The following is a 54878-nucleotide window of genomic DNA, read 5'->3' as shown; positions in this document are numbered from 1 at the left end:
TTCGCGGGGCAGCGGGACGGGCCGTTCGGTGGCGGGCCGGTGCGGGTGCAGCGGCGAGGTGCGCTGGGTGGCGAAGAACTCGCCGCCCGCGCAGTACACCTTGAGGTCGAGTCCGTCGTTGGCGATGTACGGCTGCGCGATCTGCAGGCCCCCGCCCGAAAGACCCCCGCCCGAAAGGCCCGCCAACTCGGCGAGCTGGGAGGGGTGCTGGACGAGGTGGACGGCGCGCCCGGAGGAGCCGTCGGCGGGTTTGACGACCAGCGGGTAGTGCCGTTCGGGTATCGCGGCGAACGCGGCGGGGTCGGCGGCGGCCCAGGTGCGGGGCATCGGCAGGCCGTGCAGGGCGGCGACCACGGCGGTCTGCGCCTTGTCGCGGACCGGCCGGATCGCCCGGGCGTCGTTGACGGTGGTGAGTCCGGCCGCGGCGGCGGATTCCAGCAGGCCGAGGCCCGGCCCGCCGGAGACGGTCTTCAGCACCCAGGCGTCATGGGTGCCGCTGCGTATCAGCCGGGCGAGGTCGAGCAGTTCGGCGCCGGGGCGCAGTACGTCCACCCGGTGGCCGGCCGCCCGCAGGTGGTGGACCACCTCCAGCGGCATCCCGTCGTGGCGGTAGTGCTCCTCGACCAGGAAGCAGAACCTCATCTGTGCCCACCCATTCCCCTCTGTCCCCTCACGCGCGTGCCGTGGGGGCCGTTCGCATCGGTCCACCCTGCCACGGATCTTTGTTCGGAAAGCGTGCAGGGTGTCCGGGAACGGACACAGCCGCGTCACAGGCGCATTGCCGCAGGTCTGGAACCCAATGCCCGGGGCATGACGTTGACATGACGTTCCGTTGGCACACTCTTGAGGGGGCCCGTGTGCATCATTTGCTGCGTCCGCACGCCCGGCACGATCTTACGGACCGTCCGGCGCCGGCCGTGCTGGCCTATCCGGCGAACGACGTCCTGGTGGTCTCGGGTCTGCCCGGCAGCGGCAAGAGCACCTTGATGGCGCGCTGTGCCCGGACCCGGGTGATCGATTCCCAGCACACCCGGCAGCGTTTCGCCGCCGTCCTGCCGGGCGTTCCGTACGCGCTGTACCGGCCGCTGGTGCGCGGCGCCCACTATCTGCGGCTGCACGCCGCGTTGCGGGCGGGCGGGCCGCTGGTGGTGCACGACTGCGGGGCGTTGCCGTGGGTGCGCCGGGCGATCGCCCGTGCCGCGCACCGGCAGGGGCGGCGGCTGCACCTGTTGTTGCTGGACGCAACGGCCGCGCAGGCCGCGGACGGTCAGCGGCGCCGTGGCCGCCGGGTGTCGCGGTATGCGTTCGCGCGCCACCGCCGGGCGGGTGCGGCGCTGCGCGCGCTGGTCACGGCGGATGCGCCGCTGCCGGCGGGGGTGGCGTCGGTGGTGCTGCTGCCGCGCGCGTCGGCGGCCCGGCTGGCCGCGATCGAGTTCACCGCGCCGTGCGGCCGCGCCGCCGCACGGCCGGTGAATTCGCAGGTGGCGGCGGGTCGGCGGGTGCCCGCGCCGCGTCTGGTGGCGGCCCCGGCCCGGACGGCTGCGGGCGCTGCGGCGAACGGCTGAGCCGCCCCGCGCGTCGCCCGCCGCCCCGCGGGGTGCTGGCTAGTCTCCGGCCATGCACACCCCCTCCCCCTCCCCCAGGCCGCAGCGCGGCCCGCAGGCGCGGCGGATCGCCGACCGGCTGTCCGTGCAGTTCCGCGTCCCGATCGAGCCGCAGTACGAGCAGGCCGGGCACCGTTGGACGCTTCGCTGGTACGACGGGCCGACCGTCGCCGCGGTGCGCTGTGCGCTGGAGCGGCTGTTCCCGAACGGGGACCGGTTCGCGGTGCGGCGTGATCTGACCACGCGGGCGCTGGCGCTGGCCGCGATCCGGGAGACCCGGGCGGGGGCGATGCACCGCTCGGTGGGCAGTTGGGGGCAGCGCTACCACCTGGAGCAGTTGCTCGCCGATCAGGAGCATCCGGACCGGACCGCCGATCCGCGTGAAGCGGCCATGCTGGAGCGGCTGTTGGCGGCGGCGTCGACCGCCACCGCCCGCGGCTCCAGCGCGCCGGACCTGGCCCGCGCGTTCGACCTGGTGGCCCGCGACGGTGTCGCCTGGCTGCTGCCCGAGCACCGACTGGCCGGCCCGGCCGACCAGGACGCGCCGGCGCTGAGCCCGCTGGAGTACCTGACGTTCCGCTATGCGACGGGCGTGCACCGCGCCGCGTGGGAGACGGCGCTGGCCACGCTGCCGCTGCGCGAGGCCGTCGCCGCGGCGCACCGGGATCCGGAGCCCGACCCGGACGCGGCCCGTGCCGCTCTCACTCTGCTGCCCGCGCTGCGCGCCGAGGCGTGTGCCGAACTCGACGCGGTCGAGGCCCGGTTGGCCGCCGCCGCCGGCTCCGGCAGCGTGTCGACCCCTATTCTGCCTGTTCACGGGCGCTCACGGTAGGACTGGGAGCACAGTTGTTTTCCCTTGTCCGAGCGGTTCGTTCGGGCGCAGACTCGTCCGCATTGCCCCCGTTGGACGAGTTGATGGGAGTCGTGTGTCCGCACACGTCGATCAGGAAATGGCCCTGCGTGCCCGGGTGCTGCTGGCCGGCAGCGAAGCCCCCACCCCGTGGCAGGCCTACCGGGCGCACCGCCTGCTGGCCCGGGACAACCCGCAGGTGCACCTGCCGAAGCTGGCCCTCGCGGCCATCGAACTGACCCGCCACCACCCGGTGTTGCTCCGCCGTGACATCCAACTGTGCCTGCTGGACGAGGCGTTGGAGGCCGCGGCGGCGATCGCCGCCGACGACCCGTTCCGTCCGCGGGCCCTGGCCAGGATCCGTGACGAGCACGCGAAGCGGATCAAGGAGCTGGGGATCCCGATGAGTTGACGCCCGCACCGGACGAGGGCCGGTCGGTCGGCCGGGTCTGGTAGTGCTGCTTCTCGAGCAGCAGGCCGTCCTTGAAGCAGAACCGCGTCACGTCCTGGCCGTCGCCGGTGCTGATCTTCAGGTCACCCGCGAACCAGCGGCAGTGCGCGCCGTCCGGCACCGGCGGGCCGTACTTCTTGAAGTCGCCGGTCAGGAAGTCGCTGCCGACCGGCAGCCGGGCGTTCACCATTCCCTCGGACTGGCCGACCTCCATCGAGTCGTACAGCTTGGTCGACACGGTGGCGTCGCGCATCGAGCTGACGAACATCAGCACGCCGATCACGCCGACCACCGCGACCACGCCCAGCACCGCGGCCGCGCCCAGTGCGCAGCCCATCGCGGGGCTCCGGCGGCGTTTCTCGGGGCCGATCAACTCCCCGGCCAGTTCCCGCAGTTCCTCTTCCTCGGGGATCGCCGCCAGCGCCCCGTCCGAGGTGTACGGAAGCCGTCCGGCCAGCCGGAACCCGCCGTCCGGCTGCGCGGTGGCCTGTATCGCGCCACCGAGCAGCCGGGCCCGCTCGCGCAGGCCGGTCAGGCCCTGGCCGCCGGACACCGCCGAAGTGCCGTCCCCGCCGGGGCCGTTCACCACCTCCACGATCACCGAGTCCCGCTCGTACCGGACCGTCAGCACGATCAGCGCGCCCTGCGCGTGCTTGTGCGCGTTCGTCAGGCCCTCCTGGGCGATCCGGTACGCGGCGTGGCCGGTGGCGGCGGCGAGTTCGCGCGGCGTGCCCTCGTGCCGCAGCTCCACGTTCGTGCCCGCCGCCTGCGAGTTCTCCGCCAGCCGGTCGATCGCGTCCACGCCGCCCGCCGCCGGCGCCGAGTCCTCCTTCAGCAGGCCGACCACCTGGCGCAGTTCGCGCATCGCGCCGGTCGCGGCCTGCCGCAGCACCCCGACCGCCTCGCGCTGCCGCTCGCCGAGCGTGCGGTCCACCTCCAGCGCGCCGGTGTGCACGGCGATCAGCGCGAGCTGGTGGCCGAGGCTGTCGTGCATGTCCTGGGCGATCCGGTGGCGTTCGCGCAGCCTCGCCTGATGGGCGATCATCACGCGCTCCCGGATCAGCTGCTCGTTGCGTTCGCGCAGGCTGTCGAGCAGCGCGGTGCGCTGCGCCCGGTACCGGCCGAACAGGGCGGGCAGCACGCCCAGCAGCAGGTAGCCGACCACGCAGATGCCGAGCAGCGCGGGCAGCGGGAAGTGGTCGCGGTGGTTCTGCAGCACGCCCGCCGCGAAGTTCAGCACGAAGCCGATCGTGAAGACCACCGGCGCGTACCAGGGCTTGGTGATCCGGCGGCCCGCCGAGTACCCCGCCGCGACCAGCAGCGGCAGGAACCCGCTCGGCCCGCCGACACCCACCGCCGACAGCACCAGCACCGGCCCCGGCAGCCCCCGCCGCAGCAGGAACAGCACCCCCGCCGCGCCCACCACCAGCCCCGTCGGCCACGTCCCGCCGTCCGCCTTCTGACACAGCGCCGCCAGCCCGCACACCACGAGCCCGCCCAGCACCTCGCGGACCACCAGCCGCCACGACCAGGGCCCGGGAACCGCCCGCTCCACCCACTCACGCATCACCCTCAGACCCTAGCGGCCCCACACCCACCCGCCGCCCCCGGATCCGGCCGGGACCAGCGGTCATCGCGAAGTCGATCATCACAGTTCAGACACTGCTTCCCCGGCTTCATGAAGAAGCTGCGACGCTCGGGCCCATGCTCGAAGAGAACCTCGCCGAAGTCACCGTTCCGCCCATGCCCGCCGAGCCGCCCACCGCAGGCGCCCCCGCCGCTCGCACGCGGCGCTGGCTGCTCCCGGTCGCAGCCGGCGTGGCAGGGGTGCTCGTCGGCGCGGGCGGCGTCGGCGCGGCCTGGTGGCTCTCCGGCTCCGAGCAGGCTTCAGCCGAGCGGCAGTCGACGCCGAAGGTGTTCACGCTGAGCGGCTGGATGTCGCTGACGGGCTCGAACGCCGCCACCGAGGACGGCTCCTGTGCCGGATTGCGGGGGTACGACGACATCTCCGAAGGCACCGCGGTCACGGTCTACGACGCGACCGGCCAGGTGGTCGCCGTCGGGGCGCTGGCCGACGCCAAGCGGGTCGGGACCACCTGCAAGCTGCACGTGCTGGTACCGATGGTGCCGACCGGACCGAAGTTCTACCAGGTCGAGGTGGGACACCGCGGGAAGATCATGCTGTCCGCGGAGAACGCCGCCGCAGGCGCGTTCGCCGCCTCGCTGGGCTGAGCCGGAGGCCCTGCCCGGCCGTCACACCGGCGTCGGGCCGCGCCGTTCCCCCGGCGGGCAGCCGATCGCGGGCCAACGAGGGCCGGTGTCAGGGTCGTTGGCCCAGGCGTACTGCTCGGTGGGGGTGCGGGTGAGGCCGTAGTCGTAGACGCCGGGGTGGCCGGCGGTCTCCCATCCGGTCCAGGCGGTTTCGAGTTCGTCGGCGAGCCGGCGGGGGCCGCCCTGCGTGGTCCAGGCGCCGCCGGTGGGGCGGGCGGAGAGGACGGCCCAGGAGGAGTGGCCGTCGGTGATCCACGCGCTGGTGCCGTCCTGGTCGTGACCAGTGCGGACGGTCAGGTCGGGGAGGGCGACGCGCAGGGCGAAGCCCAGGCCCCACGGGTCGGCGAGTTGGGCCGGGTCGCGGTCGGTGGCGCCTCGGCGATCAGGTTCTGCGGTGCCGCGGATTTCGGCGAACGTCCGCTGCTGGTGGGCGTGTTGGGTTCGGGTGGGCATGAACCGGGCCAGGCCCTGCATCCAGCCGGTGGCGGACTTGCCGTCCTCGGCGACGGTGAGCGCGACGTGGCCGAAGCGGCCCCAGGGGGTGACGATCCGTCCGCCGGGGGCGGTCTGTTCGATCCACGCCCAGGGGATCTCCTCGACGGCGTAGGTGGCGATCACCCGGTCGAACGGGGGCCGGCCGGGCGCGCCCAAGTCGCCGTCGCCGGTGCGGACTTCGACGCCCAGGCCGGCGGCGGCGAGCCGTTCCGCCGCGGCGGCGGCGAGAGCCGCGTCCGCCTCGACGCTGACCACCCGGCCGGGCCCGGCGCGCCGCGCCAGTAGTGCCGCGTTCCAGCCGCTGCCGGTGCCGAGTTCGAGGACGCGCTGCCCGGGTTCCAGCCGCAGGCTGTCCGCCATGTCGGCGACCACGGCCTGGCAGGACAGGCTCGACGTGGGCAGGCCGTCGCCGAGTTGCGTCACCGCGGCCTCGTCCGGCGAGCGGTACAACTCACTTGCCCAGCCCGCCGGATCGGCCGTCCGGTCCACGGGCTGCCAGGCCAGGCCGTCCCACCGCCACAGGCGCCCGGGCGCGAACCCGTCCCGGGGCAGTGCCGCCACCGCGTCACGCACCCACGGCGAGCCCTCGGGCCACGCGCCGCGTTCCGCCATTGTCCGGTCGAGCCGGTCGCGGTACGACGGCAGGTCCAATTCCTCTGCCACCGCGCCTACTTGCGCCGCTTGCCGGTGCCTGGCGGCGGGGGCGGTACCTGCCCGTCCGAGGTCCCGGGCGGCGGGGTGCCCTGGCCCGGGTCCGGCGCGGGCTTCTCGTGCTCACCCATCGCAACCACTCCTCCCCTGACGACGACCGCCGCGCACGCGGCGAAGACCCTATCTTCCCGTCGGCCGCATCTCCCCCGCCAGGGCGCGCCATGGTCGTACGGGGGCGCACGACCCGCGCGGGCGCTCGAACAGTGGTGACAGTGCGACGGCACGCCGAACGAGGGGCCGACGAGGAACGAACGTGCGCCGGCCGAGTGAGGAACCGATTACTCATGGTGCGACAAGGGGATCATCGGCCGGTATGCCGACGAAGAACCGTGGCCGCAGGCCCTCGCACCGCCGCCACCTCGCCGCCCTCACCGCGCTCGCCGCCCTCACCACCGGCTGCGCCGCCCTGCACTCCCAGGACGACGGCGACACCCACGCCGCCTCCGCCCCCGCCGCGCCACCCGCCGTCCAGCCGGCCGCCGCCGCCCCGGGGGGCGCGGCCGGCCAGGAGATGAACGGTCAACTGTCCGCAGCGGAGCGGCAGTCGCGGGAGAGGGAGGCCGCGCTCACGGCCGCCCGACGCTGGGGCCTGGCCGCCCTCCCGCTGAAGGCGCCCGCCGCGCCCGCCGAGAAACCGGAGCTCACCGAGGGGCCGAACGTGCTCCTCGCCGACGGCCTGCCGCCGGTCGTCCGCCGCGTCCCCACCGAGGACAACGTGGTGTTCCTGACCGTGGACGACGGCGCCGAGAAGGACCCGGAGTTCGCCGAGATGGCCGCCGAACTGGGCGTGCCGATGTCCGTGTTCGTCTCCGACTACCTGGCCCGCTCCGACTACGGATACTTCCGCGCCATGAACGACCGCGGCGTGTCCGTCAACAACCACACCATCAACCACCCCGACCTGCGCCGTCTCGGCGCCGACGCGCTCCGCCGCGAGATCTGCGACCAGCAGGACCGCCTGGAGGAGGAGATCGGCACCCGCCCCTACCTCTTCCGTCCCCCGTACGGCGAATACACCCCCGCCGCCCTGCGCACCGCCGCGTCCTGCGGGGTCACGGCCGTCGTGCTGTGGACCGAGGAGGCGTTCCCCGACCACCTCGAGTACCGCTACTCGGACGAGATGCTCCACTCCGGCGACATCATCCTCACCCACTTCCGCGCCCCGGCCGCCGGCTGGAACGGCACCATGTCCGACATGCTGCGCCGCGTCGTCGACACCGCCACCGCCGAGGGTTTCGCCATCGGCCGCCTGGAGGACTACCTCTGACGGCACACCCGGGAAACCGGGCGACAGCGCCGACCGCACCCCGCCGATGACCGCCGAGTTGCTGCCGCGCCTCCCCCGCCGACGCGTGCCCGTCGCCGCGCCCACCGTCCGGACGCCGCTCGGGCCGCTCACCTTCACCCCCGAGCTCGGGGCGGTCCTGTCGGCGGCCGCCGGGGAGGCGGTGACGGTCAGGGGGCGACGAAGCCGGAGCGGTAGGCGATGACCACGGCGTGGGTGCGGTTGCGGGCGCCGAGCTTGGTGAGGATGTTCGCGACGTGGGTCTTGACGGTCTCCGCGCCGAGGAACAGCGACCTGGCGATTTCCGCGTTGCCGAGTCCGGCGGCCATCAGGCGCAGCACTTCCTGTTCGCGGTCGGAGAGCGGGTGCGCGAACGGGGTGGCCTCGCGGCGGTGACGGAGTGCCAGGTCCCGCACCGAGTCGGGGAACATCAGGGTGTCGCCGAACGCGGCCAGCCGGACGGCCTGCACGATGGCCTCCGGCCGGGAGCGTTTGAGCAGGAAGCCGGCGGCCCCGGCGAGCAGCGCGTCGTGGACGCTGTCGTCGTTCTCGAAGGTGGTGATGACCACGACCCGGGGGGCGGGGACGACCGTGTCGAGGATCCGCCGGGCGGCCTGGATGCCGTCGAGTGCGGGCATCCGGACGTCGGTGAGCACCACGTCGGGTGTCAGGGTGCGGGCGAGTGCGACGGCCTGGGCGCCGCTCTCGGCCTCGCCGATCACTTCGATGTCGGGTTCGGCGGAGAGGATCACGGCCAGGCCGGACCGGACCAGCGGTTCGTCGTCGGCGATCAGCACCCGGATGGGGTCAGCGCTCACAGGTCCCCTCCGGGGCGGTCGGTGGTTCGGTGAAAGGGCGGGCCAGGGTGATCGGCAGTCGGGCGGTCACTTGCCAGTGCCCGTCGATCGGGCCGAACTCGGCGTGGCCGCCGACGAGTTGGGCGCGTTCGGCGATGCCGCGGGTGCCTCGGCCGCCCCGGCGGGTGGGGCGGCGCGCAGCGGGCAGGGGGTTGGAGATCCGCAGGCGCAGCTCGCCCGCGGCGGCCTCGACGGTCACGTCCACGGGTGCGCCGGCGGCGTGGCGGAGAGCATTCGTGAGGGCTTCCTGGACGATGCGGTAGGCCTCGCGGGAGACCACGGCGGGTGTGGTGTCGAGGTCGCCGACGGTGAGTGCGACGGGTGAGCCGGTGGCGCGGGCGGTGTCGGCGAGGCGGTGGATGTCGCGCAGGTCGGGTTGGGGGGTGCGGCCGGGGCTCTCCTCGCGGAGCAGGCCGAGGACGTGGTCGAGTTCGTCGGCGGCCGACCGGGCGGCTTCCTCGATGGCGGCGAGGGCGCGGCGGGCGTACTCCGGGTCGCGGTCGAGGATCCGGCCGGCGGCCGCGGCCTGCAGGGTGACCACGCCGAGTGCGTGGCCGACGGAGTCGTGCAACTCCCGTGCGAGGCGGTTGCGTTCGGCGAGGCGGGCGCTGTGGCGTTCGGCCTCGGCGAGTTTCTCGGCGGCGGACGGTCCGAGCAGCGCGGGCGCGGAGCGCTCGAGTACCAGGCCCGCCGCCCGGGCGGCCGTCGGCAGCAGCACGGCGAGCAGCAGGCCGGCGGCGGGGCCGAGCCAGGCCGGGACGGCGCCCAGCCATCCGGGGGGCGAGTCCAGGAACGGGCGGACGGTCAGCAGCACGACGACGGCGGGCGGGACGGCCAGCGTGGCCCCGGAGACGGGCGCGCCGAGTCCGAGGTGCAGGACGGCCCAGGCGGCGGTCCGTCCGCGCGAGGCCGTCCAGTCGTCCGGGCGCTCGCCCCAGGGGCCGACCGGGAGCAGGGTCCGGACGATCGCCGACTCGAGTTGCCGGACGGAGGGGAGGGTCGCGGCGGTGGCGGCGACCAGTGGCAGCGCGGCCAGGTAGGCGACGATCTGGAACACCAGTGACCGGAGCAGCGAGGTGGCCGGGGCTGTCGGTTCGAGGACGAATCCGAGGGCGATGTTGGTCACGAAGCAGAACGGCGTCATCATCGCGCCGCCCAGGATCAGCAGCGCCCAGCGCCGCAGGGCCGCCCGGCCGATCAGGGCCCGGGCGGTCCGGCGGACCTCCCCCCGTAGCGTCACGCCGGGATCATCCCACTCCGGTCGCCGCCGTCCTCGGACGCCCCCTGCCCGGCGGGTGCGGCGGCGGCCTGGACCACCATCAGGGCCAGCACGGTGGCGAGCACCGCGCCCGCCAGCGTCTGGAACCCGCCGACGAGTGCCAGGCCGCGCATGTCGTCGCCCTTGTTCAGCGGGGTGCTGAGGGACGAGGAGATCAGCCAGAAGAGCCCCCAGCCGAAGGCCGTCCCGGTGCCCACCCAGGCCGTGATCAGCCACCGGAGGGCGGGCCGGCCGTCCTGCCGCTGCCGGGTCACCGCCAGCATGGCGATCAGGCCGGCCAGGATGATCAGGGCGTACCCGCTGTCGACGATCAGGGACTGGCTCGCCGTGCGGGTGTCGCCGGGGCGAAGGGCGTGGCTGCCGAACGCCCAGGACAGCTGGATGCCCACCGGGATCAGGCCGAACGCGGCGACCCCGGCCGCGATCAGCCGGCGTGCCCCGGCGGCCGGGCCGGTGGGCAGGTCGCGCAGGCGCAGCGTGAACACGCCGGCCCAGCGCTCGCGGGCGTGCAGCACGAACCCGGCGACCAGTCCGAGTGCCTGGAGGCCGAACCCGCCGTAGACCAGGGCGTACACCCAGCCGTCGATGAAGTCCTGGCCCGGGTTGCCGGAGGAGGAGAAGCCGTCGGTGAGCGCGCCGACCACGGCCGCGACGGGTACCACCAGGGCGATCGGTGCGAGCAGGCCGGTGGCCACCCACATCGGCAGGATCAGCAGCCAGCCGGGGATCCGCCGTCCCCAGGGGCGGGCCAGGGCGAGTGCGAGGGCGGCCGCGATCGCGTCCATGCCGAGGGTCGCCAGGTTGGCGCCGATCATGGCGCCGCTGTGCATGCCGTCGCCGTGCACGCCGATGCTGCTGCCCGCGACCCAGGCGGCCTTCAGCGTCAGGTAGGGCAGCGTGGCGGCGATCGTTCCGGCGCAGATGAGCGTCCGCAGGCGGCCCCGGCGGGTATTTGCCGGGAGGTTCGGTGTCGTCATGGCTCCGACGATCCCAATCGCCGGGGGTGGGTCGATTCCCCCGGACAGGGGACTTGGCTCCCCCGTTCGGGGGAGCGCGGCCCGCCGGTGGGTGACGGTCCGTACCGGTCCGCGATAGGTGCGGGGGTGCCAACCGGCAAGCAGGAAGGACTGCCAGTGAATCCGATCGAGCGCGCGCTGCGTGCCGTCGACCGCACCCAGCAGCGGCACCGGCCGCCGGCCGCGGTGTTCGGCGTGATCAAGAAGTACGGCGACGACCGGGGCGGGCTGCTGGCCGCACTGATCACCTACTACGGTTTCGTGTCGCTGATCCCGCTGCTGCTCCTGCTCTCCACCGTGCTGGGCTTCGTGCTGCACGGTCATCCGGGGGCGCAGGAGGCGGTGGTCAACTCCGCGCTGGCCGATTTTCCGATCATCGGCGACCAGTTGCGGGAGAACGTGCACTCGGTGCAGGGCAGCGGGCTGGCGCTGGTGATCGGCATCCTCGGCCTGCTGTACGGCGCGCTGGGCATCGCGCAGGTTTTGCAGCACACGATGGCCGAGGTGTGGAACGTCCCGGGCGTGCGGCGGCCCGGCTACTGGCCGCGGCTGGCCCGCAGCCTGGCACTGTTCGGCGCGCTGGGCATCGGACTGGTGGTGACCACGGCCGCTGCGGCGCTGGTCGGCACCACGCTGGCGGGCACGCTCGCCCGGGTCGGCGGGCTGCTGCTGTCGGCGGTGCTGAACACCGCGGTGTTCATGGCCTGCCTGCGGATCCTCACGCCGAAGGAGGTGCCGACCCGCCGCCTGCTGCCGGGCAGCCTGGTCGCGGGCCCGCTGTTCACCGTCCTGCAGGCGTTCGGCGCGGTGCTGGTGGCGCATCAACTGCGGCACGCCACCGCCGTGTACGGCTTCTTCGCGACGGTCATCGGCCTGCTGTCCTGGCTGTACCTGGCGTCCCAGATCACCGTGTACGCGTCCGAGACGAACGTGGTGCTGGCCCGCCGGCTGTGGCCGCGCTCGCTGCTCCAGCCGCCGCTGACCGGACCTGACCAGGACGTGCTGGAGTCGCTGGCCCTCCAGGAGGAACGCCGCCCCGAGCAGCGCGTGGCGGTCGAGTTCGTCGCGCCCGAACCGGAGCCGGAGGAGACCGAAGCTGTGCCCGAGCCGAAGCCCGAGCCGGAGAAAGGCGGCGACGAGGAGGGGCCCGAGGAGCGGCGGTAGCCTCCCACAGCCGCCCGACGGAAACGTCGCATTCGCTCAAATCGCTTCGCTTTCACCGCAGGTGACCGGACACTGTTGGCGACGGCCGGGCCACCGGCCGCACCTGATTTCCTTCCGGCGCCGCCGCCCGGCGGTGTCGGCCGTCGAGGAACTTGGGAGAGCCCATGAGCAGTCCGATGAGCAGTGGGAGCGAGGCGAAGGCGCCCGGCCGGTCCGGGCGGTGGCGGCTGATCGGGGCCGGCGCGGCGCTGCTGGTCGCGGTGGCGGCCGGCGTGGCGTGGTGGCTGTGGCCCGCGAACGACGCCTCGCCACGGGTGGTGGCGGGGACGGTCCAGGCGGTGGTGCTGCCCGCGGACGAGGTCAGCAAGGCAGTCGGCAGCACGCTGAACGAGCAGACCCGGGCGAGTGAACCGGCGCCCCCGCTGCCGGCCGACCCGCCGGGCTGTTCGGTGGCGGTCGGACCGGCCACCACCGTTGTCTATCAGGGGGGTTGGACGGCGTTCGTGTCGGTGGCGCAGCAGGACTCCGCCGCGTCGGCGGACCACACCGCCACCCAGACCGTCGGCCGGTACGCCACCGCCGACCTGGCGTCGGAGGTGTTCGGCACGCTCGCCGACGGGCTCAAGGCGTGCACCGCCGCCGTCCGGGACGCCTCCGGCGCGAACGCCTCGCGCTGGACGTACCGGGTGGACAGCGCCACCGACACCGCGCTGACCTGGACGGCCACCCAGGACCACGGCGACGGCTGGGCGTGCTACCGGGAGGCCCGGCTGGCCGGGTCGACCGTGCTCCAGTCGGCGGTCTGCCAGGCCGGAGACGGCCGCCCGGCCGCCCGCGCGCTGGCCGACCGGATGGCGGAGCGTGCCAAGTGACGGGCCGGCTGCGGAAGTTGGCGTCCCTCGTACTGACCTGCACGGCCCTCCTGTTCGCCCTCGCGCCACCGGCCGGCGCGGCCTCCTCGGACGGCGCGGCCTCCTCGGCCGGCGCGGCCGCGATCGAGCCGGTCGCCCCTAGCAGCGCCTACTCCCCCACCCTCAACAACCAGCTCACCACGTTCAACCGCCAGTTGGCCGAGCTGCCGACCCAGCAGAGCCTGGACGGGCAGCAGGCGGACCTGGACCGGCGGACCAGCGCGTACAACGAGCAGTCGAAGGCGGTGCTCGACGCGCTCGACGCCAACGACGAGAAGATCCGGCAGCACAACGAGGTGGTCGCGCAGTACCCGAACGGTGCGCCGCCGTCCGTCGCGGATGCGCTGAACGCCGAAGCCGATGCGATCAATTCCGAACAGAAACAGCTCAAGGACAAGGCCAACAAGATCGCGGACGAAGGCGAAGCGATCAAGTCCGGGCAGGCGGACCTGGACAAGCGCAAGGGCGAACTGGCCTCCAAGCGCAGCACCTTGCAGAGCGCCCGCGGCTACCTGGTGGACCAGATGGCCACCGAGTTGCTCGCCCGGCTCGCCACCCCGCCCGCCGCCACCGACCCGGGCACCGCCGTCGACCGCGCCCGGCCGTCCGTCACGGCCACCCGCACCGACGGCGGCGACCGGGCCTCCGGCGCGCTGCGTCGCGGGCCGTTCGACTCGTACGCCGACCGGCACGGCGTCACGGTCGACCCCCGGCCGGTCGACGCCGTGCTGTCCCCCGGCGCGCTGACCAAGTTCGCGATGGCGAACGCGGGCACGGCCGGGCCGACCCGCCGTTTCGACGCCCTGGCCACCCAGGGCGACGGCACCTACCGCGGCCTGTCGCTGCGCGACCCGTCCCGGCCACCGACCGCCGCCGAGCGCGCGTTCGACGACACACTCAACACCGGCGGCGCGGCGGTCACGCTGGTGAACGGCAAGCGGGCCGTGATCAGCGGCACCGACGAGGTCGAGGCCCCGACACCCGCGTCCGCCGTCCCGCCGCCCCGCAACCTCGCGCTCGGACTGGGCGGCCGGGTGCAGCCGTTCGCCGAACGGTACGGCTACGAGCACCTGATGGACCTCACCAAGGCCCAGCTGCGCCGGGAGCTGATCGGCCGGCTCGAGGACCCGAACTATCGGATCCACGTCTCACTGAAGGACCTCAGCAAGGCCGACCTGCCCAACGTGCTGGCCCGCGGCCGCGCGTACGAGGACGGCATGCGCACCTTCCCGTTCGACGCCAACGGCCGGATCCCCGCCTACGCCGCCACCTGGGAACGCGCCCCGGGCGTCACCGACTGGGAGATGTACCTGATCCACACGCTGCCCGGCGTGCTGGAGCGCACCACCTTCTACGACGAGAACGACAACGCGGTGCCGGACCCGTTCTGATCCGTCTCCCGGCTGTCGGTGGCCGCCGATACCGTCCGGGCCATGACTGATCGTGAGATGTACGCCCCCCTGCGGTTCTTCGAGTACGACCACCGGCCCGGCTCGTACTGCCTGCTGCTGTCGGACGATCGGATGGTCGCGGTGGACGAGGTGTTCGAGGCCGCCGGGCAGCCGAACGGCGGCTACAGCTGGGAGGCGGTGGCCCGTTCCGCGGTGCGTTCGCGCGCGCCGCACTTGGAGGGCCGGTTCGGCTACGACCCGGAGGCCGGCATGTTCGTGGCCTACGGCGAGGACGCGGCGGCGCTGCGCGAACTCGGCGCGCTGCTGTCCGGCGCGTTCCACGACCGGCCGACGCTGCGCGAGCTGATCGACGCCGCCGAGCCCGACTGGTTCGACTGATCGGCGCCCCAGCCGACCGCGGACCCGCCGCGTCCCCGGAAACGCGGACACGCCGACGGCCGCTCCCTCCCGAGGTGAGGGGCGGCCGTCGGCGTGTACGGATGGTCCGGCGGGGCGGACCGGTCAGCGGGTGACCGTAATACTTGGTCAGACCGTATTACTTGCTCAGACCGGCGACGACCGAGCAGACCGGCCAGGCGCCGGGGCCCTGGGAGGCGAGCACCTTCTCGGCGACGGAGATCTGCTGCGCCTTGGTGGCCAGGTTGGCCTGCGGGGCGTACGCGGTGCCACCGAACGCGGCCCACGTGGAGTTGGTGAACTGCAGACCGCCGTAGAAGCCGTTGCCGGAGTTGATCGCCCAGTTGCCGGTCGACTCGCACTGGGCGACCTTGTCCCAGGTGGACGCGTCGGCGGCGTGGGCCCCGGTCGCCGTGACGAGTCCGGCCACCGGCAGAACGGCCACTGCGGCACCCGCCACGATGGCGGCACGGACGCGCTTGCGGGTACGGCTGCCCTTCTCGGCGGTGGTGGCGGCGGTCGTGGCGGTGGCGGTCTCGTTACGGAAGATCATGCGAATCCTTTCGGCTGCCCCGGGCAGGCAAGGCGGAACCAGGGCCCTGGCGGGCCTGCTGCTTCACGCCTGTTGATCGGACGGTGCGGTCGGTTGACCGACCTGCTCTCCGTCGCGGTCACCCTGCCCGTGCGGTGCGGCTCGGGGGCCGCTCCGGGGCGTTGATGTCGGGTGATCCCGGGTAGTGCGCCCTGCACTGGTTACGAAGCTACGGGCGTTCTGGCCGATGTCCAAGCATTCGAAGGTCTGTGCAGGTCAGAGCCGCATTACCGGCGGTAAATCGGGCTTCCGCGGCCCGTCGGCCCGCGATTTTCCGGGCCCGGCCGGCCCGCCTTGTGACCGGCCTCACCGGCTTTCGGCCTCCCCCACCGGCGCACCGCACACGCCGCGCAGTCGACCGGCAACCGACTGCCGATCGCCCGCCCTTCCGGCGGTGGGCCGGGCCACAGCGGTCACGGTCCGCTCACTCGCCAGGCACCGACCGTGGCGAAATCGGCGCCTCAGGACGGTGCGCCTCAGGGCGGTGCGCCTCAGGGCGGTGCGCCTCAGACAGCGCGGCTCAGACAACGCGGCTCAGGAGAGCGCGGTGAGCACCCGCGGCCCGTCCTCGGTGATCGCCACGGTGTGCTCGGAGTGCGCTCCGCGCGAGCCGTCCGCCGAGCGCAGCGTCCAGCCGTCCCGGTCCACCCGCAGCTCCGCCGTGCCGGTGCACCACCACGGCTCGAGCGCCAGCGTCAGCCCGGGGCGCAGTTCCAGGCCGCGCCCCGCCCGTCCGATGTTGGCGATGTGCGGGTCCTCGTGCATGGTGCGGCCCAGGCCGTGGCCGCCGAAGTCGGTGTTGATCCGGTAGCCGGCCGCGTGGCCGACCTTGGCGATGGCCGCCGACAGGTCGCCCGTGCGGTTGCCGGGCACCGCGGCGGCGATCGCCGCGTCCAGGGCGGCCCGGGTGGAGTCGATCAGGCGGACGTCCTGTTCGGCGGCCGTGCCCGCGATGACGGTGACGGCGGAGTCGGCGACCCAGCCGTCGATCGACACCGCGAAGTCCAGGCTGATCACGTCGCCGTCGCGCAGCACATAGGGGTGGGGCTGCCCGTGCAGCACCGCGTCGTTCACGGACAGGCAGATCACGTTGCGGAACGGGCCGCGGCCGAACGACGGCGCGTAGTCCCAGTAGCAGGAGACCGCGCCGCGCTTCTCGATCAGCTTCCTGGCCTGGTGCTCCAGGTCCATCACCTGGCGGCCGGGCTCGACCATCGCGGACAGTTCGGCCAGCGTCTCGGCGACGAACCGGCCGGTGACGGCCATCTTCTCGATGGCCTGTGGGGTCTTGTACTCGATCACGACACGCTCCCTGCACAGCGGCAGCGCGCCGCCCGCTCCGAGGCTGCCGGTATTTGAATACCGGCGGGACGGGGACACCCTAGCAGCAGAACGGTATTTAAATACCGCCCACTTCAGCTGCCGTCGGACCCGCTCCCCAGCATCGCCTCGACGGCGGCGCGCGCCTGCCGGGCCGGGGCGTCGGTACCGGCGATCGCGGCGGTGACGATGGCGCCCTCGGCGAGCAGTTGGACGGGCGCGGGCTCGGCGAGGCCGGCGGCGGCGCACCAGTCGGCCAGCTGCCGGTGGAAGGCGTCCTTGTGGGAACGGACCTCCTCGAGCACGGCCGGCGAGGCCGGACCCATCTCGCCGAACGCGTTGATCCAGGCGCAGCCCCGGAAGCCCGGCTCGGCACACCAGTCGGCCAGCCAGTCGAACGCGGCCAGCAGCCGGGCCCGCGGCTCGGCGTGCGCCTCGGCGGCGGTGGTGAGCCCGCCCCGCCAGCGCAGGTCACGGCGGCGCAGCACGGCCACCACCAGGTCGTCCTTGGTGGGGTGGAGGCGGTAGATGCGCTTGAGCGGCAGCCCCGAGGCGGCCCGCACCTCGTCCATGCCGACCGCGCGGATGCCCTTCTCGTAGAACAGCGCTTCGGCGGCGTCCAGCAGCTTCTCGTGGTCCTGCCGGGTCTGTTCTTCGGTGAGCGGGGCGGGCATCGGCGCACTCCTGCGGGGGATTGACGTGGAGAACGGTCGTTCCCTAGCCTAGCGTCCGACGCCGATGGAGAACGGCCGTTCTCCACCTTCCGAACGAGGGGCCCACCATGACCGAGGACCGACCGCCCCACCCGCCGTTCACCCGCGACAGCGCGCTCGCCAAGGTCCGGGCCGCCGAGGACGCCTGGAACAGCCGCGACCCGCAGCGCGTCGCCCTCGCCTACACACCCGACTCGGTGTGGCGCAACCGCGACACATTCCTCACCGGCCGCGCCGAGATCATCGCCTTCCTCACCGCCAAGTGGGCCCGCGAACACGAATACGCCCTGCGCAAGAACCTGTGGGCGTTCGACGGCGACCGGATCGCCGTCCGCTTCCAGTACGAGTGGCACGACGACGAAGGCCAGTGGTGGCGCAGCCACGGCAACGAGCTGTGGGAGTTCGACCCGACCGGCCTGATGCGGCGGCGCGAAGCCAGCATCGACGACGTCCGGATCGATGCCGCGGACCGCCGCATCCTCGGCCCCCGGCAGGACGGCGAACCCGAGCTGCCGGTGCGATAGGCCCTGTCCTCCGGATCCCGCCGGGCTCCCGGGCGGGGCGACGGCGGGCCACCGCGATCGGTAGCGTGGCGGCATGGTGCGAATCCCCCTCACCCCCGAGCAGATCGAAGCCGGCCGGCGCCTGGGCGCGCTGTTCCGCGAAACCAGGGCCGGCCGCGACCCGGTCGCCGTCGCCCAGAGCGCCGGCATCTCCCCCGAGACCCTCCGCAAGATCGAGATGGGCCGTCTCCCCAGCCCCGGCTTCGGCACCGTGGTCGGCCTGTGCGCCGCGCTCGACGTCCCGCTGGACGACGCCGCCCAGGTCTGGCTGGGCGTGGTCGCCGACGACCGGCGCGCCGCCGGCTGACCCCGCTCCAGCACGGTCGCCCTGACCGGCGCCCCGCCTCAGACGGTCGCCAGCACCGCGTACCGCTCGTCCGACACCGGACCGCCCCACAGTTCGGCGTCCCGCGACAGCGGCTCCACCCGCAGTTCACGCACCAACGGCCCTACCGCACGGGCAAGTTGTTCCGCGCTCGCACCACCCGCCCACGGCAGCTCGCCCACGCCCTCCGCGTACGGCTCCGACTCCGCGCCCGCCTCGCGCCACCGGCCCTCGATCAGCACCAACCGGCCGCCCGGGCGCAGCAGGGTGGTCCAGTGCCGCAGCGCCGCCTCCGGGTCGGGCAGCGTCCACAGCAGGTGCCGGCAGAGCACGGCGTCGAACCGTTCGGCTCCGACGGGCGGCCGCGAGGCGTCCCCCACCATGAACCGCCCGGCGAGCCCCGCCCCGGCCAGCTTCGCCCGGGCCCGCTCCACCATTTCGGCCGCCAGGTCCACCCCCGTCACCCGGTGCCCGGCCTCCGCCAGCAGCCGCGACAGCGACCCCGTCCCGCACCCGGCGTCCAGCACGTCCAGCGGCCCGCCGGGCGCCCACTCGGCCACCCGCCGTACCCAGGCCTGTCGGGTGGCCTCGGCCCCCAGCCCGTGATCGGGCTCCTGGTCGAAGGCGGGAGCGGCGTCGTTCCAGTACTCGGCGATGGCGTGCAGGCGGGTGTCCATCCGAGCACCCTCCCATCCGCCGCTGACAGTCCGCGGCCCGAACTGACCGTCAACTTCCGCTTTCCTCATCCGGATTGCTCGGCCCTGGACGCCGAAGGTCAGGGCGAATCGAACAGGCTCTCCGCGCACCGGTGTTCGAGCAGCGTGGTGTCGGCTTCGATGTCCGCCACCGCCTGCCCGGGATCGCCGCTCGCCGTGCCGTCCAGGCGGAGGCTCAGTTCCCGGAACTCGTCCGCCAGCCTCAGGATCACCGTCCGGACATACGGGTCCGCCTCCGAACTCGCGGACTGCAAAGCGATGTTCGCCGCCCGCGCCGAGGCGGCCTGCCCCGCGCCGCCCGTCCCCGCCGACGCCGACGCTGACGCCGACGCTGCCCGGTACGCGTCCAGCGCCCGCTGCGCCTCGCCGCAGCCCGCCGGTGCGGCACCGCGGGAAGCGGACGACGAGGGCGCCGGGGGCGGCACCGCCGGATCGCGGTCGGTACCGTGCGGGACGAACAGAACCACACCGGCGAGCACGGTGGCAGCGGCCGCGGCGAAAGCCAGCCCGGGCGTCAACCGAACGCGCCGCCGACGTGCCACCTCCACCCTTCCGCGCGGGCCCACCCAGGCAGCCGTCTTCAGCTGCACCATCGGGCGCAGCACCACGAACCCGGTCTCCCGCACCGGCGCGTCCGCCGCACGTTCCGTCCTCGCGGTCGGCTCGACACCGACGAGCGACGCCAAGTAGCGCCGCCACCAGGGCACTTCGGGCCCGAGTCGGGGGCGGAACGGGACCGGCGTCGGCCCATCGGCCATGAGCGAGTCCCGGTAGCGACGTCCGAAGCTCATGACCCGACCTCCCCCGGCCGCCCCGGCACCGGCACGGGCCTCTGGTCTTCGGGCTCCCCGGCCACCGGCGGTTCTTCGCCCCTCAGGACGGCCTGCGCGGAGGTGAACGACCCGATCTGCCGCAACAGCGCGGGCGCCGAGGCCCCGGCCGCCACCGCCGCGTACAGTCCGGTGATCTGGGTGTGCAGCAGCCACCCCGTGACCGCCCCGAGTGCGATCCGGCTCAGCCCGGCCGCCAGGTCCGCCGAGAAGTCGACGTAATGACGCAGCGGCGGCATTCGCCGCCGTCTCTCCTGCCGCGCCCGGTGCCGCGCCGCCTGCCACGCCAGCAACCGCCCATTGGCGACCACCAGTTCGACCACCGCTCCCCCGACGGCGCCGTAACCGGCCGCGTGAGCCCAGTCCAACTCTCCTCCGCCCAAAGCAGGTTGATCCTCCGCGAGTGAGCATCCTGCATCCCCGGCCGCCAGTTCAAGACGGCCCCGCCGCAGCTCGGGCCGGCACCGGCGTCCGTTCCCGGACGGCAACCTCCGCTTTCCGCGCAGGTAACCGGCGTGGAGTCTCAGGTCTCGACCCGGCCCGTACTCCGCGTGCGGGACGGGTGGTTGCCGCACAGCAACTGCGCAATCCGGTCGGTGACTTCGACCAGCCAGTCCGGGTCGCCGTGCTCCCGCCCCCAGTGGGCGGCGCTCACCGCGCGGGCCTGGGCCCAGCGGCGGACGCGCCGGTGGTCGAGTTCGGCGGCTTCGGCGTAGATCGCGAGTCGGCGCAGCACGGCCCGCCGCAGGTCGCCTGCGGCGAGCAGGTCGTCAAATCGGCTGCGGAGCAGGGTGATTGCGTCGTAGGCCGGGTCGCCGACGTAGCCCTTGGGGTCGATGGCCAGCCAGGGTTCGCGCTCGGCGGGCAGGATGTTGCCGAGGTGCAGGTCGCCGTGGACGAGGGTATCGGGCTGGTCGGGCCCGAGTTCGCGGACGGTGGCGATCGCGGTATCCACCACGTGGCGCGGCAGCGGCCGGGGCAGCCGGTCGGCGTCCCTGCGGAGGTCGGCCGCCCACTGCCCGGACCGGTCGGCGAGGCGTGGCAGTCCGGGCGGCGCGGGCACCGCCAGCCGGTGGGTGAGGCGTCCGGCGATGGCGACGGCTTCGTCCACGGCGACGTCCGGGTGCTCGGCGAGGGTGCGCCGGCCGGCCCGCTCCAGCAGCATCGCGAACCGGGCGTCGTCGCGCCGGAGCAGCCGCACCGCACCGCGGCCGCCCCAGACGGCGAACGCGTCCGCCTCATGTGCGTTGCCCGGGTGCGGGAACGAGACCTTCAGCACGGCCGGCCCCCCGTCGGCCGTCCGCACCGGCACCACGACCCCGACCTGCCCGTGCCCCACCGCCCCGTCCGGCCGACACCCCCACCGCTCCAGCAGCCCCCCGACCAGCGCGGGCAACCCTGCCACCCACTCCCGCCCCGGTTCGCCCTCCCGAGCCACGGTGCTCCGCGCGAAGTCCTCCGGAATGCCGATCACGGTTGCACCTTAACTCGCGACGAAGGAAAGGCCGTTGGGAGGTCGAATACGCTGCCCGGATACGGGTTCTCGCCGACCTGGCCGAGGCCGAACCAGATCTCCGGCGGCGCGAGTTCCTGGAGAACTTCCCCTTCGCCACCGGCCTGGTCGAGGAGCCTTGACGTCGATGGCCCGCCCTGGCCGGGCGCGCCGGGCGCGGTCGCGGTCGCGGTCGCGGTCAGCGCAGCTTCGTCCAGAGGAGTCGCTCGGCGCGGGCCGGGTCGTGGTGGACGCCGGACGCGGTGGCGTTCAGGCGCATGACGGCGCGGCCGGGGAGGTAGGGGGGCCAGGGCGGCAGCTGGTCGGCGGTGGGGTGGCCGTGGTGGGCGAAGGTGGTCCAGGCGCTGCGGAGGTGTGCGGAGAGCAGGGGGTTGTTCAGCAGCGGGTCGTTCAAGTGGCCGAAGACGGGGCCGAGTTCGGCCATGTGGCAGGCGCCGAGGGCGCCATCGAGGGCCGGGGAGGGTTCGGTGAATTCGTAGAACCAGGTGTCCGCGCCGTGGGCGGCGCGGGCCTCGGCGATGCGGAGGGCGGGCACGCGGTAGCCGTGGTCGGTCATCACGGCCGAGAACAGGTCGGCGGCGGTGGCATGCGGTCGGGTCTCGGCGTAGGTGGCGCGCGCGGCCACGGGGTCGAGGCCGAGGGCGGCGAGGAAGCCGTGCAGGAAGCCGTCGTTGATGCGGTCGGCCATGCCGAGCGGGACGAGGAACAGGCGGAATTCCTCGGCGGTGACGCCAGTGAGCAGGTCGAGGTGGCGGCCCGCGCCGGCGGCGATGGCGTCGACGGGGCGTTCGGGCAGCGTGGCGGTACCGGCGACCGGAAGGACGGTGGTGCCGCCGCCGGCGGACTCGCCCCACTGGGCGGGTTCGGTGCTGCGGGCGATCTCCTGGGCGAGTCGGCTGTTGGCCGCGGCCAACTCCGCGGGCGGGACGGCGGCGAGGCCTTCGAGGGTGCACTCGACACCGGCGAGTTCGGCCAGGCGTTCGGTGATGCGGCGCCCGGTCTCGGGGGTGTGGGCGTGGTGTCCGGCGCCGCTCTGGGTGATGGCGCGCCGGAACAGGCCGTCGGCCGAGGGCATCGTCATGAGCGCGGTGATGCCGATCGCTCCGGCGGACTGCCCGAAGACGGTGACGTTGCCGGGGTCGCCGCCGAACGCGGCGATGTTGTCGCGCACCCATTCCAGCGCGGCGATCTGGTCCAACAGGCCGAGGTTGGCGGTGCCGTCGGGCAGCAGCAGGAAGCCTTCGGCGCCGAGCCGGTAGTTCAGGGTGACGCAGACGACGCCGTCGCGGGCGAGGACGGTGCCGTCGTAGGTGGGCAGCGAGCCGGAGCCGTTGCGGAAAGCGCCGCCGTGGATCCACACCATGACGGGCAGTCCTTCGCCGGACGAATGCGGCGACGGCGTCCAGACGTTGAGGTTGAGGCAGTCCTCGCCCTGGGGGCCGGCCTCCACCAGCAGGCCGGCCATCGCGGGGGCGTAGCCGGGCTGCGGGGCGCTGGGGCCGGGGACGAGCGCGTCGCGCACGCCGCTCCACGGCTCGGGGGCCCGGGGCGGCCGCATCCGGTCGGCGCCGAACGGCGGTGCGGCGTAAGGGATTCCCAGGAAGGCCGCGGTGCCGTCGTGGAGGCGGCCGCGAACCTGGCCGTGGCGGGTGCTGACTATGACGCTGCTCATCGGATGTCCAGTTTCGAAGGGGCTCGGGGCAAATGGAGCCTTTCGCCCGATCAGCGCCTCCGCAACCGAATTCCCGCTGCCGGGCGCCCAGTTCAGCTGCTGAACGCCAGCCGCAGCGCCAGCACCGCGACCAGCCCGTAGCCCGCCGCGTACGTCGAGCGCCGCACCCGGGGGCCGAGCTTCGCGCCGGCGAAGGCGCCCGCCGCGGCGAGGAGGTGCTGCCAGACCAGGGAGGCCAGGAAGACGCCGGTGACGAAGGCGGTGGCGCCGGCCCGGGCGTCCGCGCCCCGGGCGGTGATCAGGGCGGTGAAGTACAGGGCGGTCAGCGGGTTGACGAGCGTCAGCAGGGCGAAGCGGCCGAACGCGCGGGCCGCGCTGCCGACCGACGGGGCCTCGGCGGGTTCGGTGGGTTCGGCGGTGCGGCGCAGGCCGAGCAGGCCGTGGACGGCGATCGCGCCGAGCAGCAGGGCGGAGACGGCGCGCACCGCGCTCTCGTGGCCGGTGAGCAGGTGGGCGACCCGGGGGCCGGCCAGTACGGCGACCGTGGCGTACGCGCCATCGACCGCCGCGACCGCCGTCGCCCCGCCGGCGGCGGGCGCCCAGCCGCGGCGGCCCTCCTGCAGCAGCAGGACCCCGACCGCGCCGAGTGGCACCGCCACCCCGAGTCCCGCCACTACGCCTTCGACCGCCGCGCTTGTCGCCATTCCCTCACGATGGCGGCCGGACCCGCCCGCCCGCACCTCATTTTCGCCCCCACGCCGCAGCCAACGCCCTTGCGAACAACGAGAGTTCATTCGACCTTCGGCGGGCAGCCCGCTCCCCCGCGCCGCTGGTGCGCGGCCTGCCGCGCGAGCACCGAGCGGTAGGAGAGCAGGGACAGCACCGAGTCCGCGGACAGCACGGACGCGGCGCTGCGCCAGGAGCCCACCGACAGCACCGAGCACGACGAGCCGACGCTGCCGAGCGACAGCGCCGAGCCCACCGATCCGATCGACAGCACGGAGTACGCCGACCCGATCGACAGGAACGACCCCACCGATCCGATCGAGAATCCCGCTTCCAGCGCCCTGCGCCACGCGTCCCGGCAGTCCACCACGACCAGCCCTCCACACATCCGAAGCGATTATCCGAATGTCAGTCATATCCGACGGGCGGGCCACTCGGCGCCCGGGAGCGCCTGCTTGGATGGGGGCGGGTCGCCCGACGGGCGGACCTTGCTGGATGGAAAACTGCAGGTCGGGAGGCAACGGAGATGGGCGCGATGGGCGCCGAGGTGCTGTCGCTGGGGCTGCTGGGCGTCGTGCTGGTGAGTGCGGTGCGGCGGCCGTTCGGGTGGCCGGAGGCGGTGGTGGCGGTGCCGGCGGCGGGGCTGCTGGTGGCGGTCGGCGCGGTGTCCCCGGCCGCAGCATGGGGCGAGCTGGGGCGGCTCGGACCGGTCGTGGGGTTCCTGGCGGCGGTCCTGGTACTGGCCCAACTCTGCGACGACGAGGGGCTGTTCGATGCGTGCGGCCGCTGGATGGCGAGCACCTCGGGCGGCCGTCCGGTGCGGCTGCTGGGCCAGGTGTTCGGGGTGGCGGCGGTGGTGACGGCGGTACTCAGCCTGGACGCGACGGTGGTGCTGCTGACGCCGGTGGTGGCCGCGACGGCGAGCGTCCTCGCCGTCCGGGCCCGGCCGCACGTGTACGCGTGCGGGCACCTGGCCAACACGGCGTCGCTGCTGCTGCCGGTGTCGAACCTGACCAATCTGCTCGCGTTCACCGCCAGCGGCCTGACCTTCGGCCGGTTCACCGCACTGATGGCACTGCCGTGGCTGGGCGCCGTCGGCGTCGAGTACCTGCTGCTGCGCCGTTTCTTCGCCGCCGAACTCGCCGTCCCGGCCGCCCGGCCCGCGCCCGCCGAACGCCCCCGGCTGCCCCGCTTCGCGCTGCTGACGGTGGCGGGCACGCTGGCCGGCTTCGTGGTCGCCTCGGCGCTCGGCGTCTCCCCGGCGTGGGCGGCGGCGCTCGGCGCGACGGTGCTGGCGGTCCGGGCGCTGGCGGCGGGACGAACGGACACCCGCCGGATCGTGCACGCGGCGGCGGTGCCGTTCCTGGCCTTCGTGCTGGCGCTGGGCGTGGTGGTGAAGGCGGTGGTGGACAACGGACTGGCCGGTTGGCTGGCCGCGCTGGTCCCGTCCGGCGATTCGCTGCCGACGCTGTTCGCACTGGCGGGCCTGGCCGCGCTGCTGGCCAACCTGGTCAACAACCTGCCCGCCACGCTGCTGCTCGTCCCGCTCGCCGCACCGTCCGGCCCGGGCGCGGTGCTGGCCGTCCTGCTGGGCGTCAACATCGGCCCCAACCTGACGTACGCCGGCTCGCTCGCCACCCTGCTGTGGCGGCGCATCGTCCAGGACCGCGCGATCGACGACGGCGGCCTGCGCACCTTCACCCGCCTCGGCGCACTCACCACCCCGGCCACCCTGGCCACCGCCGTCCTGGCGCTCTGGGCGTCCCTCCGCCTGCTGGGCACCTGAGGGCGCCCACGCACTCGCGTGACGCCGCCGCCCGACGCGCCGGTCAGTGCGGCTTTCGGGCCGCCCGCGCAGCCACCTCGCCGGCGATCAGCAGCGGCAGGGCGTACAGCACCGTGCCCGCCACCGCCATGGCCCACATCCAGGCCGTGAACTCGTCCGCGCTCCACGTGCCGAGCACGGCGGCGACCAGAGGCAGCACGACGATCCCGCCCCCGAACGCGATGTCCAGCACCAGCCACTCGCTGTTCCGCCCGAGGTGGAGGCCCAGGCAGGCGGCCGGGACGGTGCCGAGGGCGACCGGCCCCAGCAGCAGCCCGACGAGCCCGGTCATCATCCCGAGAAGCATCCCGGCGAGAAGCCCGACGGGAGCCGGCGCCAACCAGCCGACCACCAGCCCCCACAGACGCGCCCTTCGCCGCCAGCCGTTCACCGCAGCCGGATTCGCCACCGCTCCCCCTGATTCCCATGGTTCGCGGCCACATCATGGCACAGATCTGAACGCGTTCAATACCGCTCGCGCCGTTCCACCGACCGGCCGAACGGCCTGGTCGGGCGGGATGAATGTCCCGCCGCCCCCACCGGTCGCGCCTGGAAACGGCCGCACCGCAGGCCATAGGGTCGTTTCCTGCCCGGGCCGGGGAGATTCCCCCGCGGGTCCGGAGAAATCTCCCCGCGCTTTTCCGTTATCCGCCGCCCGCCGGTGGATCTCCGATGGTGTGAGGGCACGACGCGAGAACACGAGGACGGGCCGGGCTGTGGACAGTGGGCAGGTGACGACGCTGGTCGGTCGGGCGCAGCACGGCGACCGGCAGGCGGTGGCGGAACTGGTGGGTGACCACCTGCCGCTGGTGTACAACGTGGTGGGCCGGGCGTTGTCGGGGCATCCGGACACCGACGACGTGGTCCAGGAGACCATGCTGCGGGCGGTGGACGGCCTGCCGGGGCTGCGGGATCCGGCCGGGTTCCGCAGCTGGCTGGTGGCGATCGCGCTGAACCAGGTGCGCCGCCGGTTCCGGGACGAGGGCGACGAGGGCGCGTTGCGCGAGGCGCCGGACGCGGCGGCGGTCGCGGATCCGTCCGCCGATTTCGTCGGGCTGACGATCGTCCGGCTGGGGCTGTCGGAGCAGCGGCGGGAGGTCGCGGAGGCGACGCGCTGGCTGGACGAGGGCGACCGGGACCTGTTGGCGCTGTGGTGGCTGGAGGCGGCGGGCGAGCTGTCCCGGGCGGAGCTGGCGGCGGCGCTGGAGGTGTCGCCGCAGCATGCGGCGGTGCGGGTGCAGCGGATGAAGGGTCAGCTGGAGGCGGCCCGGATGGCGGTGCGGGCGCTGGCCGCAGTGCCGGGGTGCGCGTGGCTGGCGGAGCTGACGGCGGGTTGGGACGGTGTGCCGAGCGCGTTGTGGCGCAAGCGGATCGGCCGTCATGTGCGCGAGTGCGCGGTGTGCGGCGAGCACCGGCGCGGGCTGATGCCGGCCGAGGGGCTGCTGGCGGGCCTGGCGATGGTGCCGCTGCCGGACGGCCTTTCGGCGCTGCCGACGGGTTTGGCGGGCAGCGCGTCCTCGCACCGGCGCGCGCCCGGGAACGAGTCGCAGCGCGGCGGTTCGCACCGGGCCGGGTCCCGGCACGGCCGGCGGGCGGCGGCGCGCCGGGGGCCGGGCCGGGCCGGGTTGCTGGTGGGCGGCGGGGTGGCGGCGGTCGCGGCGGGGCTGCTGGTGGCGGTCGTGCTGCCGGGCTCGTCGCCGACCTCGGACGGTCACCCGGAGGCGCTGCGGCAGCCGGTGGTGGCGGGTGCGGAGCAGGCGGAGGCGCTGGCCGCTCCGGCGGCCGCTTCGGCCCCCGCCTCGCCGTCGGCGTCCGCTTCACCGTCGTCTTCCCCGTTCGCATCGCCCTCGGCGTCGCCGTCCGGCAAGCCGACGGTCTCGGCCCGGCCCTCGTCGCGGGCGCTCGTGCCGTCCACCGGGAAGCGGGCCGGGGATCTCGGGCAGCAGGTGCTGGATCTGGTCAACGCCCAGCGCGCGCAGGCGGGTTGTCCGGCGCTCTCGGCGAACGGGCAGCTGGCGGCGGCGGCGCAGGATCAGTCGGACGACATGGCGGACCGCGAGTTCTTCGACCACACCAACCCGGACGGCGAAGGCCCGCAGCAGCGGATCGACGCCGCCGGTTACGAGTGGAGCGGCTGGGGCGAGAACATCGCGCGCGGGCAGAAGGACCCGGCGGCGGTGATGGCCAGTTGGATGAACAGCCCGGGCCACCGGGCGAACATCCTGAACTGCGAGTTCACCGAGCTGGGCGTGGGGGTGCACCAGGGCGCGGGTGGGCCCTGGTGGACGCAGGATTTCGGTACTCCGAGCTGATGCCTCGCGGCCGTGGGTGCCGCAGCCGTCGCCGTTGACGCTGCGGGCTTGTCCACTGCGGGCGGGTGCGGCCGTCGCCGTTGACGGCCCCCGCGCCGGGCGGGTCGGTCGGCGGCGGGGCCGGTCAGTCGGCGGCGGCGCGGCTGCTCTCGCGGGGGCGCGGGACGGCGTCGGCGGCGTCCGCGGTCAGGGTGCTCTCGGTCATTGCTGCCTCGCGCAGGTCGGCGAGGGCGTCGTCGACCGAGTCGTGGACGTCGAAGATCCGCTGGATGCCGAAGAGTTGGAGGATCTTGCGGGTGTGGGTCTCGGGGCCGGGGAGGACCAGCCGGAGCCGGCCGCCGCGGGAGGACAGCATGCGACGGGTCGCGACCAGGACGGCGAAGCCGGTCGAGTCGCAGAAGTCGACCCGGCTGATGTCCACCACCATGCGCAGACAGCCTTCGGTGACCAGTCGCTGGAGGCGCTCCCGAAGTGCGGAGACTCCACTGATGTCCACCTCGCCGGCGACCTGGACGACCGTCCAGCCGTACCGTTCCCCGTAGCTCACGCTCAGTGCCACTCTGGTGCCTTTCTCCTGGGATCGCTGGGGGTATGCGGCCTCTGCCCGATTCCTGCGGTCCGAACCCTGTTGCAGGTGACGATTTCGCGGCCAGCGGGAGGAATTTCCGCGAAATGTCATGGCCAGGGTCCGTTCGACGATCGAATTCCATGCTCCACCCGACGATCTGCACAGGATTTCCTCCGCTTGGCGGTACCGGGACCGCCGCCCGCCGGTCCGGGCCGGGACGCGCCGGGCGGGGGCCGGTGACAGGCTGGGGAGGAGTGCCCGGCGAAGGGAGACCACCATGATCACCACCGATTTCGTGCCCGGTTCACCGTGCTGGCTCGACCTGGGCACGCCGGACGTGTCCACCGCCGGGGACTTCTACGGGGCGGTACTGGGCTGGGAGTTCGAGCCGATGGAGGACAGCGGCGGCGCCTTCGGGCTGGCCAAATCGGGCGGTCGGACGGCCGCCGGGATCGGGCTGCTCACCGAGCGGGGCGCCCGCTCGGCGTGGATGGTGTACTTCTTCACCCCGGACGTCCACGAGACCGCCGCGTCCGTCATGCGGGCGGGCGGCACGGTGCGGCTGGAGCCGCAGGACGCGGACGGCTGGGCGTCGGTCGCCCAGTTCAGCGACCCGCAGGGCGGCCAGTTCGCGGCCTGGACGCCGGGCCGGGCGCGCGGCCTGGAGGCGACGGACGACCCGGGCGCGCTGTGCTGGACGGAGCTGTACACCACGAACGCGTCGGCGGCGCTGGCGTTCTACGAGACGGTGTTCGGCTGGCAGCGCCAGGACATGCCGATGCCGGGCGGCGGGGGCATGACCTACACCATCGTCACCCCGGCCGGGCAGCCCGCGGAGCGGATGCACGGCGGCGTGCTGCAGGTGCCACCGGACCAGCTGGCGGTGTCCCAGGGCGTGCCGTGCTGGCACCCCGTGTTCACGGTCACCGACTGCGACGCGGCCGCCGCCACCGTGCGCGCCAAGGGCGGCGAGGTGCTGACGGGCCCGGTGGACGCGCCCGGCATCGGACGGATGGCGATGTGCGTGGACGGCGCGAGCGCGGACTTCGTGCTGATGACGCCGGCGCCGCGCGCATCCTGACGTATCGTCAGGCACCGAAAGAGTCCTGACACGGTCCTGACGGATCGTCAGATTCCCCGAGCCTCGCGCAGGCGGTCCCCAGTGCTGCCTGGGGCGATCAGCGGGGCGGGGTAGTCGGCGGGTCGGTGGCCGGCCTGCCAAGGGCGGTGGATCAACCGACCTGGCAGCTCGGCGAGTTCGGGGACCCAGCGGCGGACGTACGCGCCCTCCGGGTCGTAACGGTCGGCCTGGGCGATCGGGTTGAGGACCCGGTTGGGGCGGGTGTCGGTGCCGGTACCGGCGACCCACTGCCAGTTCAGCTGGTTGTTGGCCACGTCGCCGTCGACCAGGTGGTCGAGGAAGTGCCGGGCACCGAGCCGCCAGTCCAGGTACAGCGACTTGGCCAGGAAGCTCGCGGTGAGCAGCCTGGCCCGGTTGTGCATCCAGCCGGTCTCGGCGAGCTGCCGCATCCCGGCGTCGATGATCGGGTATCCGGTGCGACCCTCCCGCCAGGCGGCGAGTTCGGCCTCATCGGTGCGCCAACTGTCGTTCCGGGCACGGTAATCGGCGTGCGCGGCGGCCGGCCGGGCGGCCAGCACCTGGTGGTGGAAGTCGCGCCACACCAGCTGCCGGACGAACGCCTCCGCGCCCGGTCCGCCGCGCCGCTCGGCGAGGTGGACGAGTTCGTTCGCGGACAGGCAGCCGAAGTGCAGGTACGGCGAGAGGTGCGAGGTGCCGTCGGCGGCGAGGTCGTCGTGCAGCTGCGCGTACTGCGCGGTGCGCCAGTGCTGCCAGGCGCGGCGGGCGGCGCTCTCGCCGGGCTCGGGGAGGCTGCGGGCGGTGGGCTTGACCACCTCAACTTCGTTACTTTTCAGCCCTGTTGGAGTGTTGAGGGTGTGCGGCGCGGGCAGCGGGGTGCGGCGGCGGACCTGTTGCCAGGCCCGGTGGTACGGGGTGAACACGGCGTAGTGGTCGCGTCCGGCGGGTGTCACGGCGCCGGGCGGCACGGCCGTCAGCGAGCCGTCGTGCACCCGCAGGCGGTCGCCGAGCGCGTGGCGCAGCCGCTGTTCGCGCCGTCGGGCGTAGCCGCTGACCCCGGCGGCGACGTGCACGCTCGCCGCGTCGAGTTCGGTGGCCAGTCGGGCGGTCTGCTCGGCGGTGTCGCCCTCGCGCACCAGCAGCCGGCCGCCGGCGCGGCGCAGCGAGGCGTCCAGGTCGGTGAGGCAACCGGCAAGGAACGCGCGGCGGTTGGGCGCGTCGAAGCCGGCGGCGGCAATCGCCGGATCGGTGACGAACAGCGGAACCACCTGGTCGGCGGCGGCCCGGGCGGCGTGCAGGGCGGGGTTGTCGTGCAGGCGCAGGTCCTGGGTGAACAGGACGAGGGCGAGGGTCATTTGGGTGTGCGGCTTTCGTACTCGAGCCCGGGGATTGGGCGTTGGGGTGCGCGGACCGGGGCGGGCCGCGGGGGACGGTCGTCCCGTCCGGTCATCGGCGCGCGCGCCGTTCCGAATGAGCGTTCTGGGGGCGCGGGAACAACTCGGCAGGTGGTCTCGTTCACCCGAGGTCCCCGCTGCCTCGCCGCCCTGGGAGCGTCGTGCCCGAAACCGCGTCCACCGTCCTTCCGTCCCTCACGATGCAGGCCGAACGCCTGATCGAGTTGGGGGTGCCCGAGCTCGCCGGCCTGTCCACCGCCGAGGTCCGCGCCTTCGCCGAGGCCGCCGAGACCGGCGACGGCGCCCTGCTCGCCGTCCACCCGGACCGCGCACCCGCGTCCGCGCTCGCGCCGCTGCTGCGCCGCGACGACCGGCCGGGCTTCGTCGTCGTCGACATGCCGGACGTCGACGACTTCGCCCCGCTCGACACGGTGGCGCTGCCCGACTCTCCCCTCTATCTGCTCACCGGCGTCGACCGGGGCGACCGGATGGCCAACTGGAGCCCGGACGAGGCGCTGCCCGCCCTCACGGACGAGGCCCGTACGCCGCTGCTGCTCACCGAGGGCATCCACTGGGTGCTCCAGCAGCCCGACGCACTGGAACGCAATCGCTGTTTCATGACCATCGGCTCCCGGCTGCGCAAACCGAACGGCACCCTCGACGCCCGCACCCCGGCGATCTGGATCAGCAACGGCACCGGGCGGGACGGCCGCGAGCGCCGCAACGCCCCGAAGGTCGGCTGGTGTTGGGCGGGCAACCGGCACACCTGGCTGGGCTTCGCCTCCGCCACCGGCCGGGGGCGCCAGGGCGGGTAACGTCGGGTCCGAACGGTTGCGGGCCCAGACCGGCCCGCGCACCCTCGACGCGGCAGGAGCAGCAGCGTGCACCAGCTCACGTACGGCGACATCAAGGCCGCGGGCGACCGGATCGCCGGACGGGTCCGGCCCGTCGCGGTGGCCCCGCTCGACGTTCCCGGCGTGGGCGGTGAGGTCTGGGCGGCGCTCGAACTCCTGCAGCACACCGGGTCGTTCAAGGCCCGGGGCGCGCAGAACTTCCTGCAGGCGCACCGCGAGGCCGGCACGCTCCCCGACCCGGGCGTGACCATCGCCTCCGGTGGCAACGCGGGCCTGGCGTGTGCCTGGGCGGCGCAGCAACAGGGCGTCCGGGCCACGGTGTTCGTGCCGGAGAACGCCCCCGCGGTGAAGGTGGCCCGGCTGCGCGGCTACGGCGCCGAGGTGCGACAGGTGGGCCGCGAGTACGCGGAGGCGCTGGCGGCCTGCGAGGAGTACGCGGCGGCCTCCGGCGCGCTGGCCGCGCACGCCTACGACCACCCGCTGATCGCGGCCGGCGCGGGCACTCTGCTGGACGAGATCCGCCGTCAACTCCCGTCGCTGGAAACGGTGGTGGTCTCGGTCGGCGGTGGCGGCCTGTTCGCAGGCGTAGCCACGGCGGCCCTCGAGCACGGGGTGCGCACCCTCGCTGTCGAGCCGGAGGGTTCGCAGGCTCTGCACGCCGCGATGGCGGCGGGCCGTCCGGTGGACGTCCCCGTCGACTCGGTCGCCGCCGACGCGCTCGGCGCCCGGCGGGCCTCCGCGACCGCTCTGTGGGCCGCCGGGCAGGACGGCGCAAGCACCGCGCTCGTCCCCGACAGCGAGATCGTCCGCGCCCGTCAACTCCTCTGGGACGGACACCGGTTGGCCGTCGAGCATGCCGCCTCGACCGCGCTGGCCGCGCTCACCGGCGGCGCGTACCGGCCCGCCGAGGGCGAGCGGGTGTGCGTGGTGCTGTGCGGGGCGAACACCGATCCGGGCACGCTCGGCTGACCCCTTTGGCGTGCTGTCGGACGGCGGCACTACGGTGCCGCCCATGACCTCTCACCACACCCCGGTCGCGGACGACTGGGACCGTCAACTCGCCGACGCCTTCGGGATGATGCTCGGCCGGCCACTGAACGAGTACGACCCGGACGCGGTGTACGTGGCCGGCGTCAGCGGCAATCTGATCCACGAGGTCGAGTTCGACCGGGACGCCGCCTGGGTGCGGCCGCAGGCGCTGAGCGGCGCCGAACCGGTGCACTGGGACTGCTCGTTGTTCGACGACAGCCTCCGCACCCCGGTGTTCGACGCCGCCGGTTCGATCTTCGCGATACCCGCCGACCGCGACTCGCCCGCCCTGCCGGAGCCGTTCGCCTCCGCCGTCGCCGCCGCCTGCTTCGGCGACGGCCTGATCCGCGGCGCCGACCTCGCCCCGCTGGTGGCGCAGCACGGCGTCAACCTCGCTAAATTTTCGGGCAGTTGGGTGGTGTTCTTCGCCCGGCTGCGCTCCGACGGCACCCTGCTGGACGCGTTCCGCGCCGCGCTCGACACCGGCCACACCCCCGGGGACCTGGTGCCGTTCGAGGCCGAGCCCGAGGAGAGCTGGGAGGAGGGCCTCGCCACCATCGAGCACCCCGGCCTGCGCGCCCACCTCGCCTACTTCCTCACCGACGGCGAGGAGGGCCTGATGCCGATACTCGAGGACGCCTCCGCCCGGGGCCTCGACAAGTACGGCTGCGAGCCGGTGGTGGGCTGGGAGGACGGCTTCGGCCAACTCGACCTGACCATCGTCCGCCTGAGCCCCCTGGCCGCCGGCGCCTGACCCCCGCTGGTTCAGCCGCTGTTCCAGTCACTGCTTCGGCCGCTGTTTCAGTCACCGCTTCGGTCACTGCTTCAGCCGCTGTTTCAGTGCGCGTCCGCCACCTGGCCGTCCGGCGCCGGGTGGCGGTCGCGGAAGGTGAACGCCTCCGGGCCGCTGCCGTGTTCGCGCAGGTGGGCGATCCGCCCCATCGCCTCGGTGACGCTCGGGTGGTGGCCGGCCGGCACCCACCACAGCGCCTGAAGCGGACGGTCGGCATGCTCGAACCACTCCCGGCGGCGGCTCAGCACCCGCAGGTGGTCGCTGCGGAACACGTACTCCCACAGCGCCTCGACCGACTCCCACACCGAGCAGTTGATCAGGACCTGCTCGTCCCTGATCTCCGGGTACGCGGCCTGCGCCCTCGCGTCCGTGGCGTCCACCATCCGCCAGACGAAGCCCGGGCTGCGCTCGGCAAGCGCGTTCATCTCGTCGAGCTGTGCGATGAACTCGGCGACCCGCCGGGAGGTGGGCCGCGCGACGAGGCGGCCGACGTTGATCTGCGCGAGGTGATAGCCAGTCATGGGCCAAGCATGGCGCGGCCCACAATCTAACGTCAACGATTTTTGTTTTTAGACAGGGCGACGCAACATCCGCCCGCGCACGTCTCCATCGCGGGCGTCCACTCCTCCCCCGCCAGACCGTCCAGCAGCGCCAGGTTCATCCCGCACACCAGCCCCGGGAACTCCTGCGCCAACGCGTGGAACGGGCAGTTCCGCAGCCGCAGCACCTCGCCGTCCCAGAACGGCGCGTACCCGCGCGCTCGCAGTACCTCCTCCAGGTCCGCCCCCGTCGCGGCTGCCACCCCTTCGGCCTTCGCCGCCGCCTGCAACTCCCGCTCCAGCCCCGCCCGTTCCACCGTCTCCGCGAGCAACCGCCCCGCCGTGTCGTACGAACGCGGCGGCACCGACACCGCGAACTCCCCCTCCACCCGCCGGTACAGCTTCGCCGGCCGCCCCGCACCCGGCCCCGTCCGCCCCGACAGCCGCCGGTACGACACCACCAGCAGCCCCGCCTCCACCAGCTTGTCCAGGTGGAACGCCGCCAACGACCGCGAGATCCCCGCCGCCTCCGCCGCCGCGTCCCGCCCCACCTCCTCCGGCGCCGCCGCCACCAGCCGGTACAGCCGGCGCCGCACCGGATCGCCCAGCGCGCCCAGCGCCGCGTACGAGTCGCCCTCGTCCTCAGAAGCCATCCACCGAGTCTATGACCAACGGTCGTGTTCGAAAGAACCCTTCGTGGCGCGAATCCACTGCCCGCACCGACGACGTTGCGCCATGCTCCGGGATTCCCCGCCACCACTATCTACACCTCTGTAGAGTGATCTCCACCGATCGGACTCGAAGGAGGCCCACCGTGCTCCCTCCGCAGCTTCAGACCGACCCCACCTGGTCCCCGCCGGAACCCGAAGTCCGCCCCGCCTACCAACCCGTCGAAGTCCGCCTCGACGACACCGCCACCTGGACCCTCGGCCGCATCAACGCCTGGTGGCACGCCCCGGACGGCACCCCGTGGTGCCGCCTCCGGTTGATCGGCGCGGCAGCGTACTGGTGCCTGTACGACCCGGAGCGGATCCTCGTCCTGCCGACGAACGGGACCTGACGGGCTCACGGGGTCTCGGTAGCCGGTTCTGCGTCAGCCAGCACCAGGTCCACCAGCAGCGGGACGAGTTCGGGGGCGACGGTCGCGAACTCCTCGACCAGCTCGTCCCACGGCGCGAGCGCCAGCGCTTCGGCGAGCAACAGCCGCCCCTCGGGTGACGGGCCACGGCGGGCAGCGATCATTGCGAGCGCCCGTCCCCGGTAGGTGGGATCCGTCAGCTCGTCGGCGAGGGCCCTGGCGGCCGACCACTGGCCGTGGCCGGCCAGGCAGGCCGCCAGGTGTGGGGTGGTGCGCTCCTTCAGCCCCGGGTAACTCACCTCGGCAGCAGCGCGGCCGCTCGCGTGAAGTCGCCCGCGACCGTAGCCTCGGCGACCCGGAGATGCGTCGCCTCGTCCGGACGACCGACCGCGCTCAGACCCAGCGCAAAGGAGAAGTGTCGGCGCCGTCCGCTACGTTCCGGACGTCAAACCGGAACACCCTCGACGGACGGATCCATGAGCTACCACCTGCACCTTCGCGCCGTCCCACCGGCGGACGTCCGCCCGGACGGGGCCTGGCTGGAGGCCTTCATGTGGGCGTCCTGGGCCGACCACCACAACGAGTGCACCGCAGGGATCGCCGACTCGATCGAGAAGGACTTCGCCGGCCTCAACCAGCTCTACACCGGCACCCCGGACGGCCCGGAGGACGCCGCGGATCCGAGCGGGCTGCCGATCTACGGCGGTGAACTCGTGTTCCACGGGGACGATCCCCCGTTCGTGATCCTGCGGCCCGACCGGGTGAGGGAAGCCGCCCTGTTCCTGCGCACCGCCGACTTCGACGCGCTCTGGACTGCCTCCGGCACCGCGCTCCAAGACTGCGGCGACCCGGCCCTCGACCGGGAGAACTACCTGAGCCACCACCACGGGCTCGCCACCTTCTACCGAACGGCCGCCCGATCCGGGAACGCAGTCGTCAAGGCGTTCTGGTTCTGAGTGGCGGGGAGTCGTCCGAGCCCGGGCGCGGAGGCCTCGCATTGCCTCTGCCCCGAAGGCCACTCACACTCGCCGCTCCGATCACCGACCAGCCGAGCCGGACCACCGACGTCCCCGAGCCCAACGGGAAGTGGCCGCCGCCGTCCCGCTCCTTCGCCGACCGCTGTCGGCCAACACCCCGAGGCCCGACCGCCGTGAAAACGGCCGGGCCTGACGGGCGGCCGGTCAGCGACGCGTGCCGCAGCTCGGGCAGAAGGCCGAGTTGGCGGGCAGCTCCGCGTGGCACGAGGTGCACTGCGGGGGTTGGGCGAGGCGGAACCCGCAGGACGGGCAGAAAGGGGTGCCGTGGGTGTCGGCGCTGCACTGCGGGCAGACGAGTTGGCGGGCGGCGGTGACGTCGAACTGCTGGGCCTGGGACTGGCCGTGCCGGTACGCGTTCTCGACCACGGCGTCGTTGAGGCCGCGCTGCTGGGCGGCGACGGCCTCGGCGGCGGTGTCGGGTGCGCAGTCGAGGCACAGGCCCTGGGCGGCGCTCCAGCAGCGTTCGCAGACGTAGTGGGTGCAGCGGGCGCAGCGGTTGAAGTGCTGCTGCGCGTTGGTGACGGCGCGCTCGAAGGCGGTGTCGCGGCCACTGCCCCAACTGGCGCCGGCCAGGCCGTCGGCGGCGTTGGTGAGGCCGCTGGAGGCGCTACCGCCGAGCAGGCTCCAGGCGGCGCTGACGCCCTTGTTGATCCAGCTCGCGGCCTGCCCAGTGCGGAAGGGCTCGAACGGTGAGCGCCAGGTGTCGTAGCAGCGCGAGCAGGAGAACTCGAACTGGAATCCCGCGCCGGTTCCGTGCTGCTCGCTCAGGTCGCGGTAGTTGTTGCTGAAGTAGATCTCACTCATGGCCGCCGCCGTTCCCCCACACTTCTCACATGTTCGCCTCAGTCACACAGGCTCCCACACGGTTGCGCGGAGCCGGAACCGGTGCCCGGAAAGGACGTTGACGGTGCGTCAACGACCGAACAGGACTGGTCCCAGCACGGAGGGACGGAACAGCGCGCTCGGCGGTTCCACCATCGACACGACGCGGTGGAAGGTGGCGGAGACGGTGGCGTCGGTGGTGGCGCGGATGAGGACGCGGTCGAGGTAGCGGTGCTGGAGCCGGACGACGGGGCCGCGCTCGCCGCCGATGGTGCCGGCGAAGCGGACGTCCTCGTTGCCGGCGATCACCCAGGGGTGTTTGGTGACGGTGCCGATCGCCCGGCGGGCCTCGCGGACGGTGGCGGTGCCGAGTCCGCCGTGCCGGCGGGCGGCTTCGCGCAGCGCGCGGGCGCCGAGCGCGGCGACGCTGATGCCCTGCCCGTAGACCGGGTTGAAGGTGCAGGAGGCGTCGCCGAGGGCGAGGAAGCCGGACGGGTCGGTGCGCTCGTGGCGCCGCCACACGCTGGGGCCGGGCACGAATCCCCGGGCGGGGCCCACGGGTTCGGCGCCGGCAATGGCCTCGGCGATGGCGGGGTCGCGGAGTTCGCCGAGCTGCTTCTCGAACTCCTGGGGCTGGATGGACGGTTCGAAGCCGCGCATGCCTCCGAGGCTGACGATCCAGCGGTTGCCCTCGACGGGCAGCAGGACGGCGAAGCGGCCGTGTTCGGGGGCCCGGGTCTGCACGTCGAGGGCGAGCTGGTCCTCGCGCCCGGGCGGGCGGTGGTAGAACCGGCTGGCGTAGGCGACACCGGCGTCGATCCGTTCGACGGGCGTGGTGGGGAAGCCGAGGCCGATCAGCCACCGCCCCGACCGGGTGCCGCGCCCGGCGGCGTCGATCACCAGCTCGGCGGACAGGTCGGTGACGGGAGCGCCCTCGCGGCCGCGTTCGCGCACCTGCACGCCGGTGACACCCCGCCGGCTGCCGAGCAGGCCGACCACCTCGGTGCCTTCCAGGATCTCGATCGACGGCTCGCCGCGGACCCGGTCCAGCACGGTACGGTCGAGCAGTGGCCGACTGCAGCTGAGGATCGTCACCTCGCTGTCGTAGGCGGCGAGGTGCCCCACCGAGGTGAGCACCCGCAGGCCGCTCGGAATGGACACCAACTGGGCTCCGGCGTCGAGCAGTTCGGCGAGCGCGCCGGGCATCAGCTCGTCGATGGTGCGGTGCCCGGCCTCCAGCAGCAGGTGCCCGTGCCGGGCCTGCGGGACGCCGGCCCGGAAGGCCGCGCCGTCCGGGTAGCGGTCCCGTTCGACCACCACCACCCGCCGCGCGACGCCGCGCAGCGCCCACGCGGCCAGACACCCGGCCAGCCCCCCGCCGATCACCACCGCCGTGCCGCGGTCCCCGACCGCCCTGTCCGCAGGACTCATGACCCGTACATTAAGCGACCCGGCGCGCACCGTCACCGGGACGCGCACCCCACCGTCAGCACCCGCCCGAAGCGCACCGCCCGAACTTCGCGGTCAGCGCAGCAGGATCGGGTTGGTCAGCGCCGCCATCCGCCCGTCCGGGTGCCGGACTTCGACCCGCACGAAGGACGTCTCGGCCGCCGACGTACCAACGGCGCTGCGCGGCACGGGAGTTCCACCGACGGATCAGCCCAGGGCGAACCACGAGAAAGGGGCGTCGTCCAGCGCCTTGCCGAGCAGAAAGGCGTCGTTCGCGGACAGCGGCGGCAGCGCGTCCAGCGGGAACCACTCCACGGCGAGGGATTCGTCGTCGTTGACGTGCGCGATGCCGGTCAGGAACCGGCAGCGGAAGGCGACGTTGAGGAACTGGACCTGGTCGCCGTTGGCGCAGACGGACGCGGGGAGGGTGTGGACGCTGGTGATCCGCTCGGGGCGGACGGTGACGCCGGTCTCCTCCAGGACCTCCCGCACCACCGCGTCGGCGGGCTGCTCGCCGGGTTCCACGATGCCGTGCAGCAGTGCCCAACGTCCGCTGTCGGAGCGGCGGTTGAGCAGGATCCGCCCGTCCTCCACCACCACCGCGGTCACGCCGGACAGCCACAGCGGAGCGTGCCCGATGTGCTCACGCAGGTCGAGGATGAACTTCGGGGTCGCCATGCCCCGCACCCTACGCGCGGGAGACAGGACGCGCAGACACGGCACGCCGCCGCCGGCCCCCGCGAGGGGGCCGACGGCGGCGCGACCGGTCGGCAACTGCCGTGGCGTCAGGCCAGCGTGGCGAGCGCGTCGTTGAAGGTCTTCGACGGGCGCATCACGGCGGCGGCCTTGGCCGGGTCGGGCTGGTAGTAGCCACCGAGCTCGACGGGCTGGCCCTGGACGGCGATCAGCTCGTCGACGATGGTCTGCTCCTGCTCGGCGAGGGACTGCGCGAGCGGGCCGAACGCGGCGGCGAGCGCGGCGTCCTCGGTCTGGGCGGCCAGCTCCTGGGCCCAGTACAGGGCCAGGTAGAAGTGGCTGCCGCGGTTGTCGATGCCGCCGAGGCGACGCGACGGCGACTTGTCCTCGTTGAGGAAGGTGCCGGTGGCGCGGTCCAGGGTGTCGGCGAGGACCTTGGCGCCGGCGTTGCCGGTGGTGGTGGCCAGGTGCTCGAAGGAGGCGGCCAGCGCGAAGAACTCGCCGAGCGAGTCCCAGCGCAGGTAGTTCTCCTTGACCAGCTGCTGGACGTGCTTCGGGGCGGAGCCGCCGGCGCCGGTCTCGAACAGGCCACCGCCCGCCATCAGCGGGACGACCGACAGCATCTTGGCGCTGGTGCCCAGCTCCAGGATCGGGAACAGGTCGGTCAGGTAGTCGCGCAGCACGTTGCCGGTGACCGAGATGGTGTTCTCGCCGCGGCGGATGCGCTCCAGGGAGTACTTGGTGGCCTCGACCGGAGACATGATCTCGATGGTCAGGCCCTCGGTGTCGTGCTCCGGCAGGTACTTCTTGACCTTCTCGATCAGCACGGCGTCGTGCGCACGGTTCGAGTCCAGCCAGAACACGGCCGGGTCGCCGGTGGCGCGGGCGCGGGTGACGGCCAGCTTGACCCAGTCCTGGATCGGCAGGTCCTTGGCCTGGCAGGCACGGAAGATGTCGCCGGGCTGGACGGCCTGCTCCAGGACGGTCTCGCCATTGGCGTCGACCAGGCGGACGGTGCCGGCGGCGCCGATCTCGAAGGTCTTGTCGTGGCTGCCGTACTCCTCGGCGGCCTGGGCCATCAGGCCGACGTTCGGCACCGAACCCATGGTGGCCGGGTCGAACGCGCCGTGGGCGCGGCAGTCGTCGATGGTGGCCTGGTAGACGCCCGCGTAGCTGCTGTCGGGCAGAATGGCGAGGGTGTCGGCCTCCTTGCCGTCCGGGCCCCACATGTGGCCGGAGGTGCGGATCATGGCCGGCATCGAGGCGTCCACGATGACGTCGCTGGGGACGTGCAGGTTGGTGATGCCCTTGTCGGAGTCGACCATGGCGAGGGCCGGGCCGTCGGCGAGCTCGGCGTCGAAGGAGGCCTTGATCTCGGCGCCGTTGGCGAGCTTGTCCAGGCCGGCCAGGATGCCGCCGAGGCCGTTGTTCGGGTTCAGACCGGCGGCGGCCAGCTCGGGGCCGAACGCGGCGAAGGTCTTCGGGAAGAAGGCGCGCACCACGTGGCCGAACAGGATCGGGTCGGAGACCTTCATCATGGTGGCCTTGAGGTGCACCGAGAACAGCACGCCCTCGGCCTTGGCGCGGGCGACCTGCGCGGCCAGGAACTCGTTCAGCGCGGCGGCGCGCATCACGGCGGCGTCGACGACCTCGCCGGCCAGCACCGGGACGTTCTCGCGCAGCACGGTGACGGCGCCGTCCTCGGTGACCAGCTCGATGCGCAGCGCGCCGTCCGCGGCGATCACGGCGGACTTCTCGGTGGACGCGAAGTCGTTGGCGCCCATGGTGGCGACGTTGGTCTTGGAGTCGGCCGACCAGGCACCCATGCGGTGCGGGTGGGTCTTGGCGTAGTTCTTCACCGACAGCGGGGCGCGGCGGTCGGAGTTGCCCTCGCGCAGCACCGGGTTGACGGCGGAGCCCTTGACCTTGTCGTACCGGGCGCGGATGTCGCGCTCCTCGTCGGTCTTCGGCTCGTCCGGGTAGTCCGGCAGGGCGTAGCCCTGGGCCTGCAGCTCGGCGATGGCGGCCTTCAGCTGCGGCATGGACGCCGACACGTTCGGCAGCTTGATGATGTTCGCGCCGGGGGTCTTGGCGAGCGCGCCCAGCTCGGCGAGGGCGTCCGCGATGCGCTGGTCCTCCTGGAGGAACTCCGGGAAGACGGCGATGATCCGACCGGCCAGCGAGATGTCACGGGTCTCCACGCTCACACCTGCGGTGGCGGCGTAGGCCTGGACAACCGGCAGGAAGGAGTACGTGGCGAGGGCGGGGGCCTCGTCCGTGTGGGTGTAGATGATGGTCGAGTCAGTCACCGTAGCTCCAGCTTCCACGTCTGCAACGTCTTGACGTCAAGATATCTCGACTCGGGGGCATCTCCGCAACCAACCCCCCACTCGGAGTCCGTCCACCGGTCTCAGTGCGCCTTCGCGCGGGCGGCGATGTTGCGTGCCATTCCACCGAACACCACCGCGTGGAACGGCGCGACCGACCACCAGTACGCCTGGCCGGCCAGGCCGTGCGGGTGGAACAGGGCGCGCTGCCGGTAGCGCGCGCCGTCGCCCTCGGGGGTGACGGTCAGCTCCAGCCAGGCCAGGCCGGGCAGCCGCATCTCGGCGCGCAGCCGCAGCAGCCGGCCGGGTTCGATCTCCTCGACCCGCCAGAAGTCCAGCGAATCGCCGACCCGCAGCCGCCCGGGCGAGCGGCGTCCGCGCCGCAGCCCGACGCCGCCCGCCAGCCGGTCCAGCGCCCCGCGCACCCACCAGGCCGGCGGGAACGAGTACCAGCCGTGCTCGCCGCCGATCCCCTCCACCACCTGCCACAACACCTGCGGCGACGCGTCCACGTGCCGCTCCCGGACGTCCTGGTACAGGCTGCCGCCCGCCCAGTCCGGGTCGGTGGGCAGCGGGTCGCTGGGCGCGCCCGGCAGCGAGGCCGAGGACCAGCGGGTGGTGACCTCGTCGTCGCGGATCCGGCGCAGCGCGAGGGTGACGGCCCGGTCGAAGCCGATCGCACCCCCGGGCGGGTCCGGGATCCACCGGGCGAGATCGTGCTCGCCGCACACCACCTCGTGCCGCAGCGATTCGACCAGCGGCCGGGCCAGCCCACCGGGGACGGGCGTCACCAGGCCGACCCAGAGCGCCGACAGGCCGGGCGTGAGCACCGGCACCGCGACGACGAGCCGGCGCCGCAGGCCCGCCAGCCGGGCGTAGCGCTGCATCATCGCGCGGTACGTAAGCACCTCCGGCCCGCCGATGTCGAACGCCCGGTCGGTGTCCGGCCCGTCCGGCAGCCCGGCCGCCCCGACCAGGTGTCGCAGCACGTCACGCACGGCGATCGGCTGGATCCGGGTGTCCACCCAGCGCGGCGCGACCATCACCGGCAGCCGCTCGGTCAGGTGCCGCAGCATCTCGAACGACGCCGACCCGGAGCCGATCACCACCGCCGCCCGCAGCTCCGTGACGGCCACCCCGCCCTCGCGCAGCGCCCGGCCGGTCGCCGCCCGGGAGCGCAGGTGCGGCGAGAGCTGTCCCTCCGGTACGTCCGGGGGCACCAGTCCGCCCAGGTAGACGATCCGCCGCACCCCGGCCCGCGCCGCCGCGTGCCCGAACGCGCGGGCGGCCGCCCGGTCCCTGGCCTCGAAGTCCGGCCCCGTGCCGAGCGAGTGCACCAGGTAGTACGCGACCTCGATGCCGTCCAGCGGCCCGTCGAGCGTCTCGGGCCGGGTGACGTCCCCCGCGACGGCCTCCACCGCGCCGCGCCACGGGTGGTCCCGCAGCCGTGCGGGCTCCCGCACCAGGCAGCGCACCTGGTGGCCGTCCGCCAGCAGTTCGGGCACCAGCCGCCCACCGAGGTACCCCGTCGCCCCCGTCACCAGACACCGCACCTGCCACCGCCTCCTCGCTCGGCCGGGCCGATCCCGGCCCCGGCCCGGTCAGTTCAGCCGATCATCCTCGTCCCGGCCATCGCGGGTCCCCGCGATCCGGGCGCGGCGGTGCGCGGCGACGCGTTCGCGGGTGGCGCAGCGGCGGGAGCAGTAACGGCGCTCGAGGCCGCTGCCCTGGGTGAGGTACACGTTCCGGCAGCGCACCGCGACGCAGCTCCCGCCGGGCGGGCGGCCGCGTTCCCACAGCAGGACGGCGAGGGCCAGGCAGGACGAGGCGATCAGCCAGTCGTCCCACGGGGCCTCGTCGTCGTGGTCGAGGTGCGGGTGCCAGCCGGTGGCGCCGCCGTGGGTGGTGAGCCGCAGCGGGCCGGTGCGTTCGCGCAGCAGGCGGTTGAGGGCGGCGGCCGCGCGGTCGGTGTCGGGCGCGTCGAACACCTCCCGCAGGCGGGCGGCGGCGGTGCGCAGCGCGTCGGCGTCCTCGGCGGTGAGGTGGACGGGCTCGGGTTCGCCGTGGGCGCGGAGGATCGCGGCGAGGGCGGCCGGTTCGGGGGCGTGGTCGGCGGCGAAGGCGTTGATGACGGCGGTGGCGCGGGCCGCCGAGGTGAGGACGGACGGTTTCGGCGGCGGTTCGGTGGCGGGGGTGGTCGGCACGTCGGCAATGTAACGCATCTTGTCGAGTTTTCCGTTACCGACGTAGCGTCCGGCGGGTGATCAGGAGTTCTTTCCCCGGACGGTGTCTGGCGGGGGCCGCGTTGGCCCGAACGGGTGACGAGATGTCGGGGCCCGCCCTGCTGCTGGCCGGTTTCGCCGCGGCGGGCTCGGCGGGCGAGGCCTCGGCCCTGCTGGCGGCCCTGACCGCCGCCTCGGCCGTCGGCGGCCCCCTGCTCGGCGTCCACCTGGACCGGGCCCGCCACCCCGGCCGTCTGCTCGCCCGGGCCCTCGCGCTGTACGCCGCCGGCCTGCTCGCCGTCCTCGCCGCCCTGGGCCGGCTCCCGCTGCCCGCGGTCCTTGTGCTGGCCGCCGCCACCGGCCTGCTCGGCCCGGCCCTCTCCGGCGGCTGGACGGCCCAACTCCCCCGGGTGACCCCGCCCGACCGGCTCCCGCGCGCCACCGCCCTTGATGCCATGACCTACGACGCGGCGGCCCTGGCCGGCCCCGCCCTGGCCGGGCTGCTCGCGGTCGCCCTCGACGCGAACGCGGCGGTCCTGCTCGCGGCGGCCCTGATCGCCGCGGCCCTGCCGGCGGCCTGGACGCTCCCCGCCCGCAACGCCGCCGCCCGGGCAACGGGCTCGGTGCGCTCCGAACTCGCCTCCGGCCTAAGGGTGTTGACGTCCCGTCCGACGCTGGCCCGGGCGACGCTCGCCTCGGTCGGCGCCTGCGCGGGCCAGGGCATGCTGGCCGCCTGCCTGCCGCTGCTCGGCGAACGCGCGCTCGGCGGCGCGAGCCGCGGACCGCTGCTGCTGACCTGCACGGCGGTGGCCGCCCTGCTGGCGAACGCGGCGCTCGCCCGACGCCCCCACCTGCTCCCGCCGGACACGGCCGTCCGCATCGGCGCGCTGCTGCAGGCAGCCGCACTGGCCCTGGCCGCGACCGGCGCGAACGGCCACCCATGGGTGCTGCTCGCGGCAGCCACCCTGGCGGGCCTCGGCGACGGCCCACTGCTGACCGGCCTGTTCGCCGTCCGCCACCGCGAGTCCCCCGCCCACCTGCGCGGCCAGATCTTCACCACCGGCGCCAGCCTCAAAATCACCGCCTTCGCCCTCGGCACCGCCCTGGCCGGCCCGCTCGCCACCCACTCCGTACCCGCCGCCCTCACCCTCGCCGCCACCCTGACAGCCGCCCCGGCGCTGCTCCACCGCCCCAGCCGCGGCCCGGCCTGACACCCCCGTCACGGTCGGTGCGGCGCCGGTCACCCCATGTACCTTTTGCGGCTATTGTGCGGTCTGCCATCCCCCGGTTCGTACTCAGACCAGAGGTGTCCACATGACGTCCGCACCCGACCGTTACCAGGACCTGGCGGCACTGCCGTTCGTCGGCGGCTATCCGACCGAGGAGTCTGCGCAGGCCCTGGAGGACGAACTGTTCTTCCAGCGCGCCGCCCAGGTCTACCTGTGGGCGCTGCCGACGGTGAGCGCGTGCGCGATGCGGGACGGGCTCGGTGCGGTGGTCGGGCGCGGGTACCAGGTGATGGCGGTGTTCGAAAAGCGGCTGAAGCCCCGGACGCTGATCACCACCCCGAACTGCGACGTCATCTACGGCATGGCCTTCGCGGACCTGGGCGTGACCGGCCCGCTCGTCGTCGAGGCCGCGCCCGGTGTTCAGGGGCTGGTGGACGACTTCTGGCACCGCCCGCTCACCGGGCCGGTCATCGACGGGCGGCAGTTCCTCGGCGACATCGGCGTGCCCGGCCCGGACCGGGGCGAGGGCGGCCGCTACCTGATCGTCCCGGACGGTGCCGAGCCGGAGAGCGCGGGCGAGTGGGACGGCTTCTTCGTCTACCGCAGCCGCACCGACAACATCTACTTCCTGCTGCGCGGCTTCTTCAGCTCCGTCGACGACCTGTCACCGGGCATCGCGGCCATCGAGGGCATCCGCTTGCGCCCGCTGCACGGCGACGCGGAGCCGATGCACTACGCCCATGCCTCCGACACCCGGGCCGACGCACTCTTCCCCCGGGACGGCACGTTCTTCGACGTGCTCGACGCCTTCGTCCAGGCCGACCGGGTCGACCAGGTCGACCCCTACATGCACGGCGTCCTGGCCTCGCTGGGCATCCGCAAGGGCGGGCTGTTCGCCCCGACGCGGCGTCAGCGCGAACTGCTGGACCTGGCGGCGCGGACGGGCTGGAAGACGGCCAAGACCCTGGCCTCGCGCTACGACCGTGAGCCGGGCGCCCGGTGGTGGGCCGACCGCCAGTGGATCGCCCACGCCAAGACCGCCCAGGACGACTTCTTCCACACCCTGCTGGACGAGGAGTTCCGCGACCGCGCCACCGGGCACACCGACGTGAACGCCAAGGCGCACATGTTCGTCAACCACTACTCGATGAGCACCGGCATGATCACCTCGGTCGTCGGTTCCGGCGCCAAGTACGCGGGCGCCTACCGCGACCACGACGGCGACCTGCTCACCGGCGAGCACACCTACCGCATCGACCTGCCCGCCGACCCGCCGGCCCGGCTCTTCTGGTCCCTCACCCTGTACGACGCGGAGACCGCCGCCCAGATCGACGTCCGCGGCCAGACCTTCTCGTCCCTCAACGGCATGGACGACATCGCCCCCAACCCGGACGGGTCGGTCACCCTCCGCATCGGCCCCGAACGCCACCCGGCGGGCGCCCCGAACTGGATCCGCACCGTCCCCGGCCGCGGCTGGTTCGCCGTCATCCGCTGGTACGGCCCGGAACAGGCCTTCTTCGACCGCCGGTACAAGCCCGGCGACTTCGTCAAAGACGCCGGCGACCACAGCAACGCCTGAGCCCCGTCAGCGAGTTACGCGCCCGAGGCGGTCCGGATCGTCCGGCCGGTGACGGTGTCGGGCGTCAGGCGGACCCAGCGGCCGTGCGCGGGGGGCTGGGGGAGCTCGGCGAGCAGGGCGGGGTCGGTGACGTACTCGAGGGGGCCGGTGAGCAGGACGCTCCAGCCCTCGTGGAGGTCGGCACCGGCGCGGTCCACCTCGAACGCGGCCTCGCCGCCCGTCGCGGCCCCGCCGCCCGTCTTGGCCTCGCCACCCGCGCCGGGGGCGAGGGCGCCGTCGGGGTTGGTGCGGTAGAGGATCGTCCGGTCGTGCACCAGGTAGCCGACCGGTCGCACCACGGGGCCGTCGGGGCCGGTGCGGGCGAGGCGGCCGAGGCCGCCGGTGCCGAGGCGGCTCCAGCATTCGGGGACGGTGAGTTCACCCAGGACGGGGGGTCCGACCAGCGGCGGGCCGTCCGGACGGGGCTCGGTGGCGTGGACGCGTTCCGCGGGGCGGCCGGAGACGAGTTCCTGGTAGTCCAGGCCGAGGACCGCGGCCAGCCGGAGCAGTGCGGGCCGGTCGAAGTCGCATCCGAGTTCGAGCACCCGGCGCAGGTAGGCGATCGACATGCCGGCCCTGGTCGCGGCCCGTGCCTCGGTGAGTCCGAGGTCGGCGAGGCGGTCGGCGAAGCGCCGGGCGAGCGGTGTGGCAGGTACGTGTTCGTCGGTCACTTCGGTCACCTCCCTGATGGTGGTGGTACCTCCATGGTGCGCGCCCGCGCCCGGCTCCGTCAGAGGCCTTGGGCCCGTTTGGGCCCACCGCGGCGCCCGCCTCCGCCGAAGGGACCATCGGCCCACCCGGGCGGGCCCGGCGACCCATGGCGGCCCCCAGGGGGTGGGGGAAGAGTGGTCAACGACTCCCGAGGCGGGCGGCAGGGCCCGCCGGGACTCAAACAGCGAAAGGCATCGCCATGACTCGTCCCGTTCTCGCCGCCGTAGACGCGTCCGTCCGCAGCCGGGCCGCCGCGCACTGGGCCGCCCAGGAGGCCGGCCGGCGAGGGGCGCCGCTGCGCCTGCTGCACGCCTGGCCCTACATGGGCCGGAAGGTCAACGACCTGGTCAAGATGGACGAAGTGGAGATGGGCGCGCAGAACATGCTGGGCGACCTCGCCCAGGAGCTGGCCTCCGCCTACCCGGGGGTGGCGGTCTCCTCGGAGCTGGTGCCGGACTCGGCGATCGACGGCCTGACGGCCGCCGCCGAGCAGGGGCAGCTGCTGGTGATCGGCACCCGGGGCCTGGGCGGGTTCCGCGGCCTGCTGGTCGGCTCGGTGAGCCTGGGCGTGGCCGGCCGGTCGAAGACGCCGGTGGTGATGGTCCGCGAGGGCGGCCCGGCGCCGGAGTCGGACGAGCCGGAGGTGACGGTCGGCTTCGACGCGCTCGAACCGGCGGACGCCGTCCTGGAGTTCGCGTTCGAGGAGGCGCAGCTGCGCGGCGCCCGGGTGCGGGTGGTGCACGGCTGGGAGCTGCCGCCGACCTACGGTTACGCGGGCTGGGTCCCGGTGGAGAGCGAGCGCCAGGAGCTCGGTGCGCTGGCCGTCGGCATGGTCTCCGACGCGGTCGCGCCGTGGCGGGAGAAGTACCCGCGCACCCTGGTGCTGGAGGACGTCCGGACCGGTGGCGGCGCGGCCGCGCTGGTGGAGGCGTCGGCGCAGTCGGACCTGGTGGTGGTGGGCCGCCGCACCCGCGCCCTCAACATCGGCCCGAAGCTCGGTTCGGTCGCGCACGCGGTGATCCACCACGCGCAGGCCCCGGTGGCGGTCGTCCCGCACGACTGACACCTCCTCAAGCCCCCGGTCCCTCCCCCGGGCCGGGTCGCCAGGCCGCCCCGTCACCACCCACCGCCTCCGGGTGGCGACGGGGCGGCCGCATGGTTGCGGGCAGTGTCGTACCCGGCGGGCAGGCTGGCCGCCATGGACAACGACGAGTTCTGGCAGCTGATCGACTCCGCCCGGGCGGCGACCACACCGGCCGTGCCGTTCGAGCGGGCGCTGGTGGACGTGCTGGCCGCCCGCCCGGAGGCGGAGATCCTGCGCTTCGGGGTCTGCTTCGCCCGCCTGCGCGACGCCCTGTACCGGCGGGACATCTGGGCGGCGGCCTACCTGATCGGCGGCGGCTGCTCGGACGACTCCTTCATGGACTTCCGGGCCGGCGTGATCGCCGAGGGCCGCGCCTGGTACGAGAAGGTGCTCGCCGGGCCGGACGTGATCGCCGAGCACCCGGCGGCGGCCGGCGAGAACCGCTTCGACGCGGAGGACGTGTTCTTCAACGAGGACGTCAACTACGCGGCCTCGTGCGCCTTCGAGCGCCGCACCGGCGACCGGGACGCCTTCCACCGGGCCTACGAACTCCACCTCGCCGATCAGGGCATCGACCGCATCAAGGAATTCGCCGAGCGGAACGCGGGCATGGGCGAGTCCTTCGATTTCGACGACGACGCCGAGATGCAGCGCCGCCTGCCCCGCCTGGCCGCACTCTACCTCGTGGATTGACCGGCATTGCAAGGCAGTTGACGACGCGTCAGCGGTCGAAGCGGAACGCCAGCAGCGTCGCGTCGTCCTCCGAGAGCGGGCCGGACATGTCGCGGACCACGGCGTCCACCAGGTCCTGCAGCTCGGGTTCCGCGGCGTGCGCCTCGACGGCCGCACAGAGGGCGGCGAGGCGGACGTCGATGTCCTGGTCGCGTCGTTCGATCAGGCCGTCGGTGTAGAGCAGCACGGTGTCGCCGGGCCGGACGAGCGTCTCGACGGCCCGGTAGCCGACGGCCGGCAGCACGCCGAACGGCGGGCCGACCTCGGCGGGCAGCAGGGTGGCGCGGCCGGCGCGGAGCAGGACCGGTGGCGGGTGGCCGGCGCAGATCCAGCGCAGCAGGTGCCGGTCGGGGTAGTAGCGGGAGACGATCGCGGTGGCGGTGGACTCGTCGCTGTCGTCGCTGGCGATCCGGTTGAGCCAGCCGCCGAGCGACTCCACCAGCGCGCCGGTGAACGCCAGCCCGGCCAGCGCGTGCCGCAGCATGGACATCAGCGCGACCGCGTCCAGCCCGTGACCCCGGGCGTCGCCGACGGCCAACAGGGCGCGGCCGTCCGGGAGTTGACGGACCTTGAACCAGTCGCCGCCGACCGGTCCCTCGGCCGGGCGGTAGGCGACGGCGGTGGTGACGCCGAGGCCGACCAGGGTCGCGGAGCGCGGCTGCAGCGCGTCCTGCAGGCGCTTGACGACGGTGTGCTCGGCGTCGGCGCGGCGGGCCTGGCGCTCGGTCTCCTCCTGCTGCTCGCGCAGCCGGCGCTGGCTCTCGTACAGCTCGGTGACGTCCTGCAGGACGGCCCGCAGGCCCTCGATCGGGCCGTCCTCGTCGCGGACCACCTCGGCCACCAGCCGGATCCGGCGGGGGCGGCCGATGCCGTACAGCTCGGTGAGCACGTCGATGTCGGCGCCGGTGGTGAGCAGCTTGTCCAGGGCGCGGTACAGCGCCGGGCGGGCGGTCTCGGTGACCCGGGCCAGCACCTCGGGAACGCTCAGCGTCACGGTGTCCGGGGTGCGGCCGAGCAGCACGGCCAGGCCGGGCGAGATGTCGAGCCGCCCGTCGCGCAGGCTCCACTCGGCCCAGCCGACCCGGGCGATCCGCTGCGCGGCCCGGGCCGCCTGCTCGGTCCGGTCGTCGGTCCACAGCAGCAGCAGGCGGCGGCCGAGGCGGTGCACGGTGAGCCGCTCCCGGCGGCTGCGGGCGGTGCCGTCCGGGCCCGCGCCGTCCCAGCGCACCGGCAGGGCGCGGGCGGCGTGCCCGCTGCGCAGCACCTCCTCGACGGCGTCCGCGACCTGCTCCGTCCACAGCCCCGGGTACGCCTCCCGCAGCGACACGCCGTGCCCGGCGGCGAAGGGCCCTGACAGTTGCTCGGGGTGGTGCGGGTGCCGGACGACGGCCTCGTTGGCGATCACTACGGCCAGGTCCAGCACCGCGCCGTCGCCGTCCCGGACGGGTTCGGCGAGCACGGCCGCCTGCGGGACGGCGTCCAGCAGGCGGTACAGGTCCTGCTCCGGCGGGCGGGCCAGGTCCGGGTCGAGCGCGGCGTCGGGGACGATCGGCGGCGGGCCGGGCACGAGCTCCGGCGAGCGGCCCGGGTGCTCCTCGCGCAGCCGGCGGACGGTGCGGCGCAGCGCCTCGCCCCAGTCGGCCTGCCCGGCTCGCCCGTCCAACCCCCGCCCCTCTCCGCTCGGCGTTCCCTGTCACTGTTCCGGCCCGCCCCGCCGCCCGGCGACCGCACCGGCCCGGACGGGTGAGCCCCGCCGGCTGCCGGATCGACACTACGTCACCACCCTTCCGCGGGCCCGGGAACCCCCAGCTCAGGCGGGGCGTTGTCGGCACGGAACGATCTTCGGTTCGAGTGGAGGACCCGCATGTCAACGGCCTTGGCCAAGGGCGCAAACGTTCCCGTGCTCCGGGACGGCAAGGGCCCGACGACCGTCCTGGTCGGCCTCGGGTGGGAGGCCGCCGCCGCGTACGACCTGGACGCGAACGCGCTGCTGTGCGACGCCGACGGGAAGGCGCTCTCCGACCAGCACTTCGTCTTCTTCAACAACCTCACCAGCCCCGACGGCGCCGTCACGCACCTCGGCGACCCCGGCGACGGCACCGACCGCGAACGCCTGAGCATCGACCTGACCTCGGTCGAGGAACGGGTGCAGCGGATCGTCTTCACCGTGGCGATCTACGACGCCGACGAGCGCCGGCAGGCGTTCGGCTCGGTGCGCGGCGCGTACGTCCGCGTGGCGGACGCGGCGGGCACCGAACTGGCCCGCTACGAGCTCGGCCCCGAGGTGACCACCGAGACCGCCGTCGTCTTCGGCGAGCTCTACCGGAACGGCGGCGGCTGGAAGTTCCGCGCCATCGGCCAGGGTTACGCCTCCGGCCTGGCCGGCATCGCCACCGACTTCGGCGTCGCGGTCCTCGCCCCGGCGCCGGCCGCACCGGCCGCTCCTGCGGCCCCGGCTGCTCCTGCGGTTCCGCCGATGCCCGCCGCCGCCCCTGCCGCCGTTCCCGCGCCGGTTCCCACGCCGACCGTGGCGGTGCCGGTTCCCGCCCTGCCCGAGACTTCCGGAGGTTCCCCGGTGACCTGCTTCTTCGACCCCGCGCACGGTCCCGGCACCACGGCCGTCCTGTGGTCCCCCCAGTGGGGCGTCCCGCGCCAGATCCAGGCCTGCGGCGCCTGCGCCCAGCGCGTCCAGACCACCCCGCCGCCGTACTACGCCACCCCCGCCGCTGCGGGCTACCCCCAGCAGCAGGGTTACACCCAGCCCGGCTACCCGCAGCAGGGCGGCTACCCGGGCGCCCAGCCCGAGCAGCAGCAAGGCGGCCGCCGCTTCGGCACCGGCGCGCTGATCGGCGCGGGTGCGGCCGGCTTGGTCGGCGGTGCGCTGCTGGCCGAGGCGTTCGACGACGACAGCCCGGACGTGATCGTCAACAACTACTACGAGGACTGACCCCGCTCCCCCCTTGCGCCCCGGCCACCCACCCCCGGCCGGGGCGCAGCCGGATCGGTCGACAAATCGCTTGCCGGACCGGGCAGTTCGGGGGACTAAGCGAAGGTGCAGGACGACGGCAACTTCGTGCTCTACGGCAGCGACGGCACCGCACGGTGGAGCACCACCACCTGGGGCGGCTGGTAACCGGTCCGGTGCCCTGCCCGGGCGCAACGCGTCGTCCACGAACGGCAGTTGGCGCTGCTCACGGGCGGGGCGAGCGTCGCACAAGATCGAAAAATCGCGTGGCGCGCCGAGCAGGAGACGGTGTATGAATCGCACGTCCACACGAACCGTGGACGCACGGAACAAGGGGGGTTCCGCTACCTATGCGGAAGAACATCTTCAAGCGCGCCACCGCGGCCCTGCTCGGCGCCGCCGTCATCACCCTCGCGGCGCCCGCCGTCACCGCCTCGGCGACGACGCCGCCGGCCACCCAGGCCACCAGGCTGCTGAACGGTCAGAAGCTCCTGCCCGGTCAGAGCATGGTCAGCGGCGCGTCCGAGCTGGTGATGCAGACGGACGGCAACCTGGTGCTCTACCTGGTCGGCGACACCGGCCACCGCGGCCCGGTGCTGTGGTCCAGCGCCACCTACGGCAACGCGAACGCGTACGCCTACATGCAGACCGACGGCAACTTCGTGGTGTATCGCCAGGGCGGCGGCCCGGACACCGGCGGCGGCCTGTGGAGCACCGGGAGCTGGGGCCACCCGGACGCGACGCTCTTCCTGCAGAACGGCTGGCTGGCAGTCATCGGTCGAGAGGGTTACTGGACCACCAAGACCGGACTCACCCCGAGCGGCGGCGCCCCGGGGGACTCGCTCGACTCGAATCACATGGACCTGTGGTCCGGCAGCTGGATCGAGTCGAACTCGGTCTGGCTGATCATGCAGCTCGACGGGAACCTGGTGCTCTACCGCAAGCGCGACGGCGCCGTGCTGTGGTCCAGCGGTTCCCAGGGCCACCCGGGCGTGATGGCGCACCTCTGGGGCACGGCGAACCCGGCCCTGTTCATCAGCAGCCAGGGCGATCCGGTGTGGCAGCTCCCGATCCCCGGCCGCGGTGGTGACCGCCTGAAGGTGCAGGACGACGGCAACGTCGTGCTCTACGGCGCCGACTCCGCCGCGCGCTGGAGCACCGGCACCTGGGGCAACTGGTAACCGGTAGTCCTCCCCGCGCCCCGGCCGTCCACCTCGGCCGGGGCGCAGCCGCGTCACCACACGCGGCCGGAACGGTGCCGGCGCAGCGTCAACAACATGGTTGCCGGGCCCGGCAGGTCAGGGTGTACAAATCGTGTGCCCCCGCGAATCGTGGGCGCACGGAACAAGGGGGGTCCGCACCCATGCGGAAGAACGTCTTCAAGCGCGCCACCGCGGCCCTGCTCGGCGCCACCGTCATCGCCCTCGCCGCACCCGCCGGCACCGCCACGGCGACGCCACCGGCCTCGCAGAGCACGAACCTGCCGAACGGTGCGAAGCTCGTACCGGGGCAGAGCATGGTCAGCGGCGAGACCGAGCTGGTGATGCAGTGGGACGGCAACCTGGTGCTCTACCTGGTCGGCGACACCGGCCACCGCGGCCCGGTGCTCTGGGCCAGCGGCACCTACAACAACCCCGGCGCTTACGCCTACATGCAGCCCGACGGCAACTTCGTCGTCTACCGCCAGGGCGGCGGCCCGGCCACCGGCGGCGCCCTGTGGAGCACGGGAAGCTGGGGCCACCCGGAGGCGTACGCCTATCTGCTGAACGGCCAGCTGGGAGTCTCGGGTTGGAGCCGGTACTGGTACAGCCACACCGGACCCGGCCCGTTCGACGGCCCGCTGAAGGACACTCGCGACACGCAGAACTCAAGTCTGGCGTCCGGCACCTGGCTCGAGTCGAACTCGGTCTGGCTGATCATGCAGACCGACGGGAACCTGGTGCTCTACCGCAAGCGCGACGGCGCCGTACTGTGGTCCACCGGGACGTACGGCCACTCCGACACGTACGCGGCTGTCCTGGGCTCGCCGAACTACGGCGCCCTGTACCTCATCGACATCCACGACGGCCCGACCTGGTCGCTCCCGATCGGGGGCCGGCCCGGTGACTACGTGAAGGTGCAGGACGACGGCAACTTCGTCCTCTACGGCGGCGACGGCACCGCCCGCTGGAGCACCGGCACCTGGGGCAACTGGTAGCCCGCCGTCCCGCCCCGGGGTGGCGCCGCGCAAGATCGATAAATTGCGTGGCGGGCCGCGAAGTTCACGGTGTATGAATCTTGGGCCCACGTGAATCGTGGGCGCAAGGAACAAGGGGGGTTCCGCACCCATGCGGAAGAATGTCTTCAAGCGCGCCACCGCGGCCCTGCTCGGCGCCGCCGTCATCACCTTCGCGGCGCCCGCCGTCACCGCCACGGCGACGACGCCGCCGGCTTCGGAGAGCACGAGGCTGCTGAGCGGCCAGAAGCTCATGCCGGGGCAGAGCATGATCAATGGCCAGTCCGAGCTGGTCATGCAGTCGGACGGCAACCTGGTGCTCTACCTGGACAGTGACACCGGCCACCGCGGACCGGTGGTGTGGGCCAGCGGCACCTACGGCAACCCGAACGCGTACGCCCACATGCAGCCCGACGGAAACTTCGTCGTCTACCGCCAGGGCGGCCCGGACGCCGGCGGTGGCCTGTGGAGCAGCGGGACCTGGGGCCACCCGGGCTCGGAGGCCTATCTGTGGAACGGCTGGCTGGCAGTCTCCGGTCAGGGGTTGCTGTGGGACACCCATACCGGACTCACCCAGACACCCGGCGGCGCCCCGGGCGACACGCTCG

The 54878-nt window shown here is 73.7% G+C and carries 57 protein-coding genes (2 of these 57 only partly in view); 27 read left to right on the top strand and 30 right to left on the bottom strand.

What is annotated here, in order from left to right; all coding sequences use genetic code 11:
* On the bottom strand, nt 1-642 hold the 5' portion of the coding sequence (locus ACGFWJ_RS23440; protein ID WP_392952723.1) for a RimK family alpha-L-glutamate ligase. Its footprint begins 270 nt before the window's first position; the window shows 642 of its 912 coding nt (coding positions 1-642); its start codon is at nt 640-642; the stop codon falls past the left edge of the window.
* Between the two features lie 215 nt (nt 643-857).
* Between ACGFWJ_RS23440 and ACGFWJ_RS23435 the strand changes: the two genes are divergently transcribed.
* The 3 genes from ACGFWJ_RS23435 (at nt 858) to ACGFWJ_RS23425 (ending at nt 2866) form a co-directional block, all read left to right on the top strand.
* Nucleotides 858-1565 carry an AAA family ATPase gene (locus ACGFWJ_RS23435; RefSeq protein WP_392952721.1) on the top strand — a complete coding sequence of 236 codons (708 nt, stop codon included), beginning with the start codon at nt 858-860 and terminating at the stop codon, nt 1563-1565.
* A gap of 52 nt (nt 1566-1617) precedes the next feature.
* Complete coding sequence (locus ACGFWJ_RS23430) at nt 1618-2436, top strand: hypothetical protein (protein WP_392952718.1); 819 nt, start codon at nt 1618-1620, stop codon at nt 2434-2436.
* A gap of 118 nt (nt 2437-2554) precedes the next feature.
* Nucleotides 2555-2866: a hypothetical protein gene (locus ACGFWJ_RS23425; RefSeq protein WP_392952716.1), complete on the top strand. Its 312-nt coding sequence runs from the start codon at nt 2555-2557 to the stop codon at nt 2864-2866.
* On the opposite strand, the gene ACGFWJ_RS23420 is transcribed toward ACGFWJ_RS23425, so the two are convergent.
* Nucleotides 2838-4472 carry a sensor histidine kinase gene (locus ACGFWJ_RS23420; RefSeq protein WP_392952713.1) on the bottom strand — a complete coding sequence of 545 codons (1635 nt, stop codon included), beginning with the start codon at nt 4470-4472 and terminating at the stop codon, nt 2838-2840. The genes ACGFWJ_RS23425 and ACGFWJ_RS23420 overlap by 29 nt on opposite strands.
* A gap of 137 nt (nt 4473-4609) precedes the next feature.
* On the opposite strand from ACGFWJ_RS23420, the gene ACGFWJ_RS23415 reads away from it, so the two are divergent.
* Nucleotides 4610-5137 (top strand): hypothetical protein, encoded by a 528-nt coding sequence (locus ACGFWJ_RS23415; RefSeq protein WP_392952710.1) that lies wholly within the window; start codon nt 4610-4612, stop codon nt 5135-5137.
* 21 nt (nt 5138-5158) lie between these two features.
* Here ACGFWJ_RS23415 and ACGFWJ_RS23410 read toward each other — a convergent pair whose 3' ends face one another.
* Nucleotides 5159-6334: a methyltransferase domain-containing protein gene (locus tag ACGFWJ_RS23410; protein WP_392952708.1), complete on the bottom strand. Its 1176-nt coding sequence runs from the start codon at nt 6332-6334 to the stop codon at nt 5159-5161.
* A gap of 361 nt (nt 6335-6695) precedes the next feature.
* On the opposite strand from ACGFWJ_RS23410, the gene ACGFWJ_RS23405 reads away from it, so the two are divergent.
* A complete protein-coding gene (locus ACGFWJ_RS23405) occupies nt 6696-7649 on the top strand; it encodes a polysaccharide deacetylase family protein (protein WP_392952705.1) in 954 nt (317 codons plus the stop codon).
* Nucleotides 7650-7837: 188 nt separating this feature from the next.
* On the opposite strand, the gene ACGFWJ_RS23400 is transcribed toward ACGFWJ_RS23405, so the two are convergent.
* Genes ACGFWJ_RS23400 through ACGFWJ_RS23390 form a run of 3 tightly spaced genes read right to left on the bottom strand, consistent with a single transcriptional unit; the run spans nt 7838 to nt 10780 of the window.
* The gene (locus ACGFWJ_RS23400; protein WP_387642441.1) at nt 7838-8485 is read right to left on the bottom strand and encodes a response regulator; all 648 of its coding nucleotides are present in this window, start codon (nt 8483-8485) and stop codon (nt 7838-7840) included.
* Entirely contained in the window at nt 8475-9764 is a 1290-nt protein-coding gene (locus ACGFWJ_RS23395) for a sensor histidine kinase (protein ID WP_392952702.1), read from the bottom strand. The genes ACGFWJ_RS23400 and ACGFWJ_RS23395 overlap by 11 nt, the downstream gene beginning before the upstream one ends.
* A complete protein-coding gene (locus ACGFWJ_RS23390; RefSeq protein ID WP_392952700.1) occupies nt 9761-10780 on the bottom strand; it encodes a hypothetical protein in 1020 nt (339 codons plus the stop codon). The genes ACGFWJ_RS23395 and ACGFWJ_RS23390 overlap by 4 nt, the downstream gene beginning before the upstream one ends.
* Before the next feature lie 156 nt (nt 10781-10936).
* Here ACGFWJ_RS23390 and ACGFWJ_RS23385 point away from each other — a divergent pair, with 156 nt between their 5' ends.
* The 4 genes from ACGFWJ_RS23385 to ACGFWJ_RS23370 all read left to right on the top strand — a co-directional run bounded on the left by ACGFWJ_RS23385 (nt 10937) and on the right by ACGFWJ_RS23370 (nt 14684).
* Nucleotides 10937-11983 carry a YihY/virulence factor BrkB family protein gene (locus tag ACGFWJ_RS23385; protein WP_392952697.1) on the top strand — a complete coding sequence of 349 codons (1047 nt, stop codon included), beginning with the start codon at nt 10937-10939 and terminating at the stop codon, nt 11981-11983.
* A gap of 164 nt (nt 11984-12147) precedes the next feature.
* A complete protein-coding gene (locus tag ACGFWJ_RS23380; RefSeq protein ID WP_392952695.1) occupies nt 12148-12855 on the top strand; it encodes a sensor domain-containing protein in 708 nt (235 codons plus the stop codon).
* Nucleotides 12852-14285, top strand: coding sequence for a hypothetical protein (locus ACGFWJ_RS23375; RefSeq protein WP_392952693.1), 1434 nt, complete (start codon nt 12852-12854; stop codon nt 14283-14285). Before ACGFWJ_RS23380 ends, ACGFWJ_RS23375 begins: the two co-directional genes overlap by 4 nt.
* Nucleotides 14286-14327: 42 nt before the next feature.
* The gene (locus ACGFWJ_RS23370; protein WP_387642452.1) at nt 14328-14684 is read left to right on the top strand and encodes an immunity 51 family protein; all 357 of its coding nucleotides are present in this window, start codon (nt 14328-14330) and stop codon (nt 14682-14684) included.
* Between the two features lie 157 nt (nt 14685-14841).
* Here the strand turns inward: ACGFWJ_RS23370 and ACGFWJ_RS23365 are convergent, their stop codons facing one another.
* From ACGFWJ_RS23365 to ACGFWJ_RS23355, 3 genes are all read right to left on the bottom strand, one after another.
* Nucleotides 14842-15255, bottom strand: a complete 414-nt coding sequence (locus ACGFWJ_RS23365; RefSeq protein ID WP_392952691.1) for a transglycosylase family protein — start codon at nt 15253-15255, stop codon at nt 14842-14844.
* Between the two features lie 573 nt (nt 15256-15828).
* A complete protein-coding gene (map, locus tag ACGFWJ_RS23360; protein ID WP_392952688.1) occupies nt 15829-16596 on the bottom strand; it encodes a type I methionyl aminopeptidase in 768 nt (255 codons plus the stop codon).
* Nucleotides 16597-16709: 113 nt separating this feature from the next.
* Nucleotides 16710-17288 (bottom strand): TetR/AcrR family transcriptional regulator, encoded by a 579-nt coding sequence (locus ACGFWJ_RS23355; protein ID WP_392952685.1) that lies wholly within the window; start codon nt 17286-17288, stop codon nt 16710-16712.
* A gap of 107 nt (nt 17289-17395) precedes the next feature.
* Between ACGFWJ_RS23355 and ACGFWJ_RS23350 the strand changes: the two genes are divergently transcribed.
* A complete protein-coding gene (locus ACGFWJ_RS23350) occupies nt 17396-17851 on the top strand; it encodes a nuclear transport factor 2 family protein (protein ID WP_392952682.1) in 456 nt (151 codons plus the stop codon).
* A 73-nt stretch (nt 17852-17924) separates the two neighbouring features.
* Nucleotides 17925-18197: a helix-turn-helix domain-containing protein gene (locus tag ACGFWJ_RS23345; protein ID WP_387642462.1), complete on the top strand. Its 273-nt coding sequence runs from the start codon at nt 17925-17927 to the stop codon at nt 18195-18197.
* A gap of 38 nt (nt 18198-18235) precedes the next feature.
* Here ACGFWJ_RS23345 and ACGFWJ_RS23340 read toward each other — a convergent pair whose 3' ends face one another.
* The 7 genes from ACGFWJ_RS23340 to ACGFWJ_RS23310 all read right to left on the bottom strand — a co-directional run bounded on the left by ACGFWJ_RS23340 (nt 18236) and on the right by ACGFWJ_RS23310 (nt 24060).
* Nucleotides 18236-18892: a class I SAM-dependent methyltransferase gene (locus ACGFWJ_RS23340; RefSeq protein ID WP_392952679.1), complete on the bottom strand. Its 657-nt coding sequence runs from the start codon at nt 18890-18892 to the stop codon at nt 18236-18238.
* A 98-nt stretch (nt 18893-18990) separates the two neighbouring features.
* Nucleotides 18991-19524: a hypothetical protein gene (locus tag ACGFWJ_RS23335; RefSeq protein WP_392952677.1), complete on the bottom strand. Its 534-nt coding sequence runs from the start codon at nt 19522-19524 to the stop codon at nt 18991-18993.
* Nucleotides 19525-19718: 194 nt separating this feature from the next.
* Nucleotides 19719-20129 carry a hypothetical protein gene (locus tag ACGFWJ_RS23330; RefSeq protein WP_392952674.1) on the bottom strand — a complete coding sequence of 137 codons (411 nt, stop codon included), beginning with the start codon at nt 20127-20129 and terminating at the stop codon, nt 19719-19721.
* 155 nt (nt 20130-20284) lie between these two features.
* Complete coding sequence (locus ACGFWJ_RS23325) at nt 20285-21235, bottom strand: aminoglycoside phosphotransferase family protein (protein WP_392952671.1); 951 nt, start codon at nt 21233-21235, stop codon at nt 20285-20287.
* 217 nt (nt 21236-21452) lie between these two features.
* Nucleotides 21453-22946: a carboxylesterase/lipase family protein gene (locus ACGFWJ_RS23320; RefSeq protein ID WP_392952668.1), complete on the bottom strand. Its 1494-nt coding sequence runs from the start codon at nt 22944-22946 to the stop codon at nt 21453-21455.
* A gap of 92 nt (nt 22947-23038) precedes the next feature.
* Nucleotides 23039-23650: a LysE family transporter gene (locus tag ACGFWJ_RS23315; RefSeq protein ID WP_392952665.1), complete on the bottom strand. Its 612-nt coding sequence runs from the start codon at nt 23648-23650 to the stop codon at nt 23039-23041.
* Between the two features lie 86 nt (nt 23651-23736).
* Nucleotides 23737-24060, bottom strand: coding sequence for a hypothetical protein (locus ACGFWJ_RS23310; protein ID WP_392952662.1), 324 nt, complete (start codon nt 24058-24060; stop codon nt 23737-23739).
* A 138-nt stretch (nt 24061-24198) separates the two neighbouring features.
* Here ACGFWJ_RS23310 and ACGFWJ_RS23305 point away from each other — a divergent pair, with 138 nt between their 5' ends.
* Nucleotides 24199-25458: an SLC13 family permease gene (locus tag ACGFWJ_RS23305; RefSeq protein ID WP_392952659.1), complete on the top strand. Its 1260-nt coding sequence runs from the start codon at nt 24199-24201 to the stop codon at nt 25456-25458.
* A 43-nt stretch (nt 25459-25501) separates the two neighbouring features.
* Here the strand turns inward: ACGFWJ_RS23305 and ACGFWJ_RS23300 are convergent, their stop codons facing one another.
* Nucleotides 25502-25792 carry a hypothetical protein gene (locus ACGFWJ_RS23300; RefSeq protein ID WP_392952656.1) on the bottom strand — a complete coding sequence of 97 codons (291 nt, stop codon included), beginning with the start codon at nt 25790-25792 and terminating at the stop codon, nt 25502-25504.
* 436 nt (nt 25793-26228) lie between these two features.
* Between ACGFWJ_RS23300 and ACGFWJ_RS23295 the strand changes: the two genes are divergently transcribed.
* A complete protein-coding gene (locus ACGFWJ_RS23295) occupies nt 26229-27809 on the top strand; it encodes a sigma-70 family RNA polymerase sigma factor (protein ID WP_392952653.1) in 1581 nt (526 codons plus the stop codon).
* Between the two features lie 124 nt (nt 27810-27933).
* On the opposite strand, the gene ACGFWJ_RS23290 is transcribed toward ACGFWJ_RS23295, so the two are convergent.
* Nucleotides 27934-28368, bottom strand: coding sequence for an STAS domain-containing protein (locus tag ACGFWJ_RS23290; RefSeq protein WP_387642483.1), 435 nt, complete (start codon nt 28366-28368; stop codon nt 27934-27936).
* Nucleotides 28369-28654: 286 nt separating this feature from the next.
* Between ACGFWJ_RS23290 and ACGFWJ_RS23285 the strand changes: the two genes are divergently transcribed.
* Nucleotides 28655-29458, top strand: a complete 804-nt coding sequence (locus ACGFWJ_RS23285) for a VOC family protein (RefSeq protein WP_392952650.1) — start codon at nt 28655-28657, stop codon at nt 29456-29458.
* A gap of 47 nt (nt 29459-29505) precedes the next feature.
* On the opposite strand, the gene ACGFWJ_RS23280 is transcribed toward ACGFWJ_RS23285, so the two are convergent.
* Nucleotides 29506-30831 (bottom strand): cryptochrome/photolyase family protein, encoded by a 1326-nt coding sequence (locus tag ACGFWJ_RS23280; RefSeq protein ID WP_392952647.1) that lies wholly within the window; start codon nt 30829-30831, stop codon nt 29506-29508.
* A gap of 200 nt (nt 30832-31031) precedes the next feature.
* Here ACGFWJ_RS23280 and ACGFWJ_RS23275 point away from each other — a divergent pair, with 200 nt between their 5' ends.
* The 3 genes from ACGFWJ_RS23275 to ACGFWJ_RS23265 all read left to right on the top strand — a co-directional run bounded on the left by ACGFWJ_RS23275 (nt 31032) and on the right by ACGFWJ_RS23265 (nt 33507).
* On the top strand, nt 31032-31685 hold the full coding sequence (locus ACGFWJ_RS23275) for a DUF5701 family protein (protein WP_392952645.1): 654 nt from the start codon (nt 31032-31034) through the stop codon (nt 31683-31685).
* Nucleotides 31686-31751: 66 nt separating this feature from the next.
* Nucleotides 31752-32693, top strand: coding sequence for a serine/threonine dehydratase (locus tag ACGFWJ_RS23270; protein ID WP_392952642.1), 942 nt, complete (start codon nt 31752-31754; stop codon nt 32691-32693).
* A 43-nt stretch (nt 32694-32736) separates the two neighbouring features.
* Entirely contained in the window at nt 32737-33507 is a 771-nt protein-coding gene (locus ACGFWJ_RS23265) for a hypothetical protein (RefSeq protein WP_392952639.1), read from the top strand.
* An 83-nt stretch (nt 33508-33590) separates the two neighbouring features.
* On the opposite strand, the gene ACGFWJ_RS23260 is transcribed toward ACGFWJ_RS23265, so the two are convergent.
* Both ACGFWJ_RS23260 and ACGFWJ_RS23255 read right to left on the bottom strand, forming a co-directional pair.
* Entirely contained in the window at nt 33591-34067 is a 477-nt protein-coding gene (locus ACGFWJ_RS23260) for a DUF3291 domain-containing protein (RefSeq protein ID WP_392952636.1), read from the bottom strand.
* A 32-nt stretch (nt 34068-34099) separates the two neighbouring features.
* Nucleotides 34100-34738, bottom strand: coding sequence for a helix-turn-helix transcriptional regulator (locus tag ACGFWJ_RS23255; protein ID WP_387863282.1), 639 nt, complete (start codon nt 34736-34738; stop codon nt 34100-34102).
* Between the two features lie 161 nt (nt 34739-34899).
* Between ACGFWJ_RS23255 and ACGFWJ_RS23250 the strand changes: the two genes are divergently transcribed.
* Nucleotides 34900-35145: a hypothetical protein gene (locus ACGFWJ_RS23250; protein ID WP_387642498.1), complete on the top strand. Its 246-nt coding sequence runs from the start codon at nt 34900-34902 to the stop codon at nt 35143-35145.
* Between the two features lie 5 nt (nt 35146-35150).
* Here ACGFWJ_RS23250 and ACGFWJ_RS23245 read toward each other — a convergent pair whose 3' ends face one another.
* Nucleotides 35151-35462 (bottom strand): hypothetical protein, encoded by a 312-nt coding sequence (locus tag ACGFWJ_RS23245; RefSeq protein WP_392952633.1) that lies wholly within the window; start codon nt 35460-35462, stop codon nt 35151-35153.
* A gap of 177 nt (nt 35463-35639) precedes the next feature.
* Here ACGFWJ_RS23245 and ACGFWJ_RS23240 point away from each other — a divergent pair, with 177 nt between their 5' ends.
* Nucleotides 35640-36119 carry a DUF1877 family protein gene (locus ACGFWJ_RS23240; protein ID WP_392952630.1) on the top strand — a complete coding sequence of 160 codons (480 nt, stop codon included), beginning with the start codon at nt 35640-35642 and terminating at the stop codon, nt 36117-36119.
* Between the two features lie 225 nt (nt 36120-36344).
* On the opposite strand, the gene ACGFWJ_RS23235 is transcribed toward ACGFWJ_RS23240, so the two are convergent.
* From ACGFWJ_RS23235 to ACGFWJ_RS23210, 6 genes are all read right to left on the bottom strand, one after another.
* Nucleotides 36345-37004, bottom strand: a complete 660-nt coding sequence (locus ACGFWJ_RS23235) for a zinc ribbon domain-containing protein (RefSeq protein ID WP_392952627.1) — start codon at nt 37002-37004, stop codon at nt 36345-36347.
* Nucleotides 37005-37112: 108 nt separating this feature from the next.
* On the bottom strand, nt 37113-38453 hold the full coding sequence (locus ACGFWJ_RS23230; protein ID WP_392952625.1) for an NAD(P)/FAD-dependent oxidoreductase: 1341 nt from the start codon (nt 38451-38453) through the stop codon (nt 37113-37115).
* 225 nt (nt 38454-38678) lie between these two features.
* Nucleotides 38679-39149: an NUDIX domain-containing protein gene (locus tag ACGFWJ_RS23225; RefSeq protein WP_392952622.1), complete on the bottom strand. Its 471-nt coding sequence runs from the start codon at nt 39147-39149 to the stop codon at nt 38679-38681.
* A 107-nt stretch (nt 39150-39256) separates the two neighbouring features.
* Nucleotides 39257-41476 carry an NADP-dependent isocitrate dehydrogenase gene (locus tag ACGFWJ_RS23220; protein ID WP_392952619.1) on the bottom strand — a complete coding sequence of 740 codons (2220 nt, stop codon included), beginning with the start codon at nt 41474-41476 and terminating at the stop codon, nt 39257-39259.
* Nucleotides 41477-41577: 101 nt separating this feature from the next.
* Nucleotides 41578-43047, bottom strand: a complete 1470-nt coding sequence (locus ACGFWJ_RS23215) for an SDR family oxidoreductase (RefSeq protein ID WP_392952616.1) — start codon at nt 43045-43047, stop codon at nt 41578-41580.
* Between the two features lie 48 nt (nt 43048-43095).
* On the bottom strand, nt 43096-43716 hold the full coding sequence (locus ACGFWJ_RS23210; protein ID WP_392952614.1) for a CGNR zinc finger domain-containing protein: 621 nt from the start codon (nt 43714-43716) through the stop codon (nt 43096-43098).
* A gap of 38 nt (nt 43717-43754) precedes the next feature.
* On the opposite strand from ACGFWJ_RS23210, the gene ACGFWJ_RS23205 reads away from it, so the two are divergent.
* Nucleotides 43755-44927 (top strand): MFS transporter, encoded by a 1173-nt coding sequence (locus tag ACGFWJ_RS23205; RefSeq protein WP_392952611.1) that lies wholly within the window; start codon nt 43755-43757, stop codon nt 44925-44927.
* Between the two features lie 103 nt (nt 44928-45030).
* Nucleotides 45031-46524 (top strand): DUF1214 domain-containing protein, encoded by a 1494-nt coding sequence (locus tag ACGFWJ_RS23200; protein ID WP_392952608.1) that lies wholly within the window; start codon nt 45031-45033, stop codon nt 46522-46524.
* Nucleotides 46525-46538: 14 nt separating this feature from the next.
* On the opposite strand, the gene ACGFWJ_RS23195 is transcribed toward ACGFWJ_RS23200, so the two are convergent.
* Nucleotides 46539-47243 (bottom strand): pyridoxamine 5'-phosphate oxidase family protein, encoded by a 705-nt coding sequence (locus ACGFWJ_RS23195; RefSeq protein ID WP_392952605.1) that lies wholly within the window; start codon nt 47241-47243, stop codon nt 46539-46541.
* A 230-nt stretch (nt 47244-47473) separates the two neighbouring features.
* Here ACGFWJ_RS23195 and ACGFWJ_RS23190 point away from each other — a divergent pair, with 230 nt between their 5' ends.
* Nucleotides 47474-48337 carry a universal stress protein gene (locus tag ACGFWJ_RS23190; RefSeq protein ID WP_392952602.1) on the top strand — a complete coding sequence of 288 codons (864 nt, stop codon included), beginning with the start codon at nt 47474-47476 and terminating at the stop codon, nt 48335-48337.
* A 135-nt stretch (nt 48338-48472) separates the two neighbouring features.
* Nucleotides 48473-49051 carry a DUF4240 domain-containing protein gene (locus tag ACGFWJ_RS23185; protein ID WP_392952600.1) on the top strand — a complete coding sequence of 193 codons (579 nt, stop codon included), beginning with the start codon at nt 48473-48475 and terminating at the stop codon, nt 49049-49051.
* Nucleotides 49052-49079: 28 nt separating this feature from the next.
* Here ACGFWJ_RS23185 and ACGFWJ_RS23180 read toward each other — a convergent pair whose 3' ends face one another.
* Nucleotides 49080-50753 (bottom strand): PP2C family protein-serine/threonine phosphatase, encoded by a 1674-nt coding sequence (locus tag ACGFWJ_RS23180; RefSeq protein ID WP_392952598.1) that lies wholly within the window; start codon nt 50751-50753, stop codon nt 49080-49082.
* Between the two features lie 201 nt (nt 50754-50954).
* Here ACGFWJ_RS23180 and ACGFWJ_RS23175 point away from each other — a divergent pair, with 201 nt between their 5' ends.
* From ACGFWJ_RS23175 to ACGFWJ_RS23160, 4 genes are all read left to right on the top strand, one after another.
* Entirely contained in the window at nt 50955-52037 is a 1083-nt protein-coding gene (locus ACGFWJ_RS23175) for a TerD family protein (protein ID WP_392952595.1), read from the top strand.
* 368 nt (nt 52038-52405) lie between these two features.
* The gene (locus tag ACGFWJ_RS23170) at nt 52406-53236 is read left to right on the top strand and encodes a hypothetical protein (protein ID WP_392952592.1); all 831 of its coding nucleotides are present in this window, start codon (nt 52406-52408) and stop codon (nt 53234-53236) included.
* A 182-nt stretch (nt 53237-53418) separates the two neighbouring features.
* Nucleotides 53419-54252, top strand: a complete 834-nt coding sequence (locus tag ACGFWJ_RS23165) for a hypothetical protein (RefSeq protein WP_392952589.1) — start codon at nt 53419-53421, stop codon at nt 54250-54252.
* 130 nt (nt 54253-54382) lie between these two features.
* Nucleotides 54383-54878 carry the 5' portion of a hypothetical protein gene (locus ACGFWJ_RS23160; RefSeq protein WP_392952586.1) on the top strand. The gene runs 341 nt beyond the window's last position, so only the first 496 of its 837 coding nucleotides appear in the window; its start codon is at nt 54383-54385; its stop codon lies beyond the right edge, outside the window.

The sequence above is a fragment of the Kitasatospora sp. NPDC048407 genome, assembly GCF_043200475.1.
Classification (GTDB): Bacteria; Actinomycetota; Actinomycetes; order Streptomycetales; family Streptomycetaceae; genus Kitasatospora.
Note: the sequence above shows the minus strand (reverse complement) of the source record. Positions and strands in the feature narration are given on the sequence as shown.

Bases quoted from the DNA above. Each gene is read 5' to 3' on its own strand.
- ACGFWJ_RS23430 (WP_392952718.1), top strand. From the start codon at position 1,618: ATGCACACCCCCTCCCCCTCCCCCAGGCCGCAGCGCGGCCCGCAGGCG.
- ACGFWJ_RS23425 (WP_392952716.1), top strand. From the start codon at position 2,555: ATGGCCCTGCGTGCCCGGGTGCTGCTGGCCGGCAGCGAAGCCCCCACC.
- ACGFWJ_RS23420 (WP_392952713.1), bottom strand. From the start codon at position 4,472: ATGCGTGAGTGGGTGGAGCGGGCGGTTCCCGGGCCCTGGTCGTGGCGG.
- ACGFWJ_RS23415 (WP_392952710.1), top strand. From the start codon at position 4,610: ATGCTCGAAGAGAACCTCGCCGAAGTCACCGTTCCGCCCATGCCCGCC.
- ACGFWJ_RS23405 (WP_392952705.1), top strand. From the start codon at position 6,696: ATGCCGACGAAGAACCGTGGCCGCAGGCCCTCGCACCGCCGCCACCTC.
- ACGFWJ_RS23390 (WP_392952700.1), bottom strand. From the start codon at position 10,780: ATGACGACACCGAACCTCCCGGCAAATACCCGCCGGGGCCGCCTGCGG.
- ACGFWJ_RS23380 (WP_392952695.1), top strand. From the start codon at position 12,148: ATGAGCAGTCCGATGAGCAGTGGGAGCGAGGCGAAGGCGCCCGGCCGG.
- ACGFWJ_RS23370 (WP_387642452.1), top strand. From the start codon at position 14,328: ATGACTGATCGTGAGATGTACGCCCCCCTGCGGTTCTTCGAGTACGAC.
- ACGFWJ_RS23365 (WP_392952691.1), bottom strand. From the start codon at position 15,255: ATGATCTTCCGTAACGAGACCGCCACCGCCACGACCGCCGCCACCACC.
- ACGFWJ_RS23355 (WP_392952685.1), bottom strand. From the start codon at position 17,288: ATGCCCGCCCCGCTCACCGAAGAACAGACCCGGCAGGACCACGAGAAG.
- ACGFWJ_RS23350 (WP_392952682.1), top strand. From the start codon at position 17,396: ATGACCGAGGACCGACCGCCCCACCCGCCGTTCACCCGCGACAGCGCG.
- ACGFWJ_RS23345 (WP_387642462.1), top strand. From the start codon at position 17,925: ATGGTGCGAATCCCCCTCACCCCCGAGCAGATCGAAGCCGGCCGGCGC.
- ACGFWJ_RS23340 (WP_392952679.1), bottom strand. From the start codon at position 18,892: ATGGACACCCGCCTGCACGCCATCGCCGAGTACTGGAACGACGCCGCT.
- ACGFWJ_RS23335 (WP_392952677.1), bottom strand. From the start codon at position 19,524: ATGGTGCAGCTGAAGACGGCTGCCTGGGTGGGCCCGCGCGGAAGGGTG.
- ACGFWJ_RS23320 (WP_392952668.1), bottom strand. From the start codon at position 22,946: ATGAGCAGCGTCATAGTCAGCACCCGCCACGGCCAGGTTCGCGGCCGC.
- ACGFWJ_RS23315 (WP_392952665.1), bottom strand. From the start codon at position 23,650: ATGGCGACAAGCGCGGCGGTCGAAGGCGTAGTGGCGGGACTCGGGGTG.
- ACGFWJ_RS23310 (WP_392952662.1), bottom strand. From the start codon at position 24,060: ATGTGTGGAGGGCTGGTCGTGGTGGACTGCCGGGACGCGTGGCGCAGG.
- ACGFWJ_RS23305 (WP_392952659.1), top strand. From the start codon at position 24,199: ATGGGCGCGATGGGCGCCGAGGTGCTGTCGCTGGGGCTGCTGGGCGTC.
- ACGFWJ_RS23300 (WP_392952656.1), bottom strand. From the start codon at position 25,792: ATGATGACCGGGCTCGTCGGGCTGCTGCTGGGGCCGGTCGCCCTCGGC.
- ACGFWJ_RS23285 (WP_392952650.1), top strand. From the start codon at position 28,655: ATGATCACCACCGATTTCGTGCCCGGTTCACCGTGCTGGCTCGACCTG.
- ACGFWJ_RS23280 (WP_392952647.1), bottom strand. From the start codon at position 30,831: ATGACCCTCGCCCTCGTCCTGTTCACCCAGGACCTGCGCCTGCACGAC.
- ACGFWJ_RS23265 (WP_392952639.1), top strand. From the start codon at position 32,737: ATGACCTCTCACCACACCCCGGTCGCGGACGACTGGGACCGTCAACTC.
- ACGFWJ_RS23260 (WP_392952636.1), bottom strand. From the start codon at position 34,067: ATGACTGGCTATCACCTCGCGCAGATCAACGTCGGCCGCCTCGTCGCG.
- ACGFWJ_RS23255 (WP_387863282.1), bottom strand. From the start codon at position 34,738: ATGGCTTCTGAGGACGAGGGCGACTCGTACGCGGCGCTGGGCGCGCTG.
- ACGFWJ_RS23240 (WP_392952630.1), top strand. From the start codon at position 35,640: ATGAGCTACCACCTGCACCTTCGCGCCGTCCCACCGGCGGACGTCCGC.
- ACGFWJ_RS23235 (WP_392952627.1), bottom strand. From the start codon at position 37,004: ATGAGTGAGATCTACTTCAGCAACAACTACCGCGACCTGAGCGAGCAG.
- ACGFWJ_RS23230 (WP_392952625.1), bottom strand. From the start codon at position 38,453: ATGAGTCCTGCGGACAGGGCGGTCGGGGACCGCGGCACGGCGGTGGTG.
- ACGFWJ_RS23225 (WP_392952622.1), bottom strand. From the start codon at position 39,149: ATGGCGACCCCGAAGTTCATCCTCGACCTGCGTGAGCACATCGGGCAC.
- ACGFWJ_RS23210 (WP_392952614.1), bottom strand. From the start codon at position 43,716: ATGCGTTACATTGCCGACGTGCCGACCACCCCCGCCACCGAACCGCCG.
- ACGFWJ_RS23200 (WP_392952608.1), top strand. From the start codon at position 45,031: ATGACGTCCGCACCCGACCGTTACCAGGACCTGGCGGCACTGCCGTTC.
- ACGFWJ_RS23190 (WP_392952602.1), top strand. From the start codon at position 47,474: ATGACTCGTCCCGTTCTCGCCGCCGTAGACGCGTCCGTCCGCAGCCGG.
- ACGFWJ_RS23185 (WP_392952600.1), top strand. From the start codon at position 48,473: ATGGACAACGACGAGTTCTGGCAGCTGATCGACTCCGCCCGGGCGGCG.
- ACGFWJ_RS23175 (WP_392952595.1), top strand. From the start codon at position 50,955: ATGTCAACGGCCTTGGCCAAGGGCGCAAACGTTCCCGTGCTCCGGGAC.
- ACGFWJ_RS23170 (WP_392952592.1), top strand. From the start codon at position 52,406: ATGCGGAAGAACATCTTCAAGCGCGCCACCGCGGCCCTGCTCGGCGCC.
- ACGFWJ_RS23165 (WP_392952589.1), top strand. From the start codon at position 53,419: ATGCGGAAGAACGTCTTCAAGCGCGCCACCGCGGCCCTGCTCGGCGCC.